The organism is Amycolatopsis mediterranei (assembly GCF_026017845.1).
GTDB classification, from domain to species: Bacteria; Actinomycetota; Actinomycetes; order Mycobacteriales; family Pseudonocardiaceae; genus Amycolatopsis; species Amycolatopsis mediterranei.
Genome location: NZ_CP100416.1, coordinates 1,170,060 through 1,226,834, shown reverse-complemented (window position 1 = coordinate 1,226,834; position 56,775 = coordinate 1,170,060). Strand labels below are relative to the sequence as shown.

Below are 56,775 nucleotides of genomic sequence, written 5' to 3'. Positions count from 1 at the left end.
CGCTGCGCCCGCGCCTGCTGCCCGGCGCGGACCCGCACGAGCTCGGCTCGTCGCTGATCGGGCAGGTGCTCACCACGCGGGTGCAGGAGTTCCCGCACGCGCCGGCCATCCTGCACGCGGCGGCGATCCTCGGCGAGGACGCCGGCTTCGACCTGCTCGCCCGGCTGGCCGGCGTCGACGAGCTCGACGCGCTGCAGGCGATCGACACCCTGGTCCGGCTGCACGTGCTCAACAACAGCGACCAGCCGACGCTGACCTACTCGTTCGTCCGCAACTCCCTGCTGAAGGACATGCCGCAGACCACGCGGGCGGTCAACCACTCCCGGGCGGCGAAGCTGCTGACGGAGGCGGGGGCGCCGCCCGATCGCGTGGCCGCCCACCTGCTGGAAGCGACGTCGATCCGGATCCCGTGGGCGGTGGACGTGCTGCGGCTGAGCGCGCGCGACGCCGTGTTCTCCGGACGGCCCGAGCTGGCCGCCCGGCACCTGCGCCGGGCGCTGGAGGAGCGGCTGACCTCCGGACGCCGGATGGCCGTGCTGCTGCAGCTCGCGCACGCGGAGTTCCAGTTCGACCCGCCCGGCGCGGCGAAGCGGGTGCGGGAAGCCGTCGACACCGTCGGCAACCGCGAGAAGGCCGCGTACATCGCCACGGCGATGCTGCTGTCGCTCTGCGGCGGCCAGGACGCCCGGCTCGGGATCAGCGCGGCGGGCCAGATCGCGGCGCGGCTCGACGCGGGCGGCCCGGACGCCGTGTGGCCGCTGCTGTGCATGACCTACCTCGCCGAGGCCGGCAGCCGGCTCGGCCCGCCCCCGGAGTTCCGCGACTTCGAGGAGCAGTGGGCGCCGCTGACCGATCCGGCGGCCCAGCGGAGCCGCTCGGCGCTGCTGGCGCTCGACGCCGTCCGCAGCGGCGAGTCGGCGCAGGACGCCGTCGGGCACTTCGCGGACGCGCTGAGCCAAGCCGGGGCCTCGGACACCCGGGAGCCGAACGGCGACGACGGCGAGCTGTTCGAGCAGCACTACTTCTTCACGCTGGCCACCGCGGTGCTCGCGGACGAGCCGGCGCACGTCGACCGGCTCTGCCGGGTCCTCGACGTCGAGCGCGAGCCGTGGGACGTGCACGTGCCGCACGGCGCGCTGCCCACCCTGGCCCGCGGGATCGCGCTGCAGACCAGCGGCGACCTGCAGCGGGCGAGCGTGCACTTCGAATCGCTGCTGCGCCGGTTCGACGAGCGCGGCGGGACGACGACCTGCCCGGTCGGCGTGCTGTGCGCGGCGAGGCTCGTCGAGTGCTGGGTGGACCTCGGCCGGTTCGAGGCGGCGACGTCGCTGCTGGACCGGATGGACTTCGTCGCGAGCCAGGGCCTGTTCACGCACACCTACCTCCTGTACGCGCGGGGGCGCCTGCGCGTCGCGACGGGCTACACGCGTTTCGGGTTCGAAGACCTTCTCAGCTGCGGGCGGCGCCTGGCGCACCACGGCATGCGGTTCCCGGGGTTCGTGCCGTGGCGGGCGCACGCGGCCCGGGCGGCGCTGGCCCTCGGCCAGACCGACGACGCAGCCCGCCTGGCCGAAGAGGACATCAACGCATCGGCCCGCTGGGGCGCGGCCCGGCCGCTGGGCACGGCGCTCACCACGCTGGGGCTGGTCCGCGAGGACGACGAGGCGGAGCGGGCGCTGCAGAAGGCGATCACGACACTGCGGACGTCGCCGTCCCGCCTGCAGCTGGCGACGGCGCTGACCGAGCTCGGCACGCTGCAGTCGAGGCACGGTCAGTCCGAAAAGGCCATCGAAACGCTGCGCCAGGCGGTGGAGCTGAGCGAGCAGTGCGGAGCGCGCCCGCTGGCCCGCCGGGCGGCGGAGGAGCTGCGCTCGTCGCGGCGTGCGCTGACCCCGGCGAAGGACAACGAGCACGGGTTGACCCGGCAGGAGAACCGCATCGCGGTGATGGCGGCGCAGGGGTTGACCAACCGCGAGATCGCCACGGCCCTGCACCTGACGCGGCGGACGGTGGAGCTGCACTTGTCCGGGGCGTACCGGAAGCTGGGGATCCCCGGGCGGGCGGAGCTCGGTGGGGCGCTGGCGAAGTCTTCGCAGCGGGTGGATGGTCGCTGAGCCCGAGCCCCGGTGGGTTGCGGGCGGTCGCCGAACCGCTCGCGGATCACGCAAGCTCGGCCGGACCAGCGCCCGCATAGCCACTGCGCCTGGGGTCGCGGAGGCCTTCGCGCGGTGTCCGAGCGCGGAGAGCCGCTGAACCCAAGCCGCGCAAGCTCGTGATCAGGCCCGCCGCTCAGGCCTACACTTCGGGCCGGTATGTCCAGTTTGGACTCCCGCCCGCGGGGACGCCCCCCGTCTTCCACGCTACCCGGCGGCACCGACAAAATCGGGCCGCAGTTAGCGTGAACGCGTGAATCTCCTCGCGGGCGCGGCCAGCCTGCTGCTCCTGGCCGGTGTGCTCGTCTTCGCCATCGTGCGGCCGCGGGGGTGGCCGGAAGCCGTTGCCGCGGTGCCGGCCGCAGGGGTCGTGCTTCTGCTCGGGCTTGTCCGCCCTGCCGCGGCAGGGCAGCGGGCCGTCGAAATCCTGCCCACTCTCGGGTTTCTCGCCGCGATTCTGCTCTTGTCCTTTTTGGCCAGTGTCGACGGCGTCTTCGCCTGGCTCGGCAACCGGCTCGCCGAGGCGTGCCACGGGCGGCCGCGGCGGCTGCTCGTGCTCACCTTCGCCGCCGCGGCCGGGGTCACCGCGATCCTCAGCCTGGACGCCACCGTCGTGCTGCTCACGCCCGTCGTCCTCGCCACCGCCGGCAGCCTCGAACTCCCCGCGCGGCCGCACGTCTACGCCTGCGCGCACCTGGCCAACTCGGCGTCGACGCTGCTGCCGGTGTCCAACCTGACGAACCTCCTGGCCTTCGCCGCCTCGGGGCTGACCTTCGCCGGGTTCACCGCGCTGATGGCGTTGCCGTGGCTGGTCACGATCGCCGTCGAGCTGCTGGTCTTCCTGTGGTTCTTCAAGACCGACCTGCGGCCGCGCGAAACGCCCGAACCGCGGCAGCACCTCGAGACGCCGACCTTCGCCCTCGTCGTCCTCGGTCTCACGCTCGCCGGGTTCGCGGTCGGGCAGCTCGGGCACGTCGAGCCGGTCTGGATCGCCGCGCTGGCGGCGCTCATCCTCGGCGTGCGGGCGGTGGCGCGGGGCAAGATCCGGCCGTGGCAGCTGGTCACCGAGGCGGCGCCGCAGCTGTGCCTGTTCGTGCTGGGCCTGGCCGTCGTGGTCGAGGCCGTCTCGGAGCACGTCCTCGGCGGAGTGCTCCGCGAGGTCCTGCCGACGGCGACGGGCCTGGTCGACCTGCTGATCGCGGCCGGTGTGGCGGCGCTGCTGGCCAACCTGGTCAACAACCTCCCGGCCACGCTCATCCTGCTGTCGGTGCTGGGCCCGCACCCGGCGCCGGGCGTGCTGCTGGCCGTGCTGCTCGGCGTGAACATCGGCCCGAACGCGACCTACCTCGGCTCACTGGCGACCCTGCTGTGGCGCCGGACGCTCCCGAAACCGCCCTCGCCGAGGACGTTCCACGCACTGGGGGCGCTCACGACCCCGCTGAGCCTGGCCGCGGCGACCGTCGCGCTCTGGGTGAGCCTCAGCTGGGCGTCGTGATCGTCTGGCCCGGCTTCATCGTCGCGCCGCAGTCGTCCAGCGGGCCGCCGAAGCGGTCTGCCGCCACTTCCGGGATCGTCTTCGCCGCGTACTCCTGGGCCGCCTTCAGCTTGGCCGGGTCCGTCACCGCGTCGCGGCGGACCCAGTCGCCGTTGCGGAGGCCCTCGATCGGGGAGCTGTAGATCAGCACGTAGTCGCGGTCGAGGCGCGGGTCCAGGGCGACCCCGTTGCCCGCCGCCCAGGGGCCCCACGAGTGGATGAACGTCGGCTTGACCGTGTCGAACACGTAGTTGCGCAGGCCCGCCAGGTCGTTGTCGTGCACCAGGTCGGCGATCGGCTTGTTCACCAGACCGGCCATGTCGACCAGCTCGAGCCGGCTGGTCATCGACGAACCGCCGAGGTCGGGCAGCAGCAGCGACGCCTTCTGCACGCCGAGGATGTCGGCGTAGGTGTTGAAGCCGCGGCCGAAGCGGTCGGCCACCAGGCACGCCGTGATGTTCGGGTTCTTCGCGAACTTGTCCGCCGCGGCCGCGAAGCCGACGGCCGACGGGACGAACGCGCCCACCAGCACCACGACGATGCCGACGCGCAGCAGCGCCTGCCGGTGCTTCAGCAGCTCGCCCGCCGACAGCGTCCCCGCGATGACGGCCAGCGGCCACACGGGACTGGCGAACCGGTGCTGGTACATCCAGTCGGCGACCATCACGCCGTACGCGACGATCCCCAGCCCCAGCGGCACCAGCAGCGCGATCAGCGACCGCCGCCACGGCGCCTTGACCAGCGCGAACACGATCACCAGCGCCAGCAGGACCACGCCGGCCCAGCCCGCGTAGCCCGCCAGCTCGAACGGCCGCTTCAGAGCGTCGATGCCGGGCAGGCCCTGCTGCTTGGCCACCGACGGGTTGGCCAGCAGCCGCCCGAACTCCGCGTGCCGCCAGACGACGTACGCGCCGAACGGCACCGCGAACGCCGCCAGCGACAGCAGCGCCAGCCGGAAGCTCTTCCAGAACAGGCCGCCGCGCAGCAGGAACAGCGCCGCCAGCGGGTACGCGCCCGCGTAGATCAGGCCTTCCGGCCGGGTCAGCGCCGCGAACGCGACCATGACGCCGGCCCAGAGCGCGACCTTCGGGGTCAGCAGCCGGTCGTTGCGGACCGCCACGAACAGCGTCACCGCCAGCGTGACGACGGCGAACGCGAACAGCGAGTTCTCCAGGCCGGAAACGACCCAGATGACGAACGACGGGATCGTCGCCAGCGTCAGGCCGGCGATCAGCGTCGCCAGCCACGCAAAGCGGGTGAAGATCTGCTTCGCCGCGATGTAGCAGGCGGTCAGGATGCCGCCGGTGAACAGCAGGCCCAGCGCCTTCGGGAACAGCACGTAGTCCGGGAGCCCGAAGAGCGAGCCGTGGTCGAAGAGGCCGGCGAGCTTGCCGAGGCCGAGCAGCACCATCCACGTCGGGTCGGAGAAGCCCTCGACCGGCGGGGCGCCCGGCTGCAGCACCGGGCCGAGGCCGTCGGCGAAGCTGCGGGCGTAGGAGAAGGTGATGGCGGCGTCGTCGACGATCCAGTGGCCGTAGCGGGTCGCGTGGACGGCGACGGCCGCGACACCGGCGAGCACGGCCAGCACCGGCGCCAGGCGCGCGCCCCAGCCGCGGGTGGCCGTGGTGGTGGCCGGGTCCTCGGGGACGTCGCTCGGGGAGGTCTCGGTGAGTGCGCTAGCCGTCATGTCCTCGTCACTGTTCCGCCCGCAGGCTTCTGCCGGTGGGATACGCGCGAGCCGGCGCCCCCTTGCTGGACCCGGAGGCCGGACCCGACACCGCGGCGACGCGGTCGAGACACTGTAGCCAATACCCCATCCGCGGTCCGCCAGGCGTCGGGGTCGAGCGTGATCCACCCCACACTTCTGTAAATATCTCAGCCGCCGGTCAGGCCAGGTGCGAAGTGTCGTTCACGAGGCGGACCGACGCGTTCCCGTCCGGGTAGAACTCGACGATCGACAGCGACGCCAGGTCCAGGTGCAGCCGGAACAGCAGCTGGGGGCCGGCGTCGAGGCCCATCCGGAGCAGGGTCTTGATCGGTGTCACGTGGCTGACCAGCACCAACGTCCGGCCGCCGTGCTCGGCGATGAGCTCGTCGCGGGCCTTGCGGACGCGCCGGTGGACGACCTCGAAGCTCTCCCCGCCGGGCGGCGGCACCGCGCTGTCGCTCAGCCAGGAGCGGTGCAGTTCGGGGTCGCGGTCGGCCGCTTCGGCGAACGTCAGGCCTTCCCAGTCGCCGAAGTCGGTCTCGATCAGGCCGGGGTGGGTCTCGACGCGGCCGCCGAGCGCGTCGGCGACAGCCTGCGCGGTCTGCTTCGTGCGGGTGAGCGGGGACGAGATGATGGGGACCGCCTCGCCGTCGACGACCAGGCCCTCCATCGCGGCCAGCCGCTTCGCGGCCGCGGCGGCCTGGGAGCGGCCCAGCTCGGTCAGCGGGACGTCGCCGCGGCCGGAGTAGCGGCGCAGCGCCGACATCTCGGTCTGGCCGTGGCGCAGCAGGAGCAGCCGGGTCGGGGTGCCGCGCGCGCCGGTCCAGCCCACGGCCGCGCGGTCGGGCTTGCGGGTCGGCAGCTTCGGCGGGTCGGCCTTCGCGGCCCTGGGTTCCCGTTCGGCCGCGGCGGGTCCGCGAACGGCGGTCTGCCGGGCGACCTGCCTGGCCCGGCCGGCCGTGGCGGCGCCGGGGCGGCCGGCGGCGGGCTTGCCGGTCGCCGCGTCCATGGCCTCGTTCGCCAGGCGGTCGGCGTGGGAGTTCTGCGCGCGCGGGATCCACTCGTACTTGACGCGGGAGAAGCCCGCGGCCAGCTCCTTGGCCCGCTCGGCCAGCGGCTGCATGCCCGGGTGCTTGATCTTCCAGCGCCCGGACATCTGCTCCACCACGAGCTTCGAGTCCATCCGGACGTCCACAGTGGACGCACCGAGCTCGGCCGCGGCGGCCAGGCCGGCGATCAGGCCGTTGTACTCGGCGACGTTGTTGGTGACGACTCCGAGACTTTCCTTGCGCTCGGCGAGGACCTGGCCATCGCTGTCCTTGACCACGGCGCCGTAGCCGGCGGGACCGGGGTTGCCCCGCGAGCCGCCGTCGGCTTCGACGACCACATGCTTCGGGGGGTCCGTGGGGGCGGAGCCCCTCGGGCGGGGCGCGGGGGTTGCACCCCCGAAGACACCGTGCGAAGTCACAGACCCGACTCCAAGGTCCGGACCAGGATGGCGCCGCAGTTCTCGCACTGGATGACGTCGTCCTCCGGCGCGGCTTTGATTTCGTTGACCGTGTTGCGGTCCAGCTCCAGCTGGCAGGCGCCGCAGCGGCGGGCCCGCAGCAGCGCGGCCCCGATGCCCTTGTGCTCGCGGACCCGCTCGTACAGCTTGAGCAGCGGCTCCGGGAAGCGCGGCAGCAGCTTCACACGGTCTTCGTCGCGGCGGGCGCGGGTGGTGTCGAGGTCCTTGAACGCTTCGTCGCGGCGGGCGATCGCGGCGGCGACCTCGGCCTCGGCCTTGTCGACCTCGGCGCCGGTGCGCTGCGCGTCCAGGCCGAGGGCCTCGCGCTGCTCCATCAGCTCCAGCAGGTCGTCCTCCAGCGCGCTCTGGCGGCGCTCCAGCGACTGCAGCTCGTGCTCGATGTCGGTCATCTGCTTGGAATTGACGGAGCCCGACGCCAGGAGCTTGCGGTCGCGGTCCTCGCGGGCGCGCACCGACTCGATCTCCTTCTCCTGCCGGGCGATCTCGCGGTCGAGGTCGGAGGCGGCGGTCTCCACGGACACGAGCGCGTCGCGGCGCTCGCGGACGGTCTTCTCCCCGGCGTCGATCTCGGCCAGCTCGGGCAGGGTGCGGCGGCGGTGCGCGGTGCGCGAGAGCTCGGCGTCCACCTTGGCGAGCTCGAGCAGCTGGCGCTGTACGGCGGGTTCGGCCTTCACGGTGCTCCTCTAAATCGATGTGCGCTCGGCGCGGACGTTCCACGGGTCGGTGCACCGCGTGGAGACGTGAACGTCGACGTTACCCGCAAAGGCCTGCGCCACGAGCGCCGAGGCTTGCCTGCACCAGGGCCACTCGCTGGCCCAGTGGGTCAGCCCGACCAGCGCGGGCACCGGACCGCGGCCCGCGAGGTGCTCGCCGGCCGGGTGATGCCGCAGGTCCGCGGTGACGAAGGCGTCGACGCCGGCCTCGGTGGCCTGCTTGAGGTAGGAGTCGCCGGCGCCGCCGGACACGGCGACGGTGCGGATCGGGCGGTCCGCGTCGCCCGCGCCGAGCACGCCGGGCACGGTCGCGGGCAGGGCGTCGGCGACGCGCTGGACGAACGCCGCGAACGGCTCCGGCTCGGGCAGTTCGCCGAGGCGGCCGATTCCGGTGACGCCGTCGCTGTTGGCCGCCAGCGGCCCGGTCACGCGGAGCCCGATCGCCTGCGCGAGCGCGTCGGAGACGCCGGGGTCGGCGGAGTCGGCGTTGGTGTGCGCGCAGTGGAGGGCGATGCCTTCGCGGATCATCCGGTGCACGAGGGCGCCCTTGGCGGTGTCGGCGGGGACGCCGTGCACGCCGCGCAGCAGCAGCGGGTGGTGCGCGACGATCAGCTGCGCGCCGAGCTCGACGGCTTCGTCGACGGTCTCGGCGACCGGGTCGACGCAGAACAGCACCCGGCGCACGGGTTCGGCCGGGTCGCCGCAGACGAGGCCGACGGCGTCCCACGACTCGGCGAGCTCGGGCGGATAAGCCCGTTCCAGCACGGAGATGACTTCGGAAATGGCGGGCACGCGGCGATTTTCGCATGTACCGTCCGAAGCCATGCGCCTTCGGTCCTGGCTCGTCACGGTGACAGCGGTCCTCGCCGGCTCCCTGCTCTTCGCGGCCCCCGCTTCGGCGTCGGGAACGTCGTTGTGGCGGCTCACCGACCTGGCGGCACAGCGGGTGGCGATCGCCGACCAGGTGGCCGCGGCCAAGTACGGCACGCCGTCGCCGATCGACGACCCGGTGCGGGAGCAGCAGATCTACGACTCGGTGGCGGCGCGCGCCCCCGGCCTCGGCCTCGACCCGGCGGACGCGGTGCGGTTCTTCCGCGCCCAGATCGAGGCGAACAAGCTGGTGCAGCACGGCCTCTACGCCCGCTGGGACGCACACCCCGCACAGGCGCCGGCGACCCGCCCCGACCTCGGGCAGATCCGCCCGGTCATCGACGGGCTCAACACGGGCCTGCTGACGGAGCTGGCGGCGACGACCGCGGCGCGAGCGGCCCGCTCGTGCCCGATCCGCCAGTTGGTGGCGGCGGGCATCGCGGACGGCTTCCACCGGTTCGACGCCCTGCACGCGCACGCCCTCGCCGAAGCGACCTCGGTGACCTGTTCGGCGCACCAGGGCCACGCCGGGTAGCCACCACCCTCCCGGCCATCGGCGAGCCGCCCGCGCGGGCCTGGGCAACCGGGGTCCCCCACGCGCGTCCGATACGGCGTGACGAGGACGAAGTGGATGATCGCCGCGGCCGTGTCGGCCGCAGTGCTGGTCACGGCCGGCGCGTTCGTGCTGGACGACGGTGCGGCGGCGGACGGGATCGTCACGGCGATCCACCCGGACGGCCGGGTGGAGTGGACGGACGCCCGGTTCGTCAAGGCCGAGGAGAACGGCAGCAGCGCCGAACGGGTCCCGGGCACCGCGCACCAGGCGGTCCTGGCCGGGGACGTGCAGATCTTCACGGCCGTCGGGAGCTGGTGCGTGTCAGCAGCCGCGGGCCTCGCGACCGGCCTCGACGGCACCGGCTCCCACCCGTGCACCCGCGCCGAGTTCCTGGCGGCCACCCCGGACAGCCTGGACGCGGTCAAGATCACGGTGAAGGACGACGTGGTCACCCGGATCGCGGAGTACTACCACCCCTGATCCGAGGTGGGAGGCGCCCCGGCGGCAGCAGGCCGCCGCGGGCGCCGGGTCCGGTCAGTTGCAGTTGCCGCAGCAGCCGCAGCCCTGGCCGGTGCACTTCGAGCAGCACCCGTGCATGATCGCTCTCCTTCCGGTTCGCGTCCTCGCCCGATCGACGCTAAGTGAGCGGCGCGGGCCGCGGATACCGCCGAGCGGGCGGGTGACGGGGTGAACCCGGTGGTTACGCTCGGCGCGTGACGCACATCGTCTTCGTCTGCTCCGGCAACATCTGCCGCTCCCCGATGGCCGAGCTGGTGTTCCGGGCCCGGCTCGACGACGCCGGGCTTGGTGACTCCGTGCGCGTGACCAGCGCCGGGACCGGTCCGTGGCACGCCGGGGAGCCCGCCGACAAGCGCGCCCGCGCGACGCTGAAGGCGCACGGCTACCCGACCTCCCACGTCGCTTCCGAGGTGTCCGACGAGGACCTCGCCGCCGATCTGCTGCTGGCCGCCGACGAAGGGCACCTCGAGTTCCTGCGGGCGCGGGTCGAGGACCCGGCGAAGGTGCGGCTGCTGCGTTCGTTCGACCCGTCGGCACCCGAGGGCGCCGAGGTCCCGGACCCCTACTACGGCGGCGACGACGGCTTCGAAGACGTCCTCGGCATGATCGAGAGCGCCGTGCCCGGTTTGCTGGATTGGGTGCGTTCGCAGGGGTAGAGGTCACAGCCCGCGAGGGCCGGCCGAGGGCACGGGCTACCGTGGTGGGGTGCGGTTGCGGTTCCTGCTCCGGCCCGGGTGGCTGGCTCTGACGGCGGTGGTGTTCACCTTCGCCATCTGCTGCTTCACGCTGCTCTCGCCCTGGCAGTTCAGCCGCAACGCCGAGCGCGAGCAGCAGAACTCCGCGCTCGAGACGTCGTTCACCGCGGCGCCGGTGCCGCTGGCGCAGCTGCTGCCGCCCGGGAGCGTGCCCGGCCGGTACACCGAGTGGCACCTCGTCACCGTCACCGGCCAGTACCTGGCCGACAAGGAGGTCGTCGCACGGCTGCGGACCGTCCAGGGCGAAGGCGCGTACGAGGTGCTGACGCCGATGCGGACCACCGACGGCACGGTCGTGCTGATCGACCGCGGGTACGTCCGGCTGGACAGCAAGTCCGGCGCGCTGCCGTTCGCGCCGCCGCCGGCCGGGACCGTGCAGGTCACCGCGCGGGTGCGCGCCGACGAGACCGACCCGAAGAACCGTGACGCCTTCGCCGACGCCTCGACCGGCGGCCGGCTGCAGAGCTACGTCGTCGACTCCCGGGTGGTCGCGCGGGCGAGCGGGCTCGACATCCGGCCGGGGTACTTCCAGCTCGACGTCGGCCAGCCCGGCGTCCTCGGCGCGTTGCCGCTGCCGCAGACCGACTCGGGGCCGTTCCTGTCCTACGCGCTGCAGTGGATCGCGTTCGGCGCGATGGCGCTTCTGGGCTGGCTGTACTTCACGGTCCGCGAGCTGAAGCCGGGCGGGGCGCTGGACGCGTCCGACGACCCGGCGCGCCGGAAGTCCGTCGCGGAGATCCTCGCGGAAGACGAACTCGCCGAAAGTGGCCATCAGAAGTAGGCCGCAAATGGCCCTGCGGTGAGGCCACTTGCCCGGGTGATACTCGGGTCATGCTGATCCACCCGTGGGACGCCGCCACCTCCGACGCGGAGTGGCGCGAGTGGCTGTCCGGGCACGACTTCGGCCAGCTGATCGCCGGCGGCCGGGGCCGCGACCTGCCGGTGGTGACGCCGGCGCACTTCGCGTTCGACGGCGACCGCACGATCGTCACGCACCTGGCCCGCCCGAACCCGATCTGGCCGCTGCTGGAGGAGCACCCGCGCGCCCTGCTGACGGTGATCGGCGACTACACCTATATCCGCGCGGACTGGAACGCGGCCGCGGACCCGGCTCACGGCGTGCCGACGTCGTACTACGCGACGGTGCAGCTCGAAGGGGACGTCCGGCTGGTCGACGATCCGGCGGCGAAGGCGGCGCTGCTGGACGAGCAGCTGCGGCACTTCGAGCCGGACGGCGCCCGGGCGCCGGTGAGCGCCGCCCGGGACGAGCCGGACCGGCGGTTGCTGCCGGGGATCCGCGGGATCGAGTTCTCGATCACGGGCGTCCGGGCGAAGTTCAAGTTCGGCGGGAACAAGACGGCGGAGGACCGCGAACGGATCGGGACGCGGCTGGCCGGGCGCGGCGGTCCGCTGGACGCGGCGGCGCTGGCGCAGCTGCGCCGCCGCGGCTGAGGAACCCCAGCCGCGGCGGGCGGTTCAGCCGCCGCAGCGCGGAACCGGCAGCACGTCCAGGAAGCCGTGGATGGTCTCGCCCGTGGTGTGGTTCAGCGCGTCCGCCGTCATGTGCTGGGTGACGCCCGGCTGGTTGGCGGTCGGGTGCTGCTCACGGATCCCCGTGGTCGTCGAGACGTCGTCGCCGGTGAAGAAGACCTTGCCGTTGTCGGCGAACGTGATGGTCCAAACCTGGCCCGAGACGTTGGTGTGGATCTCGAACTCCTCCCCCACGACGAACGACCCGCCGGGGCCGTCGTCGTCGTGCTTGGACTTCAGCGTGAACGACGTGCCCAGGCTGCCGAAGCCGTCCTGCTCGTAGGTGGGGCCGCAGCGCCGGTCCTTGGCTTCGGCGGTCCCGGTGACGACGAGGGTGAGCAGGCTCGCGGCGACCACGCCGGCCGCCATGTGCTTGTACCGCAAGGTTCCTCCCGGTTTTCGGCGAAGCGTTTGCCTACGCTCGTCGATACGCGGGAGAGTTACAGAGCCCGGCGCCGGAAGCCCGTCAGCGCGGCCAGCACCACCGCACTCGCCCCGGCCAGCCAGCCCACGACCCGGGACAGCTCCACCGCCCGCGTCACGTGCCCCGCGTCCGGGTTGCGGCCCACCCCGAGCACCGGCAGCTCCGCCACCCCGTGCGGGTACACCGTCCGGCCGCCGACCCGGACCTCCAGCGCACCGGCGAACGCCGCCTCCACGCGGCCCGCGTTCGGGCTCGGGTGGGCGATCGTGTCGCGGCGCCAAGCCCGCCACGCCCCGCCCGCCGAGCCGCCGACCACCGGGGCCGCCACCACCGTCAAGGCCGCCGCCACGCGCGTGGGCAGCAGGTGGACCAGTTCGTCGGCCCGATCCACCGCCCAGTGGCCGCGGCGACCCGCGCGCGATCGGCGCAGCAAGCTCACCGCCCGGGCGCCCAGCAGGCCCGGCACGCCCGCCAGCGCGCCCCACACCAGCGGGGCCACCACCGCGTCGGACGTGTTCTCCGCCAGCGTCTCCACCGAGGCACGGGACAGCGCGATCGCGCCCAGGCCGTCGGCCACCCGGGGGTCCAGTTCGGACAGTGTCGCGCGCGCCGGCTCGAAGCGGCACTCCTCCAGGTCGCGGGCCAGTTCCGTGCCCTGCTGGGCCAAGCCCGCCGCGCCGAGGACCGCCCACGTCGTCACCGCCGTCGCCGACGCCTGCAGCACCGGGCGGCCGCGGCCCGCTCGCTCCAGCACCGCCCCGCCGAGCACCGCCGCGCCCGCGACCAGGACGCCCGAACGGGGTGGGAGCCGGCGGAACGCCGTCACCGGCAGGCGGCGGCGGGGGTCGCCGAGGGCGCCGTCGGCCGCCACGCCCAACACCAGTCCGATCGCGCGCGCCGCGCTCACCCGTGCCCCCCGGCGGAAGGAAAAGTCCAGTTCTCCCGCGGAGGCTACTCGCCCTCGGGACCCCCGTCGGCCACCAGGGCGGCGATCTCGTCACGGGCCTGGACGACGATGTCGCGCATCGCCCGCTCGGCCCGGTCCGCCTCCCCGGCAGCCACCGCCGCGGCCACCTCGGCGTGCAGCGCCACGGCCTCGGGCTGCGGCTCCGGCGGCATCAGGCCGTGCCCGGTCCGCCCGGTGAGCACCTCCGCGACGACCTCGGACAGCTGCCCGAACATCGGGTTCCGGGACGCGGTGAGCAGCAGGTCGTGGAAGGCGATGTCGAACTCGAGGAACGCCGGGAGGTCGCGCGCCCGGGCCGTCCGCGCCAGCCGCTCCCCGAGCGCACCCAGGCGGCCGCGCTCCTCCGGCGTCGCGCGCAGGGCCGCGAACCGCGCCGCACACGGCTCGATCGCCGACCGCAGCTCGTTCAGGGTGGCGAGCGCCGCCGGCCGGGCCGGGCCGTCGAGCTGCCAGCGGATCAGCCGCGGGTCGTAGTGGTTCCACTCCGCCGGTTCCCGGACGATCACCCCGACCCGCCGCTTGCTGCTGGTCAGCTGCATCGTCTCGAGCACGCGCACGACCTCGCGGGCCACCGTCCGCGAAGCGCCGAAGCGCTCTTGGAGGTCTTCCGACCGCAGCACGGTGCCCGGTTCCAGAGAACCGTTCGCGATCGCCGCACCCAGGGCGTCCAGGACCTGCTCGTGCCTCACCCCCGAAGGCTAGCCTGCTGATTAGATTAAGTAGTACTTCATCTTGAGTAAGTAGTACTTTTAAGTTTGACTCGCCTGGGCACAACGAAGTGGGAGGTGCGGATGACCGTCATCGTGGTGATGGGGGTGTCAGGCTCCGGGAAGACGACGATCGGCACGGCGCTCGCCGCGGCCCTCGGCGTCGAGTACGCGGAAGCGGACACGTTCCATCCGAAGGCCAACATCGACAGGATGACCGCCGGCACGCCGCTGACCGACGAAGACCGCGCGCCCTGGCTCGAGGCCATCGCCGGCTGGATCCGCGAGCACCGGGACTCCGGCGGCGTCGTGACGTCGTCCGCGCTCAAGCGCCGGTACCGCGACGTGCTGCGCACCGGAGGCGACGTCTGGTTCGCCCACCTGCAGGGCGACCGCGCGCTGCTGGCCGAGCGGATGAAGACCCGCACCGGGCACTTCATGCCGGTGTCGCTGCTGGACTCGCAGCTCGCCGATCTCGAACCCCTCGAGCCGGACGAGGCCGGCGCCGTCTTCGACAACACCGGCGGCACTCCGGAAGAGATCACCGAAGCCGCGCTCACCGCCTTCCGGGAGCACGCGTGAACGCCGTCCTCGCCGCCGGCTGGACCGGCCACGACACGCGCCTGATCATCGCGACCGTCGTCGCGATCGCCGTCATCGTCGTGCTGATCACGAAGGTGAAGCTGCACCCGTTCCTGTCGCTGGTGCTCGGTTCGCTCGTGCTCGGGCTGACCGCCGGGATGCCGGTCGACAAACTGTTGAAGAGCTTCACGACCGGCGTCGGCAGCACGGTCGCGTCCGTCGGCATCCTGATCGCCCTCGGCGCGATGCTCGGCAAGCTGCTGGCCGACTCCGGCGGCGCCGACCAGATCGTCGACACCGTGCTCGGCAAGGCCCGCGGCGGCGCGCTCCCGTGGGCGATGGCGCTGGTGGCCGCCCTGATCGGGCTCCCGATGTTCTTCGAGATCGGGCTCGTCATGCTCATCCCGGTGGTGCTGCTCGCGGCCAAGCGCACCGGGAAACCGTTGATGCTGCTGGGCATACCGGCGCTCGCCGGGCTTTCGGTGCTGCACGGGCTGGTCCCGCCGCACCCGGGTCCGCTCGCCGCGGCCGGCGCGCTGAACGCGAACGTCGGGATCACGCTGGCGTTCGGCCTGCTCGTCGGCATTCCGACGCTGGTCGTCGCGGGTCCGCTGTTCGGCAAGCTCGCGGCCCGGCTGGTGCCGGACGCCGCCCCGCCGGAGCGGCTGATCCCGGAACGCGCCGACACGGACAAACCGCGCCCGAGCTTCGCGGCGACGCTCACGACGGTGCTGCTGCCGGTCGTACTCATGCTCGCGAAAGCACTGTCGGACATCCTGCTGGCCAAGGACAGCCAGGCCCGCAAGATCCTCGACTTCGTCGGCGACCCGCTGATCGCGCTGCTCGCCGCGGTCCTGGTGGGCATGGTCCTGCTCGGCCGCCCGGCCGGGCTCGGCCGGGAGAGGCTGTCCACTGTGGTCGGTGAGTCGCTCGGCCCGATCGCCGGGATCATCCTCATCGTCGGCGCGGGCGGCGGGTTCAAGCAGACCCTGGTCGACGCCGGGGTCGGCGACGTCATCACCGGCCTGGCCAAGGACGCGAACCTGTCGCCGCTGCTCCTCGGCTGGCTGGTCGCGGTGGCGATCCGGCTGGCAACGGGCTCGGCCACGGTCGCGACCGTCTCGGCGGCGGGCATCGTGGCCCCGCTGGCCGCGGGCATGGACCCGTCCCACAGCGCGCTGCTGGTGCTGGCGATCGGCGCCGGGTCGCTCTTCTTCTCGCACGTCAACGACGCCGGGTTCTGGCTGGTCAAGGAGTACTTCGGGCTGTCGGTCGGGCAGACGCTGAAGAGCTGGTCGGTGATGGAGACGCTCATCTCGGTGGTCGCCATCGCGCTGATCCTGCCGCTGTCGCTGGTGGTCTAAAGGACGACGGCTTCGAGGTCACGATCCCGATCTACGCGTAACGCCGCCGACCCGATCAGCGTCTTCCGGATGTTCGCAACGGGAAGGCGGGATCGCATGGGGCTCATCCGGAAGACGCTGATGGTCGGCACGATGGGTGCCGTCCGCGGCAGCAGCAAGAAGCAGCGCGTGGCCAAGGCCCAGCTGAAGGAGCTGCGTGTCCAGACGAAACTCCAGCAGTCCCAGCTCCAGCAGCGACAGGCGGCCCAGCCCGCACCGCCGGCCGTGCCACCGCCCGGTTGGTACCCGTCACCCACGCAGCCCGGCTCGACGCAGTGGTGGGACGGCGCGCAGTGGACGCCAGCCTTCGCACCGACGACGTAACCGGGCGGCGGCGGACGCCGCCACCGCAAGCCGGCCGATCCCGAAGGCCGTCACCCCCAGCCGGGGTGGCGGCCTTTTTCGCGCCCGTTGACATGTGACCTTTTGGTCACCTATTCTCGCTGACGTGCCCGACGACGACCTGGTGTTCAAGGCGCTGGCGGATCCGACCCGCCGGTTCCTGCTCGACCTGCTCTTCGAGCGTGACGGCCGCACGCTCACCGAGCTGGAGACCCAGGTGGAGATGACCCGCTTCGGCGTCATGAAGCACCTGAAGCTCCTGGAAGAGGCCGGGCTCGTCGTCGCGCGGAAGGAAGGCCGCGAGAAGCGGCACTTCCTCAACCCCGTCCCGATCCGCCAGATCCACGACCGGTGGATCGACAAGTACACCGAGCGCCAGGTCAGCGCGCTCCTCGACCTCAAGAACGAGCTGGAAGGCGAAGAACCGTGACGAACACCGTGCAGGTCTACCGCGTCTACATCAAGGCATCCCCGGAGCGCATCTGGGACGCCATCACCAAGCCCGAGTGGACGCAGAAGTACGGCTACACCGGACTGGTCGACTACGACCTGCGGCCGGGCGGCAAGCACCGCACCCGCCCGACGCAGCCGTTCATCGACGCCGGGATGACCGGCGACCTCGTCGACGGGGAGGTCCTGGAGGTGGACCCGCCGCGCAAGCTGGTCATCACCTGGAAGCTGCTGATGGCCCCGGAGAACGTGGCCGACGAGCCCTACACGACGCTCACCTACGAAATCGAGGAGTCCAAGACCGCCGGCACCCGGCTGACCGTGACCCACGACGTCACCGGCGCCCCCACGACGGCGGCGATGGTCAACGGGTCGCTCGAGCGGCTGGACGCGCCCCCGAACGAGAACGCGGGTGGCGGCTGGGCGTGGATCCTGTCGGATCTCAAGTCCCTGCTGGAGACCGGCGAAACCATCGTCCCGGCGCCGTGAGGGGGTCTGGCGGGAGCTGCCTCGCGCCGCTTCGAGGCAGCTCCCGCCAGAGTCGTCAGACTCGCTGGGTCGCTGCCTTGAGCGCCGCCTTCGCGGCCTCGGGCGCCCCCAGCGTGTCGAGGCCGGACAACGCCGCCCCCACCACGGGGTTCACGTCGACAACGCGGACCACCGCGCGCGGCGCGACCTTGAGGCACCGGCGTTCGATCTCCGCGATCACCGGCGCGCCGATGCCGGTCAGCACGCCGCCGCCGAGGACGATCTCGGGGGCGTCTTCGGTCAGGTCCAGCTCGCGGAGGATCACCGCCGCGAAGACGCTGACCTCTTCGACGAACCGCGTCACGATGTCCTGGGCGACCTCGTCCCCCGCCGCCGCGACTTCGAACAGCAGCGGGCACAGGCCGTGGATCGACGCCGGGTCGATCTCCTCGAAGTGCAGGCCCTGCACGACGTCCAGCAGCGTCGGCTTCCCGAAGTAGGCCGCGACCGCCGGCATCAGCGCGGTTCGCGGACCGCGGCCGTCCTCGGCCCGGACCGCCCACCACAGCGCCTCTTCGCCGAGCCGGTAGCCGCCACCCCAGTCGCCGGAGATCTTGCCCAGCGCGGGAAAGCGGTGCACGCGACCGTCGGGACCGACGCCGGCGCCGTTGATCCCGGCGCCGCACACGACCGCGACACCCACCCCCGCGCTGCCCGCCCGGAGCAGCGCGAGGGTGTCGTTGCCGACGGTCAGGGTGTCGCTCCAGCCGCGGGCGGACAGGGCCGCGTGCAACGCCTCTTCCTCGCGCGGGAAGTCCAGCCCGGCCAGGTACGCGGAAGTGTGGACCGCTTCCGGCCGCGTCCCGAACGCCGGGTACGCCTCCAGCACCAGGTCTTCCAGCGCCGCCACGCATCCCGCGACGCCGACGTTCTGCGGCGACGCGCCGGGGCCGCGGGACTTGCCCAGCACCACGCCGTCTTCCGAGATCACCAGGACCTCGGTCTTGCTGTTGCCGCCGTCGATCGCGATGACTGCAGGCTTCATCCGCGCGCCCAGGGCAGGTACTCGCGGTTGATCTGCACCAGGGAGTCGGCGAGCGTGTCGGCCTTCGAGTACTGGCCGACCAGCGGGTGCGCCAGGAGGGCGTCGGCGACGCGGTCCCGGCCGCCCTTCACCGCCGCCTCCAGCGCCAGGAACTCGTACGACGTCGTCGCCGCGATGAGCCCGGCGAAGTTCTGCTCCACCGGCGGCTGCGGGATCGGCGTCGCACCCTTGGAGTCCACAGTGGACCTTGCCTCGATGACGGCGTCGTCCGGCAGGAACGGGAAGGTGCCGTCGTTGCGGACGTTCACCACGTGTTCCTCGGCCGGACCACCCGCGGTCAACGCGTGCACCAGCTGCACGGCGGCCTCGGAGTAGTACGCGCCGCCGCGCTTTTCGAGGGATTCCGGCTTGGTGTTCCGCTCCGGGTCGAGGTAGATCTTCAGCAGCTCTTCCTCGACGTCGGAGACGACGTCCGCGCGCGGGCGTTCGGTGCGCTGCTTGGTGACCTGCTCGTCGTGCGCGTAGAAGTACTTCAGGTAGTACGACGGCACGACGTTCATCCGCCGCAGCCACTTCCGAGGCACGCTCACCTCGTCGGACAGGTAGTCCAGGTGCTCCTCCAGCAGCTCCGGGAGCCGGTCGACGCCGTCGACGAGCGCGCCGCGCTCCCAGCTCAGGTGGTTCAGTCCGGTGTGGACGAGCTTGACGTCGTCCGCGCCGACGCCGAGCAGCTTCCCGAACTGCCGCTGCAGGTTGATCGCGACGTTGCACAGCCCGACCGCGCGGTGCCCTTCGTTGAGCAAGGCGCGGGTGACGATGCCGACCGGGTTGGTGAAGTTGACGATCCAGGTGTCGTCGCCGGCGATCTTGCGGACGCGGTCGGCGATGTCCAGCACCACCGGCACGGTCCGCAGCGCCTTCGCGAGCCCGCCCGCGCCGGTCGTCTCCTGCCCGACGCAGCCGCAGGCGTGCGGGAACGTCTCGTCCGAGCGCCGCGCCCGTTGCCCGCCCACGCGCAGCTGGATCAGCACGGCGGAAGCGCCGTCGACGCCCTCTTCCAGCGACTGCGTCGTCCGCACTCGCGCCGGGTGACCGGCGTGGTCGAGGATCCGCTGGCTGAACCCGCCGACGGCTTCGACGCGGTAGGCGTCCGGGTCGACCAGCACGATCTCGCCCACGTCCAAAGTGGACCGTCGACCGGCGATCCCGTCGATCAGCTCCGGCGTGTAGGTGGACCCGCCACCGACGACTGCCAGCTTCATCCCTTGACTCCCGTGAATGTGATGCCCTTGACGAACGACTTCTGCGCGAACACGAACAGCACGATCACCGGCGCCATGATCAGCGCGGTCGCCGCCATCGTCATGTTCCACTCGACGTGGTGCATGCCGCGGAAGGACGCGATCGCCAGCGAAAGCGGCCAGTGGTCCTGGTTCTCGCCGGTGTAGAGCAGCGGCCCGAAGTAGTCGTTCCAGGTGAACAGGAAGCAGAACATGGCGGTGGCCGCGATCCCGGGTTTGGCCATCGGGATGAGCACGCGGTACATCGCCTGGAACTCGTTGCAGCCGTCGATCTTCGCCGCTTCGAGGTAGTCCTTCGGAATGGTGAGGAAGAACTGCCGGAGCAGGAAGATCGAAAACGCGTCGAAGAAGAAGTACGGCACGATCAGCGGCACCAGCGTGCCGGTGAGGCCCATCCGCACCCACAGGTCGTACAGCGGCACGACGGTGACCTGCGGCGGCAGCAGCATCGCCGCCACGGTCAGCATGAAGAACAGGTTCTGCCCGCGCCAGCGCAGTTTCGCCAGCGCGTACGCCGCCGGGATCGCCGAAAGCAGCGCACCCGCCGTCGCCAGCGCCGAATACAGCAGGCTGTTGCCGAAGTATTCGAGCAGCGGCGCCTTCTGGAACACCTTGACGAAGTTCTCGAAGTGCCATTCGGTCGGCCACAGGCTCGCCGTCATGGCCTGGTCGTTCGCCATCACCGCGGTGAGGAACACGAACAACAGCGGCAGCATGAAGATCACGCCGAGGGCGATCCCGATCGCGTGGGTGGCGATGAAGGACAGCCGTTTGTCCCAGTTGCGCTTGAACCGCACCTTCGGCGGTACGCCCGCTTCGCGCGGCGGCGCTTCGGCCACGGCGGTCATGCGCCCTCCTCCTGGTGCTGAGACTTCCTGAGCTGCCGCACGAGAATCCAGGTGAAACCCGAGCTCACGATGAACAACAGGACAGCCATCGCCGCCGCGTACCCCATGTTGAAGTAGCGGAAGCCCTGGACGTACAGCCAGATCGGATAAGTCAGCGTCGAGTTCTGCGGCGCCCCGATGAGCTTCGAGTTGCCGGCGACGTCCGCGGTACCGGCGCTCGCGGACGACGCGACGATCGCCTGGGTGAAGAACTGCAGCGCGTAGATGATCGAGTTGACCACGCCGAACAGCAGCACCGGCGAGATCGACGGCAGCGTGACGTGCCAGAACCGGCGGACCGGGCCGGCGCCGTCGAGCTCGGCTGCTTCATATTGCTCGGTCGGGACGTCCAGCAGCGCGGCCAGGATGATGATCATCAGCTCGCCGGAGCCCCACAGCGCGAGCAGCGTCAGCGCGGGCTTCGACATCCCCGGGCTGTTGAACCAGAGCCCGCCGTCGATGCCGACGAGCCGCAGGAACCGGTTCACCGGGCCGAACTCCGGGTTGAACACGAAGACGAACGCCAGGGTGGCCGCCGCGGGCGGGGCGAGGGTCGGCAGGTAGCAGAGCGTCCGGACCAGGCCGACGCCCGACTTGAGGCGGGAGATCACCGAGGCGATGCCGAGGGAGAACACCACGCGGCAGACCGTCAGGACGACCACCAGCCACAGCGTGTTGTACGCGGCCGTGCCGACCAGCGGCTCGGTGGTGAACATCCGGATGTAGTTGTCGAACCCGATGAACTGCGGCGGGTTGATCAGGTCGTACCGGGTGAACGAGTAGTAGACCGTGGCGATCAGCGGGTAGCCGAAGAAGATGAGGAACCCGAGGAACGCCGGGGCCATGAAGAACAGGACGGTCCGGCGGCGCTTGGCCCGGCGGGCCCCCGCCCGCACCTTGGCAGGTGCGGACGGGGAAGCCTTTTCCGCGAGGGTGCGGGCCGAGGGACTCGTTACCGCCGAGACCCCGTCGGACAGAGTCATCCGCCCGCGCCCTTCTGCTTCAGTTCGTCGTCGATCTGCGCGTCCACCTTCTTCAGGCCTTCCGTCAGATCCGGCACCGAACCGGCCTGCCACTTCTCGGCGAAGTCGTTGACCGCCTTGAGGTGCGCGTCGCCGATCGGGGTGGTCTGGTTGGCCACCAGCTTGCCGCTGTCGTAGATGTCGAGGAACGTCTTGAACTGCGGCTGCAGGTCCAGCTTCGGCGAGGTGAGCGACGCCTTGGTGCTGGGCACGTTCTTCAGGCCGTTGGCCATGTCCACCAGGGTGTCGGTGTCCAGGGTGACCTGCTTGATGAGCTCCCAGGCGGCGCCGGGGTTCTTGGCGCCCTTGGGGATCGCGATGATCGTGCCGGTGGTGAAGCCGCCGCCGTAGTGGTCGGCCATGGTGTCGATCACCGGCGCCGGCGCGGTGCCGTAGTTGACGTCCGGCGCCTGGTCCTTGAGGAAGGCGGTGCGGAATTCGCCGTCGTAGATCATCGCCAGCTTCTTCTTGTGGAAGCCGTGGTCGGCGGAGTACTCGTCACCGAGGCCGGCCTTGAACTGCTCGACCTTCTCGTGCCCGCCGTAGAAGTCGATGAGCTGCTTCTGGAACTCGAACATCGCCTTCCAGCCGGGGTTGGTGGCGAGGTCGGACTTGCCGTCCGGGCCGAGGAACGGCGCGCCGAAGTTCGGCGCCCAGTACTGGGCCTGGTTGGCGTAGAACGGCATCGAGGGCAGGAAGCCGGCGACCTTGATCGAGCCGTCCGGGTTGAACTCGGTCAGCTTCTTGGTGGCCTCGAACAGCTCCGAGGTGGTCTTCGGCGGCGAGGTGATGCCCTTCGCCGCGAACATGTCCTTGTTGTAGTAGAGCCCGTAGACGTCGGCGAGCATCGGCATCGCGCACCGCTTGCCCTGGTACTCGGTGTAGTTGCGGACCGCCTCGGGGATTTGGTTGAGGTCGATCTTGTCGCGGTCGATGTAGGGCTTGAGGTCCTGGAAGCTGCCGGTGGAGCACCAGGCGCCGAGGTTGTCGGTGTAGAAGGAGATCGCGACGTCGGGTGGGTTGCCGCCGCGGATCGACTGGGTGAGCTTGTCGTCGTCCTGGTTGCCCTCGTGCTTGATCTCGATGTTCGGGAACTTGGTCTTGAGCTTGTTGAGGCCCGCGGTGACCACGCCGTACTCGCGGTCGGTGAACTTGGAGTACACGGTGAGCGTGAGCTTGTCGTCCTTGCCGGGCGCGGCGGCCGCGTCACCTCCGCTCGGGGCGGCGGCGCCGGAACAGGCGCTGGTCAACAGGACGGACGCCGCGGCGGCGGCCACCAGCAGGGCGCCGCGGCGGGTCCGGGTGGTCGGGGGCATGGCCCTCCTCCTCATCGGTTGGGGCTACTGAAGTCGGGGACGGGTGCTGTCGCCCTCGGGCCTGCGCGACCCGAGGAGCGTGGGGGTGACGACGCCGAAGACGTCCTCACGGGTGGTGGCGAGCGCCGACTGCAGCGCGCCCGCGCGAACGGCGTTGCCCTGCACGGAAGCGCAGCCGACCGGCGTGCGCGGCAGGACGAGTTCGTGCAGCTTTTCCTGGACGAGCGCGGCGAAGTCCTCCCCGCCGGCCCGGCTGGTGTCGCCGCAGAGGAGCACGAGCTGAGGGTCGGCGACGGCGACGAGGTTGGCGACACCGCCGGCGACCCGGTTGGCGAGATCGTCGAGAAAGGGGTGGCCTTTCCCGGCTTTCTCCACTGCTGCCCAGGCGGTTTCGGCCTCGATGCCGTGCGCCGCGGCGAGCCGGCAGATGGCGGGCGAGTCGACCAGGTTGCCGAAGCGGGCGCCGGCCGCGGGCCGGACCTCCCCGGTGTCCACCGTGGCCGGATCGGGCACGCGCATCCAGTCGATCTCGCCGCCCCCGCCGGTGGCCCCGCGCAGCAGCCGCCGTCCGATCACGACGGCACCGCCGACGCCTTCGGACAGCCAGACCATGACGAAGTCGTCGACGTCCTGGGCCTTCCCGGCGGTCATCTCCTCGACGGCGACCAGGTTGACGTCGTTTTCGATGAGGACGTCGACGCCGAGTTCGTCGCTGAGCTTCTGCGGGACGTCGAAGCCCAGCCAGCCGGGGATGTGCGGCGCGGAGGAGAGCAGGCCGGTCCGCGGATCGAACGCCCCCTGCGCGCCGATCACGACGTGGGCCAGGTCTTCCCGCTGGATCCCGGCTTCTTCGGCGACTTTCTGGAGGGCTTCGCCGAAGGTGCCGACGACGTCGGCCCCCGCGTGCACGGGCAGCGGCGTCCGGTACTCGGCGAGGACGACCCCGGCCACATCGGCGACGACGAAATCGGCCACGTGCGGCGTGAGATCGACGGCGGCGACGAAGGCGAGGCCGCCGTTGGCCGCCCAGAGCTGGGCGCGCGGCCCGCGGCCACCACCCCGCACCCCGGCCTTGACGACGAGATCGTCCAGTTCGAGCCGGGTGAGCAGCTGGGCGGTGGCGGGTTTGGACAGCCCGATGGCGAGTTCGAGTTCGGCCCGCGTGAGCGGCCCCTCCCGCAGGAGGACCTCGATGGCGGCGCGATCGTTGATCTCGCGCAGCATCCGCGGGCTACCGGCTCGCACTCGTCCCTCCGGACTTAATTAGGATACTTTACAGACGGTTTCCGGGGACTGTAGTGAGCCGCGGCACAGCCGTCAACGGTCTCGCGAAACGGCCAGGTAACGCTTGCCCGTCCGCTGGGCCACCTGGACGAAACACCGGTGAACGACTTGCGCCGGTCGGCGAAGGCTCGGTCAGAGGCTTTCGGCGAGGCCGTGCAGGGGGCCCAACGAGAACGGCCCCGGCGGGTGGCCGGGGCCGTTCTCGTTGTCGCGCTCGGTGGCGGGCGGTTACTCCTCCGCGTCCGCCCAGGCTTTGAGCATCACGCGGGCGATCGACGAGTTCCCCGGCAGGATGATCTCCGCCGCACCTTCGGCGATCGGCGTCGGCTTCGAACCCTCGCCGCGCACCGCACTGTTCTCGAACGCCGCGCGCACCTCGGCGCGCGACACCCACAGGGCCTCTTCGATCTCGCCGTCCGCCGGTACCAGCGGGGCGGCACGATCCGCCCGGGCGGTGAACCCCAGCATGATCGACCTCGGGAACGGCCACGGCTGGCTGCCCAGGTACCGCACGTCGGACACCGAAGCGCCGACCTCTTCGTGGATCTCACGGACCACGCACGCCTCGAGGGACTCCCCCGCCTCCACGAACCCCGCCAGCACCGAATACCGGCCCGCCGGCCAGATCGGCTGGCGGGCCAGCAGCACGTGGGAGCCGTTCACGCCCTCCGTGGAATGGACCAGGCAGATCACCGCCGGGTCCGTGCGGGGGTACTCCTCGCGCCCGCAGCCCGTGCACTTGCTCGCCCAGCCGAACTGGATCAGCTCCGTCGCGCTGCCGCAGCGCGTGCAGAATTTCGCCCCCCGACGCCAAAAGCGCAACGCCTGTGCCGTCGTGAACAGCCCGGCCGACGTGTCGTCCAGGAGGTCGCCGTACCCGCGCAGCTCGACCCAGACTTCGCCGTCCGCGCGCGGGACCTCCTCCACGAAGCCCCAGCTGCCCGCCATCTTCACCGTGTCGGCCTCGCCCGACGGCCCACCCGGCAGCGACCAGTAGTCGACGTCCTGCCACTCGCCGAGGAACACCGCGTCCGCGGGCGGCGAAGCGCCGAAGTCGACGGCCTTCCGGAACGCCAGCGTCGACGCGCCTTCGACCACCGGGGTGCGCCCGGCGTCGTCCAGGAGGACGACCCGGGCGTCGGCCCACCGCGACATCAGCCGCGACGGGTTGGTGCGCAAGTCCTCCTGGCGATCCACTGTGGACCGGGACAGGGTCGGCAGGGCACCGAGGGTGAACGGGACGGACATCAGGCCGGCTCGCCCACGACGACGTCGCCGAGCGCCAGGAGCTTGCGCTCCAGCACCGCCGCGTCGCCGACCACCACACCGGTGAACCGCTTGGGCGCGAAGTACTTCAGCGCCGCTTCGGCCACGTCCTCGGCCGTCACCGCCGCCACGCGCACCGGGTGTTCGGTCAGCCACTCGAGACCCAGCCCGGTCGAGGCCAGCGCCAGCACCTGCCCGGCCAGCCCGGACTGCGACGACGTCGAGGTCAGCAGCGAGCCGATCGCGTACTGCCGCACCGACTCCAGCTCGTCGCCGGTCGGCGGGACCTGGCCGAGGCGGCCCAGTTCGTAGCGCGTCTCCAGCAGCGCCGGGGCCGTCGCGTCGGTCGCGGTGTCCGCGTCGACGTTGACCACCGCGGTGCCGTCGGTGAACTCGAACCCCGAGTGCGCGGAGTAGGTGTAGCCCTTGTTCTCGCGGATGTTCTCCACCAGCCGCGACGAGAAGTACCCGCCGTAGGCCAGGTTCGCCAGCTGCAGCGCCGCGTAACCCGGGTCCGTGCGCGGGACCGTCTGCGCCGAGAGCCGGATCTGCGACTGCACCGCACCGGCGCGCGGCACCAGCAGCACGTCCGGCCCGGTCAGGTCGGGCAGCGGCGGCAGCCGGACGGCGGAGCGGTCCGACGCCCAGCCGCCGAGCACCTTCTCCAGCTCGCCGATGACCCCGGCCGGGTCGAGGTCGCCGACCAGCACCATGACCGAACCCCGCGGCAGCACCGACGCCTCGTGCAGCGCGCGAACCTGCTCCGGCGTCACGACCGCGACGTCTTCGGCCTTCGGGACCTCGCGCGTGGCCGGGTGGTCGCCGTAGCGGTGCTTCTGCAGGGCCTCGCGCGCGATCGTGCGCGGCTGGGTGCGCGAGACGGCGATCCGCTCGACCAGCCGCTCCTTCTCGCGGGCGATCTCCTCGTCGGCGTAGGTCGCCCCGGTGAGGACGTCGCCGAGGACGTCGAGGAACGTCGGCAGCTTGTCGGCCAGCGCGGACCCGGTGAGCACCAGGCGTTCCGGGTCGACACCGGCGCCGATGTCGCCGCCGATGAGCGCCAGCTCGGCGTCGATCTCGATGCGGTTGCGGCGGGCCGTGCCGGTCAGGATCGTCTCGGCGAGCACCTCGGCGATCGCCGGGTGCAGCGCGTCGTCACCCGCGAACGGGATCCACAGCCGCGCCTCGACCATCGGCACGGTCGCCTTGCGCACGGCCACCACGCGCAGGCCGTTCGCCAGCGTCGTGTCCACATGGGACAGATCGGCGGCGGCCCGCTGCGGCCCGAGCGGCGGCAGCGGCCGCGGTCCCCGCGCGGTGCGGCCGATCTCGTCGGCGCTGCGGTGCGTTGCTGAAGTCACTGCTCGTTGTTCCCTTCCGAAGCGGGCTTGACCACCAGCACGGCGCGCGCGTCCGGGCGCAGCGCCTTCGCCGCCGCCGACACGGCTTCCGAGGTGACGGCGGACATCCGGTCCGCGAGCCGGTACACCAGCGACGCGTCGCCGTAGAGCAGTTCGAACGAGCCGAGGGCCAGGGTCCGGGAGACCAGCCTGTCGTGCTCCGAGTGCAGGCTCGCCGCCCACCGGGCGGTGACCTTGCGCAGCTCCTCCTCGCTCGGCGGCGTCTCGGCGAGCTTCTCCAGCTCGTCGTCCAGCGCGGCGAGCACGCGCTCGCGGGACACCTCGTGCGGGTGGATCAGGGTGATGGTGAACGTGTCGGGGTCGCGGGCCTCGAACGGGCCGAACAGCCCGGCGCCGGCGCCGATGTCGACGACCAGGGGCTCGCGGTGCACCAGCCGCTGCTGCAGGCGCGAGCCGTCGCCGTCGGTGAGCACGCCGGCCAGCACGAGGTAGGCCAGGTAGCTGTCGACGTCGTTGATCGGGTCCGGCATCCGGTAGCCGATGCCGAGCGCGGGCAGCGGGGCGTGCGCGTCTTCGACCTCACCGTGCAGCTCGGTGGTCGGCAGCGGCTCGGCGAACGACGGCCGCTGCGGCGCCGGCCGGTGCGGGACGTCGCCGAAGTGCTCCTCGATCAGCTTCTTGGCGGTGTCCACCTCGAAGTCGCCCGCCACCGTGAGCACGGCGTTCGCCGGCGAGTAGTAGGTGTCGAAGAACGCCGCGCAGTCCTCGACCGTGGCGCTCTCGAGGTCCTCGAAGCCGCCGTAGCCGTTGTGCGCGTTGGGGAACGTCGAGTACAGCACCGGCGGCAGGGTGATCCACGGGAACCCGCCGTAGGGCCGGTTCAGCACGTTGAGCCGGATCTCCTCCTTGACGACGTCGATCTGGTTCGCCAGGTTCTCCGCCGTCAGCTTGGGCGCGCGCATGCGGTCGGCTTCGAGGAACAGCGCGCGCTCGAGCGCGGCGCTCGGGAGCACCTCGAAGTAGTCGGTGTAGTCCGGGTGGGTGGACCCGTTGAAGGTCCCGCCGCTGGACTGCACGTGCCGGAAGTGCGCGAGTTTCTCCAGGCTCTCGGAGCCCTGGAACATCAGGTGCTCGAAGAGGTGCGCGAAACCGGTGCGCCCCTCCGGCTCGGAGCGGAAACCCACGTCGTAGTGCACGCTGACGCCGACCACCGGCGCGGTCGCGTCGGGGGCGAGAACCACGCGCAGACCGTTGTCGAGGGTGTATCGGACGAGCTCGGGATCGGCCATGGCCCCACCCTACGACGGCCGGGCGGTCGCATGCGTCCCGACTGGCTGCTGGGAACCGGTGTCCCGGCCGACGCCGTCGAGCAGCCGGCCGCGGCGCGCGGCGGCGAACGTGCCCGCCACCGCCGCCGCGAACGATCCGGCCTGGTCAGGGCTGATTTCGCCGGCGTGCCAGTAGACCGGCGGCGGGTGCTCGAGTCCTTCGAACGCGGCCAACCACGAGGCCAGTTCGCCCAGAGCGAGCGCGTACGGCAGGCCGCGGGAGAAGACCAGCTCGCGCTGCGGCTCGTCGAGGTCCTCCACCCGGATCTCGGCGACGCCGCGAAGCCGGCGCGCGACGTCGGCGCCCGCCCGGCGGCGCGCGGGCAGGGCCGCCGAGGTCCCGGCGGCGGCGACCCCGGCCAGCGCGAGGATGACGCCGAGCTGGGCGTAGCCGACGGTCAGGGCCAGCAGGACGGTGAGGAACACGCCGTAGCAGAAGATCCGGACCCCGGCCCGGCGGAGGCGCCGCGTCGCGAACCAGCCGCGCCGGACGACGTCGGCGGCCAGTTCGGTGCGGGGGACTTCGATGTGCCGCTGCCGCAGTTCGGCGAGGGTCACCGGCTCGTCCGGCACGACGGCCTCGTACACCGCACGTTCGAAGCCGGTCAGGTGCTCGTCGGGCGGGTTGCGCCGGGCCAGCCGCCGGTCGCCGTCCTCGGCGCTGACCCAGAGGTAGTTGCGGACGGCGAGGTCCAGCACGGTCGCGGCCAGGTCGAGCGGCCCGGGCCGGCCGCGCAGGAGAAGGCCGACGTGGCCGGGCAGCACCCCGGCGGGCGACGCGAACTCCCCCGCCTTCACGTGGAAGCCCCCACCCGGGGGCGGAGCTTTCCCGTCAGAGCGGCGGCGGGCGAGGAGGATCCAGGCGGCCGCGGCCAGGAGGAGGGCGCCGAAGGCCGCCCAGGCCCAGGCGACCGGAGCGGTGAGCACGAACGCGCCGGCGAGCGTCTTCGCCGGGACCAGGACTTCGTTGGCGGGGACGGTGCCCGCGGGCAGCTCGACGGTCGCCGTCATCCGCCGGCCCGCGGCGAGGTTCTGCTGGGTGAACCGGGTCAGCCCGGCGTGGTCGATCTGCGCGGCCGCGCACGGGAGGTCGCCGGCGAGGCAGTCGACGGCGGTGGGGATCTTCGGCGCGGCGAAGGAGGCGCGGAGGAACTTCAGCTCGGTGTTCCAGCCGCCGGCCAGCTCCCAGGTGACCCGGTCACCGGCGACCGCACCGTCCACTGTGTACCGGACGATCGAGGTCCCCGGCGTGAGGTGGACGGTGAAGACGTCCTTGTCCACGTTCGCCGTCCCGCTGCCTTCCAGGACGACGTCGCGGACGCCGTAGACGCGCTCGCGGTGGTGGGGCGCCGGGACCCGCAGCGCGACCCGGCGATCCATCGTGACGCCGGCGGGGACGGAAATCGCTTCGGCGACCGACAGCGAGCCGTCGCGCTGGACCTTGAGCTGGATCTCGGCGCTCTGCGGCACGGTGGGCAGGGGCGGCTGGTCGGCGGGGCCGGCGGCCAGCGCGAGGGCCAGCAGCGCGCCCGCGAGCACGGTCAGCGGGCCGCGGCGGCGGTGAGCACGCCGTCGAGCGCGATCAGGAACGACGGGAAGTGCGTGCCGAAGCGGCGCAGGTCGTGCTCGGCCTCCATGCCGCCGTACCAGTACAGCCCGGCCGAGCCGTCGGCCGACGGGTTGAGCGCGGCGAAGGCGCCGAGCCAGCGTTCGGTGTCGCCCAGGACGACCGCGTACGGCAGCGAGCGGGAAAAGACCAGCTCGCGGTCGGCGGGCGGGATGTCCTCGGCCCTCGCGGTGTGCAGGTAGTCGAGCAGGCCCCGGACCTGTCCCACCAGGGCGCGGCCGCGGGCGGTGCGGGACGGCAGCAGTGCGGCCACCGCGACGACCGCGAGCCCGGCCAGCGCGACGGCGACACCGAGCAGCGCGTACCCGGCGGTGAAGGTGAGCACCGCGGTGGTGACCAGGCCGAGCGTGAAGATCCCGGCGCCGAGCCAGGTCAGCCGGCCGCGGGCGGTGTCCGGGCGGCGGGAGAACCAGCGCTTGCTGACGACGTCGGCGTACATCGCGTCGCTGATCCGGCGCAGGTCGAGCCGGCCGCGGGCGCGCAGTTGCGACACCAGCACGGTGTCGGTGCCCGGCGGCAGCAGGGTTTCGCAGACCGCGCGCTCGAAGTCGTGGAGGTGTTCGTCCGGCGGGTTGCGGCGGGTGAGCTGCCAGTCGGGCCCGGGCACTTCCGCCAGCCACAGGTAGTTGCGGACGGCCAGGTCGACCACGGTCGCGCTGATGTCGACGACGTCGACGGTCTCGTCGACGACCGTGCCGACCTGGCCGGGCAGCACACCGTCCGGACTGGCGAAGAAGACGCGGTCGCCGTCGCGCAGGAGGACTTCGACCGGGCCGCCGGCGGTGCGCAGCGCGCCGGCGTCCTGCTTGCGGCGCCGCCACACGAACAGGGCGGCCGCGGCGAGGAAGGCGAGCAGGACGGCGAAGGCGATCCCGGTCAGGGGCGTCAGCGCGAAGGCGTTGGCGAGCAGGCCGATTTCGGCGAACTCCGCGTTCGCCGGGGTGGTGCCCGCGGGCAGGCCGACGAGCAGGTCGACGCGGTCGCCGGGGCGGACGTCGTTCTGCTCGAGCCGGACGACCCCGGTGTGGTCGACCTCGGCGAGGGTGCAGCGCCGGCCGGAGCCGACCGGTCCGGCGAAACAGTCCACAGGGGACATTTGCGTGCTCGGGGCGAGCAGCGAGGCGGTGAGCTTGGCCAGCGGGGTGTCGAAGCCGCTGGCGACCTGCCAGCGGACCTGCTGCCCGCCGTTCTGGTCGGCGACGGCGCCGTCGACGGTGAACGTGGCGCTGCCGGTGCCGGCGGCGAAGGTGAGGACGAGCTGGTCACCGGTGAGCTCGCTGGTGGCGGCGCCTTCGGTCTTGACGTCGCGGACGGCGAAGACGCGGTCCTGGTCGTCGCTCGCGGGGACCTTGAGGGGAACGCGCGAGACGAGCTGCCTGCCGCCGGGGACGGTGACGCGTTCGGTGACGGAGAGGGTGCCGTCGCGCAGGAGTTTGAGGGCGACGTCGGCGGTGGCCCCTTCGGGGGGCTGGACGTCCTGCCCGCTGAGCAGCTGCGGTTTCTTGACCTGGTCGGAAGGCAGGTTCGGCAGGACGGGCCCGGCCGACGGCCCCTGCGCGGCCGCGGGCCCGGCGGCGGCCAGCACGGCCGCGACGGCGATCGCGGCGGCGGTCCCCCATTTCATCGGCACAGCACCACACCCTAGAGCACTCGATCTATGCTGACGCCCGGAACGGCGCGATCACCGCAGGTACGCCGCTTCCGACGGGGAAATCGCACGGGGGGTTCCACTCGATGACGCACGGCCCGCAGGGTCCCGGTCCCGGTTCGCAGGACCCGCGCCGCCCGCAGCCGCCGCCGGGCGCGCGGCCGCTGCCGCCGCCGGGGGTGCGGCCCTTGCCGGGGCAGGGTGGGCCGCCGAACCGCTTCGGTGCGCCTGGGCAGCCGCCAGGTCCCGGTCGCCGGCCTGCGCAGGCTCCGCAAGGTCCCGGCAGCACCGGCGCTCCCGGGCCGCCCCACCCCTCCGGTGCGCCTGGCCAGCAGCCGCCCCACCCCTTCGGAGCCCCCGCACAACAGCCGCCCGGTCTCGGCGGTGCGCCCGCGCCGGGTGTCCCGCAGCCGCCGCGCCCTCCGTACGGCCGTCCCCTTCCGCCGCCCGCGCGGGCCCCTCTGCCACCACCGGCGCCCGGCTTCGCTCCGGGCTATGCCGGGCCGCCCTCCTTCGGGCCGCGGTTCGCGCCCGGCTACACCCCCTACGTCGCCAAGAAGTCGAACGCCGGGGTGATCGTCGCGGTCGCCCTCTTCGCGATCGTCGCCGTCGCGGGTGGGCTCGTCGCCGCCGTTGCACTGTCCGGGAACCGCCAGCGGCACGTCGCCGACGCCGGCTACTCCAGCACCTACCCGACCACCGCCGACGAGACCACCACCGAGGCGAGCACCACCGCGACCACCTCCTCGACCGAAGAACCGACCACGCGAGAACCGGCCACGAGCGCGACCGGCACCACCCAACACCCGACCTCGCAACCCCCGGCCGGGCCGCGCTCGGTCGTGGCCACCGGGGACAACCCGCTCTTCGGTGGCGCGGACTACGGCCTGCAGAACGTCCCGTGCTCGCTGAGCCGCTGGGCGACCGACCAGAGCAGCGTCACCCGCTTCTTCCAGTCCGGCATCGGCTGCCTCGACGCGATGTGGTCGCGCATGCTCGGCGCCGTCGGCCTGCCGTTCCGGACGCCGAACCTCTCGGTGCCGCGGTCGCTGTCGGAATCGTCGACCCCGTGCGGCAGCGGGGGCACCACCACCGGCGTCACGCCGTTCTACTGCTCGGCGAACAACACGATCTATCTGCCGCTGGACCGGATCGAGCTCGACGTGTGGGGCAACCACCCCGGCCCGTACCTGGCGATCCTGGCCCACGAATACGGCCACCACGTGCAGAACCTGGCCGGCATCACGGAGGCGTTCGCCAACCAGCGCTACGACGCGGGCGCCGACTCGGCGGCCGGCCTGGAGCTGTCGCGGCGGCTGGAACTCGAAGCGCAGTGCTTCTCCGGCATGTTCCTCGGCTCGGCCTCGGTTTCCGGCGGCTCGGTCGACAAGAACATCTACGACGAAGCCTGGAACGCCCAGGACCGCGGCGACGACTACGCCCGCAACGGCAAACGCGACCACGGCAGCGCCAAGCACAACATCAGCTGGTGGCAGCGCGGTGCCTCCAAGAACCGCAACCAGCAGTGCAACACGTGGCTTTCGCCATCGGGGGACGTCTCGTAGCGCCGGTCAGCCGCGGTCGTGGAGCGTGACGTGGTAGCCGTCGGGGTCGGCGAAGGTGAACGTCCGGCCGAACGGACCGTCGATCGGCGCGGAGACGATGGTGTGCCCGTCGGCGGCTAGAGCGTCGTGAATGGCCTGGACGTCGGTGGCGTGGAGCCAGATCGCGGCCCCGATGCCGGGCTGGGCCACCGAGGCGAGATCGGTGCCGGGAACGATGTCGCGGAGGGCGAACGTGATCGGCTTCGTCTCGAAGACGACGGCGTGCGGCGGGCCGGCCGGCGAGCGGACGAGGCCGAGGTACTTCTCGTAGAACGCCTGCGACGCGGGGAGATCGCGCGCTTGGAGCGAGATGAAGTCGGGGCCGGTGACGGGCATGGTGCTGCTCCTTCTCTCTTCATGTCAGGTTCCTGACACCAACCACGATATGTCAGGATCCTGACATGAGTCAAGACGGCGTCGCCCGGAACCGGGCACGGCTCATCGCCGACCTGGCTCTGTCTGCGAATGAAGGGCCCGTCAGCTGGGCGGGGTGAATGGGTTCTCCACGGGCACCGGCGTGCCGGACGGCGGCGTCGGCGGCTCCGGCTGCGCCGCGGGCCGGACGCCGACCGGGTGCGCCCCCGCCGACGGCCCGGACTGCGCCGGCGGCCAAGGCGCCCCCGGCTGCGGCTGCGGATAGCCGGGCCGGCCCTGAGCCGCATACGCCTGGAACGCCCGGGCTTGGTCGCGGTTGCGCCGCTCCGCCAGCACCGCGGCCAGGAACGCCCACGGCGGCACCTCGGGCGGTACCGGCGTGCCCAGCGCGTTCCCCATCTGCTGCGCCAGCCCCCAGCCCAGCGCCTGCGCCGCCTCCGGCCGCAGCTCGCGGAACCGGGCGAGGAACTGGCGGCTCGCCAGCGCGAGGTCGTCCGGCAAGCGCGTCAGGTCGAGCTGCGCCGCCCAGCCCTCGAGGCCCGGCGGCATGCCGACCGCCGTGTACGCCGCGCCTGCCGGGACGCGCTCGCGGACCACCAGCGTCCCGGCCAGGAAATCGCCCACGCGGCGGCCGTTCGACGAGCACAGCGACACGATCACCGCGACCGCGCCGAACAACCCGAGCGCCCAGAAGTCCACGACGAAGCCGGCCAGCCCGCGCACCAGCGCGTGCCGGAACCGGATCGGGCCGCCGTCGACGCGCACCACCCGCAGGCCCACCGCCATCTTGCCGAGCGAACGGCCGCGCGAGAGCGTCTCGAACACGACCGGGTAGCCGACCATGATCAGCACCACGAACACCAGCAGCACCGTCAGGACGAGCGATTCGTCGGCGGCCGGCATCACGATCGAGAGCACCATGATCGTCCCCAGCAGCAGCGCGAACTGCAGGAGCACGTCCAGCGCCATCGCCAGTGCGCGGCTGGCGAGCTTGGCCACGCGCAGGTCCAGGACGACCGCTTCGCCGGTGACCAGCTCCGATTCCTCGTGCACGCTGCCCAGCGTATCGACGGATAGGGTGGTCGGTGTGGATGTGGACGTCTTCGTCGCCGCGCACGCGCCGGAGTGGACCCGGCTCGGCGAGCTGATCCGGCGCGGCGGCAAGCTGACCGGGCCGGAAGCCGATGAGCTGGTGACGCTCTACCAGCGGACCGCGACGCACCTGTCGATCGTGCGGTCGGTCGCGCCCGACCCGGCGCTGCTCGGCCGGCTGTCCGATCTGGTCGCCCGCGGCCGGTCGGCGGTTTCCGGGTCGCACAACCCGGCCTGGCGCGAGGTCGCCCGCTTCTTCACGCACCGGTTCCCCGCCGCGGTCTACCTGTCGCGGCGCTGGTGGATCCCGGCCGCGCTCGCGTCGATCGCGGTGATGGTGGTGATCGCCATCTGGGTCGCGCGCGATCCGCTCGTGCGCGCCTCACTGGGTACCCCGGCCGAGCTGAGCGAGCTGACCAAGCCCGGCGGCCAGGCGGAGAACTACTACTCGACCGGGCCGGCGGCGTCCTTCGCGACGCGCGTCTGGACGAACAACGCGTGGGTGGCGGCGACCTGCCTGTTCCTCGGCGTCGCGCTGGGCCTGCCGGTGATCGGCGCGCTCTGGCTGAATTCGCTCAACGCCGGACTGATCATCGGCGCGATGAGCGCGGCCGGCCGCGGCGACGTGATGATCGGGCTCCTGCTCCCCCACGGCCTCCTGGAGCTGACGGCGGTGTTCGTCGCGGCGGGCACCGGCCTGCGGCTCGGCTGGACGGTGATCGACCCGGGCCGCCGCTCGCGCACGGCGGCGCTCGCCGAGCAGGGCCGGTCGGTGGTGGTGATGGCGCTCGGGCTGACGTGCGTGCTGTTCGTGTCCGGGGTGATCGAGGCGTTCGTGACCCCGTCGGGCTGGCCGACGTGGTTGCGCGTCGGCATCGGCGCGCTGGCCGAAATCGCTTTCCTGGCCTACGTTTTCACGCTCGGCCGCCGGGCGGCGAAGAACGGCGAGGTCGGCGACCTCGACGCCCGGGACGCCGGTGACGCCCTGCCCGAAGCCGCCTGAGCGTGCGGGAAGGGTCAACTCGCGTGATCAGGGAGCCGACACGCGTGATTGGCGGGTCGACACGGCGAAGCATCGTGTCGACCTCCGGATCACGCGTGTCGACCCTTTGATCACGCGAGTCGACCGTCCGATCACAGCCGTCCGGCGGCTTTCAAAGCCAGATAACGGTCCGCGAGCACCGGCGGCAGCTCCTCCGGGACCGCGTCCACCACGCTCACCCCGTGCCGCACCAGCCGCTCGGTCACCCGCAGGCGTTCGGCCGTCGTGCGCGCCGCCGATGCCGCGTCGTAGACCGCTTCCGCGTCGCCGCGGGCCGCCAGCATCTGGGCCACCCGGGGGTCGGCCACCGACGCCACGACCAGCTCGTGCCGGCCGGTCAGCGAGCTCAGCACCGGGAACAGGCCTTCCTCCAGCGGCGCCGCGTCCAGCCCGGTCAGCAACACGACCAGGGCCCGGCGGCGGGTGCGCCGGAGCACCTCCGCGATCATGCCGCGCGCGTCCGTCTCGACCAGCGACGGCTCGAGCGGCGCCATCGCGTTCACCAGCGACGTCAGCAATGAAGCTCCGGACGATCCCTGCACCGCCGCCCGCAACCGCCGGTCGTAGGCCAGCAGGTCGACGCGGTCGCCGGCCCGGGAAGCCAGTGCGGCCAGCAGCAACGCCGCGTCCATCGCCGCGTCGAGCCGGGGCGCGTCGCCCACCCGGCCCGCCGAGACGCGGCCCGTATCCAGCACCAGCACGACGTGCCGGTCGCGCTCGGGGCGCCAGGTCCGGACCATGACGTCGTGCGCCCGCGCGGTCGCGCGCCAGTCGATGGACCGGACGTCGTCGCCGATGACGTACTCGCGCAGCGAGTCGAATTCCGTGCCCTGGCCCCGGATCAGCACCGCGTTGCGGCCGTCGAGCTGTTGCAGCCGCGCCAGCCGGGACGGCAGGTGCTTGCGGCTGTGGAACGGCGGCAGCACGCGGACCGTCCACGGGACCTCGTGCGAACCCTGCCGGGCGGCCAAGCCCAGCGGCCCGACCGACCGGACCGTCACCCGCGCCGCCGTCCGGTCACCCCGCCGCGACGGCCGCAACGCCGTCACCAGCGCCCGCCGCTCCCCCGCCGGGACGCGCAGGGAATGGCGGTCGGACGCGCCCGCGCTCGGCGGCCACGCGTCGCGCAGCTGCCCGCGCACCGCCCGGCCTCCGGGGTTCGCGACCACCAGCGTCACTTCGCACGGCTCGCCGAGCCGGACCGAAGTGTCGCCCGAGCGCGCAAACGTCAGCGCCCGCACGCTTCCCGCCAGCACCAGGTCGACGACCACGAGCACCAGCAGCACCGCGGCGACCGCCAGCATCCCCGTGCCCGACGGCAGGAGCAGCCCGACCACCAGCGCGCCGAACAGCGCCAGCAGCCCGAGCCTTCCGGTGACGGCCATGTCAGCGCGGCACGGGCACGGACGCGAGCACGCGGTCCAGCACGCCGTCCGCGGTGACGCCCTCGAGTTCCGCCTCCGGCCGGACGTCCAGGCGGTGCCGCAGCGCGGGCCGGGCGAGGGCCTTGACGTCGTCGGGGGTCGCGTAGTCGCGCCCGGCGAGCCAGGCCCAGGCCCGGGTCACCGCGAGCAACGCCGTGGCACCGCGGGGGGAAACGCCGATCCGCACCGATGGCAGCTGCCGCGTCGCCCGGCACAGGTCGACGACGTACCCGATCACCTCGGGCCCGATCGTCACCCGGGCCACGGCTTCGCGCGCCGCCGCGAGTTCCGGGGCACCGGCGACCGCGCGCAGGCCCGCGGCCGCGAGGTTGCGCGGGTCGAAGCCCTGCGCGTGCCGCCACAGGATCCCGATCTCGTCTTCGCGCGAGGGCGCCGGCATGGTCAGCTTGAGCAGGAACCGGTCCAGCTGCGCCTCCGGCAGCGGGTAGGTGCCCTCGTACTCCACCGGGTTCTGGGTGGCGATCACGATGAACGGGTCGGGCAGCGGCCGCGACTTGCCGTCGATCGAGACCTGCCGCTCCTCCATCGCCTCCAGCAGCGACGACTGCGTCTTCGGCGGGGTCCGGTTGATCTCGTCGGCGAGCAGCAGGTTCGTGAACACCGGCCCCTCGCGGAAGGAGAATTCGCCGCTGTGCGCGTCGTAGACGATCGACCCGGTGACGTCGCCGGGCATCAGGTCCGGGGTGAACTGCACGCGCGTGGTCTCCAGGTCCAGCGCCGCCGCCAGCGCCCGTACGAGCAGCGTCTTCGCCACGCCCGGGACGCCTTCGAGCAGCACGTGCCCCCGGCAGAGCAGCGCCAGGATCAGCCCGGTGACGGCGGCTTCGTTGCCGACGACGGCCTTGCCGACCTCGGCGCGCAACGCGATCAGCGCGTCGCGGGCCCCGGTCGCGTTCTCGGTACCGCTGGTCAAGTTCGCCCTGCCTCTCGTTCCACGTGGTCGAGTTCGCCGGCCAGCCGGACCAGCGCGGGATCGTCCGGTACCGGCGGGCCGTAGAGGACCGCGCCGACGTCCTGGGCCGCCCGGCCGGTCCGCGTGCTGACCGACTCCACCAGCGCCGCCGGGTCGGCGTCGCGCGGCAATCCCAGCGCGGTCCGCAGCCGGCCGCGCGCCGCTTCCCGCAGCGTCTCACCCGCGTGCCCGGCCGCCTTGGCCCGCCGGTACAGCCGGGCGCGGCCCTCGGCCGTTTCGGCCGCGCGGACGACGATCGGCAGCGGCTCGGTGACCACCGGGCCGAGCCGCCGGGCCCGCCACAACGCCAGCAGGGCGACGGCGACGAACGCCTGCGCGGCCCCGAAGTACCAGCCGTCCGGGATGAGGTCGAAGATCGACCGGCGGGAGCCGTCGAGCGCCGGGTCCGACGTGGTCGGCAGGTACCAGACGAGCTTCGGGTGCGCGCCGAGCAGGCGCAGCCCCAGCGCCGCATTGCCCTGTTCGGCGAGCCGCGCGTTGGTCAGCGGTGCCGGGGAGCCGAGCAGCGTCGTCGTGCCGCCGCCGTCGGCGAGCTGCAGCAGCGTGCCGCCGCCGTCCTCGCCGGGGTAGCACGAGCGCGCACCGGGCGAGGCGTAGCCGATCCCGCCGAGGGTGACCTCGCCCGCCGCGACCGCCGCGGCGACCGTGCACTGCGGCGGCAACGTCCCGACGTCGCTGCGGCCGGCCTGGCGCACCAGCGGCAGCGAATCGTGCAGCGTCCGCTCCCCCGGCGTCACCAGGACGACGTCGGCGGCGCGCTCGCGCAGCGCGTCGAACCGCTTCGCCGGAGCCAGATCCGGTGCGGTGACCAGCAGCGTCGCGTCTTCGCCGATTTCGGCGTCCGCTTCGGCGATCGTGTGCACGGTCCGGACGTCGACGCCCTGGTTCTTCAGCAGTTTCGCAAGGGCGTGCGCGCCACCGGGTTCGTACGAGCCGGGTTCGAGGTCGCCGTGGGCCTGCTCGCCGCGGCCGAGCAGGAGCAGCGCACCGGCGATGAAGATCAGGGCGAGGAGCGCGAGGGGAATGCGGGCACCGCGCCAGATCCGGCGCAGGTCCGGCGAAACCGCTGTGCTCATGCCGCCTCCGCGGGAAAGAGTACGTCGGCGGTGATCACGGGGCCGCCATGGCGACCGGTCGCTCACGGCGGCAGCGCTCGTCCAGCTCGGTCAGCGTGCGGTACGCCGCTTCGGTGCCTTCGCGGCCTCCGTAGTGGACGTCGTCGAAGAGCCGGGCACCCTGCCGCAGCTGGTCGGCGACGTTCGGCAGCAGCAGGCCGGCCTCGGCGGCGGCCTCGTCCGCGGTCCGGCCGGAGCGGGCGTCGAGCAGCGCGCGTTCCTCCAGGGCCCGCACGACGGCGCGGAACCGATCGCGGACGGCGTCGTCGAACCGGCCAGCGGCAGCGGCTTCTTCGGCCGCCCGGCGGTAGTCGCTCGCGTTCTTGCGCGGCCCGCCGAAGACGACGCTGCCGGCCCGCGCCGAGGCGGCCATCTTGCCCGTGCGCAACCGGATCACCACGACGAGCACGATCAGCAGCGCGACGAGCAGCACCACCCCGAAGATCCCGCCGGGGACGTCCGAGGACAGGCTGTTCAGCAGCTTTTCCAGCTGCTCCCCGAGCCACTGGCCGATCTGCTGCAGGAAGCCCGGCCGGGCGTCGCGGTACTTCGGGTCCGACAGCTCCTCTTCGGCCGCGCGGCGGGCCGCGTCCCGGTCGATGTCGACCGGGACGTCGATGAGCCGGAAGATCACCATGCCTGCGGCGGCTGGACCCCCGCGGCGCGGGCCAGCTCGATGTCCATGCCTTCGCGGCGCATCCGCTGGTCGAGGTACACGATCACGGTGACCAGCGCGATGAACGGGATCGAGATGGTGCCGCCGATGATCTGCCCGGCCGACGCCAGCAGCAGGTCACCGGTGCTCGGCACGGTCACCTTGGCCGGGTTGAGCATCTGGCTGAACACGCCGCTGCCGAGGGTGAACGGCAGCTGGATGATGCTCTCGAAGAACGACCCGATGATCCGGGCCAGCAGCAGCACGCCGAGCACCCGCCAGAAGGCGCCGCTGACCAGCTTGACCGACCGCGCGAACGCCTCCCGGAACGTCCCGCGCTCGAGCACCAGCGCCGGGGCGGCCAGCGCCCAGAACACCCAGGCGACCACGCCGGGGAAGATGCAGAGCATGACGCCGAGGGTGGTCAAGAGCGCGTAGCCGAACGCGACGCCGAGCAGCGGCAGCAGCCGCGGCTGCACCTCGCGCCAGACGATGCCGAAGGTGACCTCCCGGCCCAGCGCGGCGCGGCCCATCACCGCGGCCATCAGGCCGGTGGTGACGGTCAGCAGGAACGTCGAGACCAGCGTCGAGGAGATCAGCACGATGAAGAGGTCGCCGAAGGTGCCGAAGAGGGCGTTGCGGAGCTCCGTTTTGGTCGCCGCGGGGCCGAGGTCGGCCGTCGAGGCGAAGCCCGGCAGGTCGGTGAGGACGTACTTCTGCAGGACGAACGTGATCGCGGCGCTGAGCACCGCCACCACCGCGCCGATGCCGAGTATCAGCAGCGCGTGCCGGCGGATCGCCGTGATCGCGCCGTCGAGGATGTCGCCGATGTTGAGCGGCCGCAGCGCGATCACGCCGGGCTTGCCGAGCCCGTGCGGGTTCCAGCGCGGCTGCTGGAACTGCGGCTGCGGCTGCCCGGTGAACGGCGGCAGCGCGTCCGGCCGGTAGGCGGGCCCGTGCTGCCAGCCCGGCGGCGGGGTCGCCGGTGGGGTCGGCGGCGTGGCCTGCGCGTCCGGCGCCTGCCAGCCTCGCGGCGGCGTCGCCGGTGACGCGGCGTGATCTCCGGGCCGGTTCGGCTCACCCCATCCGGGGGCGTGAGCCTGGGGGATGCCCTGGCTCGGAGTCGGCGCGTCGGCGCCCTCGCCGCCGGGCGCGCCACCGGTGTCTGTCATCGAAGCCCCTCGCCTGCAGTACCTGCTTGACGACACTCTCTCAGAGCCGGTTGCACCCGGCCAGACCTGGGGTGACGTCCGTGCGCCGTGACCCCACGCGCACGGACGGGTGCGAGACGGCCCATTCCCCCGATATGCTGAATCGTGGGATCGGGTACCCCCGGTCCGTACCGAGACCCTTCGGGACTGCCTAGTGACGCAACCGCCCCCCGGCCAGGTACCGCCCCGCGGAACCGTCCAGCCGCCGCCGGTGCCGGATGCGCAACCGGATCTTCCGTGGCTCGGCCGCCCGCACACCGTGGCCGCACCGAGGCGCCGTTCGCCGGCGGCGGTGGTCGGCGTGTGCCTCGGCGCGGTCGCCGTGCTGGTGCTCGGCCTGGTCGCGATCGTGGCCCTCAACCGCGATCAGACCCCCCTGGCCAGCCCGAACCTCCGCGACGTCCCGTCGTCGCAGGACGTCCCGCCGCAGCAGCTGCCGCCCGGCGGCGCGGGGGCCCCGGCGTCGGCGTCGAGCCCGTCGGCCGAGGAGTCGACGCCCAGCCCGACCGGGCCGCAGAAGATCCTCAAGCTGGCCGACCACCCGATCCTGCAGGACCCGAACGCCGGCCTGCAGAACCGCGTCTGCACGCTGCCGGCCTGGCAGAGCACCCAAGCGGGCGCAGAGGCGTTCTTCACCGCGGCCAGCAAGTGCCTGGACGCGGCGTGGGGCCCGTTCCTCGAGGCCTACCACCTGCCGTTCACGCCGCCGGCGCTGCACTTCCCGACCGGCGCGAGCTTCGAGACCGAGTGCGGCACCATCCAGGTCGGCATCGCGACCGCGGCGTACTACTGCGAAAACAACCTGTACGTCCCGTTCCGCGGCCTGCAGACCGACCAGTACGGCAACAACCCGGGCGTCTACCTGGCCCTGTTCGCCCACGAGTACGGCCACCACGTGCAAGAGGTCGCCGGGCTGATGGACGCGGCCTGGCAGAAGATCTACGAGGCCGGCCAGAACAGCCCGGCCGGGCTCGAGATGTCCCGGCGCAAGGAACTGCAGGCCCAGTGCTTCTCGGGGATGTTCCTCGGCGCGCACGTCGACCAGGGCGGCACGGTCAGCCGCGACATGTACAACAAGGCCTGGAACGACCAGGAAACCCGCGGCGACAACACCTCCCGCAGCCACGACCACGGGACGAACGCGCACTACGCGTCCTGGTGGCGGGCGGGCGCGACGAGCAACCGGATCGCCGACTGCAACACCTTCGCGGCGCCGTCGTCCGAGGTCAGCTAGCGGTTTTGGGCCTGGCGGTTTTGGGTCGCAGCGGGATGCTCAGCCAGAGGTAGACGAACATCCCGCCGGAGAAGCACGCGAACACCAGCAGCGCGAGCCCGAGCGGGCGCCGGGCGTCCGACGCGCCCATCGACGTGTCCGCGAGGGTGACGGCGACCTGGCCCTGGTCCGGGACCGCGTCCGGCACGGCGACCTCGACGCGTTCGCCCGCGCCGTGCCCGCAGCCGTCGAGCGTGCCTTCGCGGGCCTTCCCGGCGACGGTGAACTTGACGGTTTCCTTGGCGTCCGCCCGGTCGCACGGCGCCGGCTTGGTCACCTCCGCCTGCACCGGCGCACCGAGGACGTCGTGGCTGATGCCGAGCAGCCCGGGCCCGGCCAGCCAGGCGAGCAGCACGACGAGCACGCCCGCCGCGGCGGGGATCGCCACCGTGGGCCACTTGAGGGCGAGAGGTCGCGGGGGCACCCGGTCATGGTTCCAGATCCCGCGGGCAAAACCCAGGTGCCCTGGTCAGCGCTCGATCTTCTCCGCCTGCGTCACCTTCTTGACGTACAGCAGCTTGTCGCCCGGCTCGATGGCGTCGGCCTGCGGGGCGTCGACGCGGTAGAGGACGCCGTCGCGGACCAGGCCGAGGACGAGGTCGGGGAGGTGCCGCGGCGACCCGCCCTCTTCCGAGGGCTCGACCGCCCGCTCGGCGATCGCCAGGCCGGATTCGGGGGTCAGCAGGTCTTCCATGATGTCCACGACCAGCGGTGTCGACGTCGCCATGCCGAGCAGCCGCCCGGCCGTCTCGCTGGAGACGACGACCTGGTTGGCGCCGGACTGCTTGAGCAGGTGGACGTTCTCCGCCTCCCGCACCGACGCGACGATGTGCGCCTGGGGCGCCAGCTCGCGGGCGGTGAGCGTGACGAGCACCGCCGTGTCGTCGCGGTTCGGGGCGACCACGACCGCGCGCGCGTGCTGCACGGCGGCGACGCGCAGGACGTCGGAGCGGGTGGCCGAACCGTGCACGGCGACGAGGCCGAGCGCGCTCGCCGCGTCGAGGGCCTGCTGGTCCGTGTCGACGACGACGATCTGCCCCGGTTCGACGTTCTCGTCGCCGAGCAGCGCGTTGACGGCGGACCGGCCCTTGGTGCCGAACCCGACGACGACCGTGTGGTCGCGCACCTTCGTCCTCCACTTCTGGATCTTGAACGCCTGGCGGGAGCGCTCGGTGAGCACCTCGAGGGTGGTCCCGACCAGGACGATGAGGAAGAGCACCCGCAGCGGCGTGATCACCAGGACGTTCACCAGCCGGGCGGACGACGTGGCCGGCGCGATGTCGCCGTAGCCGGTCGTCGACAGCGAGACCGTGGCGTAGTACAGGCTGTCCAGCAAGGACAGTCCGTCGCCGTTGGCGTCGCGGTAACCGTCGCGATCGACGTAGACGATGACCACCGTGGCCAGCAGCGCGAGCAGCGCGCCGATGATCCGCTTGACGATCGCGCGGAGCGGGCTGACCGTCAGTTCCGGCATCCGCAGGATACCGACGAGCTCGTGGTCGGGCCGATCGGTGAGACTGCCCAGCGGCAACCGTTTGAGGGCCTTCATGCTGGCTCGTGTCGAGCGTCACTCACGCCCGGAGGATAGCCGAACCGGACACCGCGCCGCCGCGTGAAACGATGACTTCATGGCAACCTCGCAACGGCCCGCCCACTTCCTCGCCGGCGTGCTGGGCACGATGGGCGTCCTGCACTTCGCCGTCCCCAAGCCGTTCGACCGCCTGATCCCGGCTTCGCTGCCGGGTTCGCGCCGGGCGTGGACGTACGGATCGGGCGTGGCGGAGCTGACCATCGCGGCCGCAGTGGCGGCGCCCCGCACCCGCCGCCTCGGCGGCCTGGCGGCGGCATTGTTGTTCCTGGGCGTCTTCCCGGGCAACGTGAAAATGGCGGTCGACGCCCGCCAGGCCCCGGCCCCCCGCCGCGCAATGGCCTGGGCCCGCCTCCCGTTGCAGTGGCCCCTGATCGCCTGGGCCCTGAAGGTCCGCGACAACGCCTGACCCGCGTGATCAGCCGGTCGACTCGCGTGATCGAAGGGTCGACTCGCGTGATCGAAGGGTCGACTCGCGTGATTGACGGGTCGACACGACGCCTCAGACCCAACCCAGCGTGTCGTCCCCCGAATCACGCGTGTCGACCTCTCAATCACGCGTGTCGACCCGCGGATCACGCCTCGGGGATGTCGCGGAGGAGGCTGCGCAGGGCTTCCGGGTCCAAGAGATCCGCCGGGCGGATCGTGCGGTTCGCGCGGACGTAGTGGAAGGCCGCGCGGACCTGCTCCACCGGGACGTTCTTCAGCGCCGCCCAGGCCATCCGGTAGGCCGCCAGCTGGACCGACAGGGCCGGGATCCGGGACTCCGGCGGGACCGCGCCGGTCTTCCAGTCGACCACCGTCCAGCCGCCTTCGGGGTCGGCGAAGACCGCGTCCATGCGGCCGCGCAGGGTGAGGCCTTCGACGTCGGCCGAAAACGTCACCTCCACCGCCACCGGGACCCGCGACGCCCACTCGCTCTTCTCGAACTCCGTCTGCAGTTCCTCGAAGTCCGCGTCGGGGGCCTCGCCGAAGTCGGCCGCGCCCGGGAGGTCGTCGATCTCGATGAGCTGGTCGCCCGCGAACCGGCGTTCGAGCCAGCCGTGGAACTCCGTGCCGCGGCGGGCGAAGCTGTTGGGTTCCACCGGGAGCGGCCGGCGCAGGTCGGCGGCGAGCCGGGCGGCGTCGTCGGCCAGCGCGACCAGCTGGCTCACCGAAAGCCGCGACGGCAACGGGACCAGCTTGACGTGGTCGTCCTTGCGCGCCCACTCCTCCAGCAGGACGTCGGTGTCGGTCAGCCAGCCGTCCGGGTCGTCGTCCTCTTCGGACGCTTCCTCGTCCGGCGACGACGCGAGCGCTTCGGACACGAGTTCCACGCCGGTCTGCACGCCGGTGCGGCGGTCGGACAGGGGATCGACCGGCCAGCGCGCCGCCCGCGAGTCCGACACCAGCGGGTTTTCGTCGTCCTCGGTGGGTTCCGGCGCCCACTCCGCAAGCTGCCCGGCGCCGGTCTCGCGCACGACGTCGGCGATCTCGGTGAGGAATTCCGACGGCCCCTTGACCCGGCTGCTGCTTTCGTTCCACCAGTGCCCGGAGACGATCAGCGCGTGCTCGGACCGGGTCAGCGCGACGTAGCAGAGCCGCCGTTCCTCCGCCTGCTCCCGCTCGACGAACCCGGCTTCGTGCAGCTCCAGTCCTTCTTGGACTTCCTTGCGGTCGTAGCCTTCGGCGATCCGCAGCTCGGGCAGGTCCTCGGCGTCACCCCGCAGCTTCGCCGGCAGCGACGTCGCGGTCCGCAGCCACGACGACGACCGCCGCCGCCCGGGGAACACGTCGTGCACCAGGTGCGGCACGGCGACGACTTCCCACTCGAGCCCCTTCGCCGAGTGCACGGTCAGCACCTGCACCCGGTCCGGGACGACCTCGACCTCACCCGGCGTGAGCCCGTCCTCGGCGTGCGCGGCGGTGTTCAGGTAGTCCACAAAGGACAACAGGGTGGCCGTCGGCGCCGTCTCGGCGTAGTCGGTGACGACTTCGGCGAACGCGTCCAGGTGCGCCCGCCCCGCGGAGCCCGGCCGGGCCAGCGATTCGACGTCCAGGAGCATCGTGCGTTCGACGTCGGCGACGAGCTCCGGCAGCGACTGGTCGAGCCGCCGCCGCAGCGCGGCCAGCTCCCAGCCGATCCGCCGGATGCGTTTGTACCCCTCGTCGGAGTACCGCGCCGGGTCGCCCGGCTCGTCGATGGCGTCGATCAGCCCGGCCTGCTCGACGCGCTCGACGACCAGCTCCGGCGTGTCCGGCTTCTCCGGGCTGGACAGCTCGCCGGCCCGCCGCCACAGCGCGGCGACGTCGGCGGCCGAGAGCCGCCAGCGCGCGCCGGTCAGCAGCCGGGCCGCCGCGCTCCCGGACAGCGGGTCGGCCAGCACCTTCAGCGTCGAAACGAGGTCCGCGACCTCGGGCTCGTCGAGCAGGCCGCCGAGCCCGACGACTTCCACCGGCAGCCCGCGCGCCCGCAGTTCGGCGGCGATCGGGGCCATGTCGGCGCGGCGGCGCACCAGCACCGCGGCGGTCGGCGGCTTGCCGGTCTGTTCCTGGTGGGCGTACCAGCGCCGGGCGAGCGCGTCGGCGACCCACGCGCGCTCGGCGCGGATGTCCGGCAGCAGCGCGCACGCGATGTCCGCCGGTCCGGCGCCCTCGCGCGCCCGCAGCCGTTCGACGCCGAGGCCGCGGGCGCGCAGCGGTTCGGCGATCGCGTTCGCGAGGTCGAGGATCTCCGGCGGGTTGCGGAAACTGGTCAGCAGCCCGAATTCGTGCGCGGGGACGAGCCGTTCGCCGTCGAAGCGCGGGAAGTCCGTGGTGAACCGGGGCAGGTTGGCCGCGCTGGCGCCGCGCCAGCCGTAGATCGCCTGCGCGGGGTCGCCGACCGCGGTGACCGGCATCGGCGGGTTCTCGACGCCGCCGAACAGCGCCCGCAGCAGCACGCGCTGGGCGTGCCCGGTGTCCTGGTACTCGTCGAGCAGCACGGCGCCGTAGCGCTCGCGTTCCCCCCGCACGACCGACGGGTACCCGCCGGCCAACTGGGCGGCGAGCGACATCTGGTCGGCGAAGTCCAGCGCGCCTTCGTTGCGCTTGCGGCGGTGGTAGTCGTCGACGAGCGGCAGCAGCGCGAGCCGGAAGTGCTGCGCGGCCATGATTTCGGTGAGCTTCTGCGGCAGCGCGGCCCGCTGCCCCTTGGCGCGCGGCGCGTTCTCGATGACGCGGCAGAGCCACGTCGTGTATTCGGCGAGCTGCTCGGTGGAGACGAGGTGCTCGCCCAGCTCACCGGCCAGGGCGAGGAGGTCGGCGGTGACGGTCGGCGGGACGCGGTCGGTGTCGAGTTCGTTGTCCCAGGTGGACACCACGCGGTGCGCGATCTGCCACGACGAGGTTTCGGAGAGGAGCCGGACGCCGGGCTGGACCGGCAGGCGGAGGCCGTGTTCGGACAGCAGGCGCCCGGCGTAGGCGTGGTAGGTGAGGACGGTGGGTTCGCCGGCGACCACAGTGGACCGCAGGCCGCCGGTCGGGTCGAGCCGGTCGAGCAGGCCGGACCCGGCGAGGCGGCGGAGCCGGGCGCGGACGCGTTCGCCGAGCTGGCGCGCGGCTTTGCGGGTGAAGGTGAGGCCGAGGACGCGGTCGGGGCTGACGATGCCGTTGGCGACGAGCCAGACGACCCGCGCGGCCATGGTTTCGGTCTTCCCGGCCCCGGCCCCGGCGACGACGAGCGAGGGTTCGACCGGCGCGGCGATGACGGTGGCCTGTTCGGGCGTCGGCCGGTGCAGGCCGAGGGCATCGGCGAGTTCGGCGGGCTCGACGGGGTTGGCGATGAGGAGCGGGCTCACGGGCGCCCTCCGCCGCGGCTCACCACTGCAGTGAATGACTCATTCATATCGTCGGAGGTCAGGAATGAGTCATTCACTGCGTCGGGACCGAACGTCAGGAATGAGTCATTCACTGCATCCGACGCCAGGAATGAGTCATTCACTGCACCGGCATCGGAGCGGTGGCGCGGACCGGTCATGGCCCTGGCACCTGCCGCCCCTCGGGGCGCAGCGGGCAGCACCCGCGCGCCGGGCACCGGTCGCAGTCCGGGTTCTCCTGGGCCTGGTAGTCCGGCCCCGCCGCCGAGGCCGCCGCCTTCTGGACCAGCTCCAGCCACTGCTTGCCGCCCACCTCGTCGAGCGGCGGCTGCGACCGCTCCGTCGCCCCCGTCTTGTTGTTGGCCTTCGCCACATACACCAGCCGCGCGCCGCCCGCCTCGGTGCGGCCCTCGATCGCCCCCAGCAGCACCGCCAGCTGGTACGCCGCCAGCTGCGGGTGCGCCTCGGCCTCCGCGCCGGACACCGGGACCTTGCCCGTCTTGATGTCGACGATCACCGGCCGCCCCTCGGCATCCAGCTCCACCCGGTCGACCCGCCCGCGCAGCAGCACCCGGACCTCGTCCTCGCTCCCCGCCGGCAGCTCGACCTCGATGTCCTGCTCGACCCCGGCTTCCTTGAGCTCCTTCCGGCTCTGCTCCAGCCAGGTCGTGAAGTTGCGCAGCATCTGTTCGACGCGACGCCGTTCACGCCGGGAAAACCACGGCGCGCCCGCGTCGACGCGCACCCAGGCCTCGTCCAGCGCGGCCTGCAGCTCCGCGTCGGTGCTCCCCGAAGCGACCGCCTGGGCGAGCCCGTGCACCAGCGTCCCCGTCACCGCCGCCAGCTGGGCCGGGTCGCTGCCGCCGTGGCGCTCGATCATCCAGCGCAGCGGGCACTTCGTCAGGATTTCCACTGTGGACGGTGAGATTCGGATGAGGTCGCCCGGCGGGTGCACCGGCTCGTCGCTGGACGCCGGCAGCAGGCCGTACCACGTCGACGGGTGTGCGCCGGGCACGCGGGCCTCGGCCAGCCGCGCCAGCTGCTTCGCCGCCCGGCGACGGCGTGCGGGGTCGGCCTTGTCGTCGCAGACGACCTCGCGCAGCTCGCCCACCAGCTCGGCGAGCACCAGTGACCGGCCCGGCGGCTTCATCCGCGAGTCGAGCCCGCCGTCGTCGGCGCCGTTCTCCTCCAGGTCGTCGAGGAACCGGGACGGCTGCTCGTCCTCGCCCGACACCGCCGTGACCAGCAGCGTCTGCTTCGCCCGGCTCATCGCGAGGTAGAACAGGCGCCGCTCCTCGGCCAGGATCGGCGCGGTCTGGGAGACGGCGTCGTCGTCGACCCCGGCCATCAGGTCCTTCAGCCGCTCCACACCCAGCACGGACCCGCGCAGCCGCAAGTCCGGCCACGCGCCCTCCTGGACGCCGGCCACGGCGACGACCGTCCACTCGCGACCGGCGGCGGCGTGCGCGGTGAGCAGCGAGACACCGTCGGACGGGACGGCCGCCGGCGCCAGCGTATCGCCCGCGATCCGTTGCGCACCAAGGTAATCGGCGAAGGAGGCGACGCTCGAGCGGGGCAGCCGGTCGACGTACCGGCCCGCGGCGTCGAACAGCGCGACGACGGCGTCGAGGTCGCGGTCGGCCTGCGCCCCCAGCGACCCGCCGCGCTCGGCCTGCTTCAGCAGCTTGTCCTGGAGCCCGCTTTCCCGCCACAGCTGCCACAGCACCTGCTCGACACCCTCGCCGCGCGCCACGGCCTGGTGCGTGACGCGCAGCAGCCCGCCGACCCGCCGCACCGGCTCGGCCTCGGCGTCGGCCAGCCCGGCGAGGATGTCGCCGCCGCGCAACGCTTCCACGAGCAGTTCGTCACTCGAGCGCTGTCCGCCGCCCGCCAGTTCGAGCCGGCGCAGGCCGCGCCGCAACCGCCGCAGCGCCAGCGGGTCCGCGCCGCCGAGAGCGGACGAAAGCAGCATTTCCGCGAGGTCGATGTCGAGCAGTTCGGGCGACGGCGCGAGCTTCAGCACGGCCAGCAGCGGCCGCACCGCGGGCTGCTTGGCCAGCGGCAGTTCCTCGGTCGCCGACCCGATCGGGACGCCGGCGGCGCGCAACGCGCGTTGCAGCACCAGGAAAGTCCGCGCGGGCGACCGGACGAGCACCGCGATCTCCGACCACGGCACCCCGTCGACGAGGTGCGCGCGGCGGAGCTGGTCGGCGATCCAGCTCGCCTCGGCGGCCGGGGTCGGCATCACGCGGACGCGGACGGTCCCGCCGGAAGCACCCGCGGGCGGGACGATCTTGCGGTGCGGCGACGCACCCGGCAGCGTCGCGCCGATCTTGGCCACCGCGAGCCGCACGGCCGGGGCCAGCCGGTGGGCCGTGGTGAGCGTGACGGTCCGGCTGCCGTCCGGGTCGGCGTCGGCGAACAGGCGCGCGTCGGCGCCGCGGAAGGAGAACACGTTCTGGTCGGGGTCGCCGGCCACGACGAACTCGGCCGCGGTGTGCCCGATCATCCGGACCAGGCTGGTCTGCAGCGGGTCGAGGTGGTGGGCGTCGTCGACGAACAGGTGCCGGACGCGGGTGCGCTCGCGTTCGCGCAGCTCGTCGTCGTCCTCCAGGGCGAGCAGCGCGGAGGTGACCAGCTCGGCGGCGTCCAGCGCGGGCGCGCTCGCCACGCCGAGGGCGTTGCCGCCCGCGCCCTGCAGCTGCGTGACCTCTTCGTACTGCGCCCAGAACTGCCCGGCGGCGATCCACTCCTCGCGCCCGCGGCGGCGCCCCAGCTCGGCGAGGTCCCCGGGGCCGAGCCCGCGCTCGGCCGCACGCATCAGCAGGTCGCGCAGCTCTTCGGCGAAGCCGGGGACCAGCAGCGCCGGCCGCAGCTGCTCGGGCCAGTACTCGGCCTCTTCGTCGAGGTCGCCGGCCAGCAGCTCGCGGACGACGACGTCCTGCTCGGCCCCGGCGAGCAGGCGCGGCGGCGGCAGCTCTTCGGCCATCGCCTCCAGCCGCAGCAGCGAATACGCGTAGGAGTGCACGGTGCGCACGAGCGGCTCGCGGACGGTCCGGGGCAGCGGCCGAGCCTGCTCGGGGTCGGCGGTGAGCCGGCGCGTGATGTCGGCGCGCAGCGCGTCGGCGGACTTGCGCGACGTGGTGAGCACGAGCACGCTCTCCGGGTCGGCGCCCTCGGCGATGCGGCGGGTGGCGGCCGAGGCCAGCAGCGCCGTCTTGCCGGTGCCCGGGCCGCCGAGCACGCGGAGGAACCCGCCGGGTGCGGAAAGTACGCGCCGGGCGCCTGCGTCCCAGGTGAACGAGGGTGTGGCGGTGACCGGCGTGCGCACCAGCCGCGCGTCCGCTTGCGCCGTTCGCCTCCCGTTCACCCCGCGATGGAACCACGCCCGGTCCCCCGGGTGGTGCACCGGCACGCTTGACAACGGTGAAGCCCGCCCTCGGTGCGGCGGACGGCTGCGGAAAGTGTCGTACCCGTGCGGCAGAGTGTTCGGTATGGACGACGTTCTGCACGAGCGCGTGCGGGAGATCATCGAGTCGGTGCCGGCCGGCACGGTGGCGACGTACGGCGACATCGCGGCCCTGGCGGGCGCGCCGTCGCCGCGGATGGTCGGCGCCATCCTGGCCGAGGACGGGCACGACCTGCCGTGGCACCGGATCCTGCGCGCGAACGGCACCCCGGCACCGCACCTGGTCCACGACCAGCTGGAGCGGCTGCGGGCCGAGGGCGTCCTGGCCGACGGCCAGCGCGTCGACCTGCGGAAGTATCGGTGGAAACCGGACGGAGAGGGGGAGCCCGAGGGGTTGTTGTTTTAGACCGGGGCTGCGCCCAGGAGCTTCGGAAGCGGCCGGGGGCCGGGTGGCGGGAGCTGGAAGGGAACCGGGCCGGAAGCGGCGAGGAGCCGACCTACCCCGTGCCGAGCGTTGTGACCAGCAGTTTCACCAGCGCGCCCAGGCGCTGGCGGTCCGGCTGCAGCGTCTCGATGCCCGCCGCCTCCAGGGGGGCCGCGGTCACCGGGCCGACGCACGCGCACACCAGCGGGCCGCGCAGCGCCGCCAGCAGCTCGTCGTAGCGGCCGGACGTGCGAGCCAGCGTCAGGAAGTTCGCCGCGGCCGGGGCGCTCGTGAAGGCCAACGCGTCCAGTTCGCCTGCCACGATCGCGGCGATCAGGTCGTGCACGGGCGTCACGTCCGGCGGCGAATGCCAGCGGTACGGCTGCACCTGCACCAGGGAGGCGCCGGCCCGCACCAGCGGATCGGTGAGCTCCGGCAGCGGCGTCCCGTGCAGCTGGACGGCCACCCGCTCGCCACGGACCCCGGCCGCGGCCAGCGCTCCGAACAGTTCCGCGTTGCTCTCCGAGGCGGCCGAAAAGGACTCGCGCAGGCCGGCACCGCGGACCGCGCCCACCGCCTTCGGGCCGCGGGCGTAGATCCGGGATTCCCCCAGCGCTGCCACGAGCCGATCACGCAGCTCCCAGCCTTCGGCCGCGTCGAGCCAGCCGCGGAAGCCCGCCCCCGTCGTGACCACCGTGAACCCGACCGGGGCCGCCAGCGTGGCTTCGGTGCCCGCGCGCAGCTCGGGGTCGGCATCCAGCGGCACGATGGTGATCGTCGGGGCGTGCCGGACCTCGGCGCCGTAGCGTTCGAGGGCGGCGATGAATTCGCCGGCCCGGCGCTCGGCCGTCACGCCGATCGCGGTGCCGCTCAGCTCACCCATAGAACGCGCCCATCTCTTCGATCGCTTCGGCCAGCTCCGCCCGCAGGTCCGCCGGTTCGAGGACCTCCAGGTGCGGCCCGAAGCGCAGCAGCTCGCCGATGGCCGGTTCGCCCGGCTCCACCGGCAGCTCCACGGTGAGCCAGCCGTCCGCGTCGGGCTCGTTGCGGCAGTCGCGCAACGCGCGGGCGCCGACGGAACCTGCGTAGAACGGTACGAGAGCCTGCGCCCGAGGCGAAAGGCGCACCACCGCGACGCGCGGGTACATCCGGCGTTCGAACTGCTCGGACCACTCCTGCCAGTACCGCGCGAGGTCGAACCCGGCCGGCCGCTCGAACACCTCGCCGAGGTCGGTCAGCTCGAGCACCCGCGAAATGCGGTAGGTCCGGTCGGTACCGTCGCAGCGCCCGGCGAGGTACCAGTTGCCCGCTTTGAGGATCAGTCCGAGCGGCTCCAGCTCCCGTTCGACGACCCGCTGCCCCCAGCGTTCGTAGCGGATCCGGATCCGGTGCGACGACCACACGGCGTCGGCGATCGCCGACAGCGCCGGCAGGCTTTCGATGCCGCGGTGCCAGCCGGGGACGTCCAGGTAGAACCGCTCGGCGACGCGCCCGGCGCGGTCGCGCAGCTCGGCCGGCAGCGCCGCGTACAGCTTGAGCTGCGCCGCCGCCAGCACCGTGCCGAGCCCCAGTTCGGCCGCGGCCACGGGCAGCCCGGCCAGCGACAGCGACTGGGCCTCTTCCTCGGTCATCCCGGTGAGCCGGGTGCGGTAGCCGTCGACCAGCCGGTAGCCGCCGGTCCGGCCGCGGTCGGCGTACACCGGGACGCCGGACGCCGAGAGCGCGTCGATGTCCCGGTAGACCGTCCGCACCGACACTTCGAGCTCTTCGGCCAGCTCCTCCGCCGTCATCCGGCCGCGGTTCTGCAGCAGCAGGAGGACGGACAGGAGACGGCTGGCGCGCATGACTCGAATTCTGGCAGAAATACCTGACACGAGCTGACAGGTATGCCCGGCAGAGTGGTCCCCATGAACGGATTCACCACGAAGAACTGGGAAGAGAAGATCGTCAGCGGGACCGAAGGCGGCCCCCGGGTGGCCTACGCGCACGCCACCTTCGCGTACGAAGGCGTCATCGAGGCTGAGTCGATCTGCGACCTTCTGCTGTACTACGCGGGCGAAGGGTACGAAAGCGGTCAGACGACGTCGCCGTGCTTCGAACGCTTCGAGGGCAAAGTCGACGGTCGCGAAGGGACGTTCATCGTGCGTCACGAGTACACGTTCGACGCCAAGGGCATCGCCTCGACGTTCACCGTCGTGCCCGGCTCCGGCACCGGCGAGCTGGCCGGGATCACCGGCAGCGGGACCGCCGGGGGCGCCATGGGCGAGGACAAGGTGGCCTACACGTTCGAGTACACGTTCTAGGAGCCGCACGTGGACCGCCGTCAGGTACTCGCCTACCGCATCGCCGAGCACGGCCTGCACCGCTCGGCGCGGGACGTCGCCGACCTCGCCGTCGTCCGCGCCGGGCTGCAGGACAGCATGCGCGACACCGCGCTGCTCGCCCTCGCCGCCCGGCTCGACGGCCCGGTGTCCCTCGAGGACGACGACCGGCTGGTCCTGGCCTGGACGTTGCGCGGTGCGCCGCACTACCACCTGCGCGCGGATCTGCCCGAGGCGGTCCGCGCGCTGGTGCCGCTGGACGACGCGGACGCGCTGGCCCGGATGCTGTGGCAGCGCAAGGAAATGGCGGCGACCGGGCTGGCCGCGACCGAGGTGGTCTTCACGGCGGCCGCCGCGCTCCGGAAGGTCGTCACGAAGCCGATGACGAAGGGCGCGGTTTCGACGGCCGTGACGAAGGCGCTGCCGCCGACGTTCTCGCGGTGGTGCCGGGGCTGCCAGGCGACGCACATCCAGGAGCAGCTGATGCGCATCGCGACCCCGCACGCCGGAGTCCGCCTGGTGGCGGGGGCATCGCCGGCGACGCTGGCCCCGCTGGAGGGCCGCGGCCGGCTGCGGAAGACGCCGGACCCGGCCGCGGCGACGGCGGTGATCGGGCGGTACCTGCGGCTCAACGGCCCGGCGTCCCCGGGCGAAGCGGCGGAGTTCGCGGGGACGGCTCGGGCGGTGGTCGACCGGACGTGGCCGGCGGACCTGGCTTCGGTGGACGTCGAGGGCAAGACGCGCTATCTGCCCGCGGACCGGCTCGAGGCACTGGAGAACCCGCCGGAGCCGGACCTGGTGCGGCTGCTGCCGCCGCTGGACCCGTTCATCCAGGCCCGCGACAAGGCGTTGCTGGTCCCGGATCCGGCGCGGCGCAAGGAAGTCTGGAAGATGCTGGGCAACCCGGGCGTCCTGCTCGCGGACGGCGACATCGCGGGAACGTGGCGCACGAAGGGCAGCGGCGCGAAGCTGACGTTCACGCTGACGGCCTTCGACCCCCTGCCCCCGGCGGTCCGCGAGGAAGCGGAAGCCGAGGCAGCCCGGGTGGCGGCGGCGCGGGGCTTCGAGAAGCACGCAGTCACCTGGGCCGGCTGACCACCGCCCGCCGGTTCCGACGCAGTGAATGACTCATTCCTGTCATCGGACGTCAGGAATGAGTCATTCACTGCGTTCGGCGCCCGGCCTCACAGGCTGTGGGCGTCGATGTCGCCGTAGGACGTGGTCGCCTGGACGGTCAGGGCCGCCGTGCCCTCGTTCTTGAGGGCGTTGCGGATCCGGCCGTACGTCGTCCCCGCGTCCAGGGACGCCGAGACACCGGCAGCCGCGCCGATCGTGATGTTGCCGGCCTGGGTGCTCAGGACCAGGTGGCCGCTCGCCGCCTCGGCGATGCGGATGTCGCCCTTGCCGGTGGTGATCTCCGCGGGGCCGGTCAGCTTGCCGACCGACACGTCGCCGGCGTGGGCGGTGAGGCGGAGGCTCGCGGCCTCGTCGAAGACCACCTCGCCGTGGGCGCCCGAGACCGTGACGTCGCCGAGGCGGCCGACGCCCCGCAGCTCCACGCTGGCGGCCTTGGCCTCGACCGACGAACCGGCGGGCAGCGAAACGGTCACGTCGACGGCACCGGACGGACCGAAGTACTGGTTCTTCGCCTCGAGCGAGATCCGCAGGACGCCATCGTCGAACGACACTGACGCCTGCGAAGCCGCCTTCACGTCGCGGCTCTTCGCCGGGTCGGCGGGAAGAACCTGAACGACGGTGTCGTCACGAAGGGAAGCAACGAACCGGACGCGGCCGGCCGGGATGTCGAGGACGGTGGCGATCGGGGCGGAGGTGGTGAACTTCTGCATCGAATTCTCCCTGGTGGCTCGGTGTGTGAACCCACCATCGCCGGGCGCGCTGACACCGGAAGGCCACCGCCCTGACACGGCCGCTGACACCCTCAGGCGTCGACCGCCAGCCGATATCCGCGCTTCACCACCGTCTGGACGACCTTCCCGCCCCCCAGCGCCGTCCGCAGCCGCCCGATCGCCGTCTCGACCGCGTGCTCCTCGCCGCCTCCCGGCAGCGCCGAGATCAGCTCACGCCGGGACACCACCCGCCCCGGCGACGCCGCCAGCGCCCGCAACAGCGCCATCGGTGCCGGGGCCACTTCGCGCCACTCGCCGTCCACGATGGCCGCCTGGCCGCGCAGCTCGATCGAGTGACCTCCCGCCCGCAACCGCGGGGAACGGGCCACCAGGGTCTCCGCCACCGTCCGGGCCAGCGCGCCGATGCGGGCGCGGTGCGGCTGGACCGTCGGCACCCCCAAAGCGGCCAACGGTCCAGCCGTGATCGGGCCGACGCACGCCGCCACCACCGGGCCGGACAGCGCCGAAACGAGCCCCGGCAGCCGGCCCGTGCGCCGGGCCAGGGCGATGAGCGACGCCGCCGCCGGGGCGCTCGTGAACGGCAGCGCGTGGATCGAGCCGTCCAGGACGCCGTCCAGGAGCCGGTCCACCGGGCCCGGGTCGACCGGGCCGACCCAGCGGTACACCGGGATCTCGATGACCTCCGCCCCGGACGCCCGCAGCGTGTCCACGAAGTACGGCAACGGCTCGCCGTGCAGCTGGACCGCGATCCGCAGCCCGTCGACGCCCGACGAGAGCAGGTGCTGCAGCAGCTCGGCGTTGCTTTCCGAGGCGGGCGAATACGACTCCGAAAGCCCGGCCGCCCGCAACGCACCGGTCACCTTCGGCCCGCGGGCCAGCAGCGACGCCGAAGACAGCCGCTCGAGCAGGGAATCCCCCAGCCCCCACCCCTCGGCCGCTTCGAGCCAGCCACGGAAACCGATGCCCGTCGTCGCCACCACCGCGTCCACCGGCGCTTCCAGCAGCCTCGACGTCGCCGCGTGCAGCTCGGTGTCGTCCGTCAGCGGCACGATCCGGATCGCCGGGCCGTAGCGGACGCTCGCCCCCTTGCGCACCAGCAGCGCGCCGAGCTCGTCAGCCCGGCGCGCCGCGGTGATGCCGATCACGAAACCGGCCAGTGGGAGCACATCGCTCACGGGCTCTCCACTTCGACGACGCCTTCCCGCACCCGCACCTCGTACACCGGCACCGAAACGTCCGCAGCGTCCAGG

53 protein-coding genes (2 of these 53 running past the window's edge) are annotated in these 56,775 nt (G+C 72.6%); 19 read left to right on the top strand and 34 right to left on the bottom strand.

The features are described from left to right. Together ISP_RS05935 and ISP_RS05930 are read left to right on the top strand one after the other, a co-directional pair. Nucleotides 1-2,114 carry the 3' portion of a helix-turn-helix transcriptional regulator gene (locus ISP_RS05935; protein WP_013223082.1) on the top strand. Its footprint begins 712 nt before the window's first position, so only the last 2,114 of its 2,826 coding nucleotides appear in the window; its start codon lies beyond the left edge, outside the window; it ends in the stop codon at nt 2,112-2,114. A 292-nt stretch (nt 2,115-2,406) separates the two neighbouring features. After that, entirely contained in the window at nt 2,407-3,648 is a 1,242-nt protein-coding gene (locus tag ISP_RS05930) for an SLC13 family permease (RefSeq protein WP_013223081.1), read from the top strand. On the opposite strand, the gene ISP_RS05925 is transcribed toward ISP_RS05930, so the two are convergent. The 4 genes from ISP_RS05925 to ISP_RS05910 form a co-directional block, all read right to left on the bottom strand. Next, nucleotides 3,632-5,374 carry a hypothetical protein gene (locus ISP_RS05925; RefSeq protein WP_013223080.1) on the bottom strand — a complete coding sequence of 581 codons (1,743 nt, stop codon included), beginning with the start codon at nt 5,372-5,374 and terminating at the stop codon, nt 3,632-3,634. The two genes, ISP_RS05930 and ISP_RS05925, sit on opposite strands and share 17 nt — an antisense overlap. A gap of 199 nt (nt 5,375-5,573) precedes the next feature. After that, nucleotides 5,574-6,782, bottom strand: a complete 1,209-nt coding sequence (locus ISP_RS05920; protein ID WP_013223079.1) for a bifunctional RNase H/acid phosphatase — start codon at nt 6,780-6,782, stop codon at nt 5,574-5,576. A gap of 77 nt (nt 6,783-6,859) precedes the next feature. After that, nucleotides 6,860-7,597 carry a zinc ribbon domain-containing protein gene (locus ISP_RS05915; RefSeq protein WP_013223078.1) on the bottom strand — a complete coding sequence of 246 codons (738 nt, stop codon included), beginning with the start codon at nt 7,595-7,597 and terminating at the stop codon, nt 6,860-6,862. Nucleotides 7,598-7,606: 9 nt separating this feature from the next. Then, on the bottom strand, nt 7,607-8,428 hold the full coding sequence (locus ISP_RS05910) for a Nif3-like dinuclear metal center hexameric protein (protein WP_013223077.1): 822 nt from the start codon (nt 8,426-8,428) through the stop codon (nt 7,607-7,609). Nucleotides 8,429-8,459: 31 nt separating this feature from the next. On the opposite strand from ISP_RS05910, the gene ISP_RS05905 reads away from it, so the two are divergent. From ISP_RS05905 to ISP_RS05885, 5 genes are all read left to right on the top strand, one after another. Further along, entirely contained in the window at nt 8,460-9,041 is a 582-nt protein-coding gene (locus ISP_RS05905; protein WP_013223076.1) for a chorismate mutase, read from the top strand. Between the two features lie 96 nt (nt 9,042-9,137). Then, nucleotides 9,138-9,542 carry a hypothetical protein gene (locus tag ISP_RS05900; RefSeq protein ID WP_013223075.1) on the top strand — a complete coding sequence of 135 codons (405 nt, stop codon included), beginning with the start codon at nt 9,138-9,140 and terminating at the stop codon, nt 9,540-9,542. Nucleotides 9,543-9,775: 233 nt separating this feature from the next. Next, complete coding sequence (locus ISP_RS05895; RefSeq protein WP_013223074.1) at nt 9,776-10,237, top strand: low molecular weight protein-tyrosine-phosphatase; 462 nt, start codon at nt 9,776-9,778, stop codon at nt 10,235-10,237. Nucleotides 10,238-10,286: 49 nt separating this feature from the next. Next, entirely contained in the window at nt 10,287-11,117 is an 831-nt protein-coding gene (locus ISP_RS05890; protein ID WP_013223073.1) for an SURF1 family cytochrome oxidase biogenesis protein, read from the top strand. A gap of 50 nt (nt 11,118-11,167) precedes the next feature. Beyond that, complete coding sequence (locus ISP_RS05885) at nt 11,168-11,788, top strand: FMN-binding negative transcriptional regulator (RefSeq protein ID WP_013223072.1); 621 nt, start codon at nt 11,168-11,170, stop codon at nt 11,786-11,788. Nucleotides 11,789-11,812: 24 nt separating this feature from the next. Here the strand turns inward: ISP_RS05885 and ISP_RS05880 are convergent, their stop codons facing one another. Genes ISP_RS05880 through ISP_RS05870 form a run of 3 tightly spaced genes read right to left on the bottom strand, consistent with a single transcriptional unit; the run spans nt 11,813 to nt 13,946 of the window. Continuing rightward, nucleotides 11,813-12,250 carry a hypothetical protein gene (locus ISP_RS05880; protein ID WP_013223071.1) on the bottom strand — a complete coding sequence of 146 codons (438 nt, stop codon included), beginning with the start codon at nt 12,248-12,250 and terminating at the stop codon, nt 11,813-11,815. Between the two features lie 56 nt (nt 12,251-12,306). After that, nucleotides 12,307-13,197, bottom strand: coding sequence for a cobalamin biosynthesis protein CobD/CbiB (locus tag ISP_RS05875; protein WP_013223070.1), 891 nt, complete (start codon nt 13,195-13,197; stop codon nt 12,307-12,309). A 44-nt stretch (nt 13,198-13,241) separates the two neighbouring features. Next, nucleotides 13,242-13,946, bottom strand: a complete 705-nt coding sequence (locus tag ISP_RS05870; RefSeq protein ID WP_013223069.1) for a FadR/GntR family transcriptional regulator — start codon at nt 13,944-13,946, stop codon at nt 13,242-13,244. A gap of 102 nt (nt 13,947-14,048) precedes the next feature. Between ISP_RS05870 and ISP_RS05865 the strand changes: the two genes are divergently transcribed. The 5 genes from ISP_RS05865 (at nt 14,049) to ISP_RS05845 (ending at nt 17,230) form a co-directional block, all read left to right on the top strand. Beyond that, entirely contained in the window at nt 14,049-14,546 is a 498-nt protein-coding gene (locus ISP_RS05865; RefSeq protein WP_014466635.1) for a gluconokinase, read from the top strand. Continuing rightward, the gene (locus ISP_RS05860; protein WP_013223067.1) at nt 14,543-15,910 is read left to right on the top strand and encodes a GntT/GntP/DsdX family permease; all 1,368 of its coding nucleotides are present in this window, start codon (nt 14,543-14,545) and stop codon (nt 15,908-15,910) included. Before ISP_RS05865 ends, ISP_RS05860 begins: the two co-directional genes overlap by 4 nt. A 96-nt stretch (nt 15,911-16,006) precedes the next feature. Next, nucleotides 16,007-16,273, top strand: coding sequence for a DUF2510 domain-containing protein (locus tag ISP_RS05855; RefSeq protein ID WP_013223066.1), 267 nt, complete (start codon nt 16,007-16,009; stop codon nt 16,271-16,273). A gap of 124 nt (nt 16,274-16,397) precedes the next feature. Next, nucleotides 16,398-16,721: an ArsR/SmtB family transcription factor gene (locus ISP_RS05850; protein WP_013223065.1), complete on the top strand. Its 324-nt coding sequence runs from the start codon at nt 16,398-16,400 to the stop codon at nt 16,719-16,721. Next, nucleotides 16,718-17,230: an SRPBCC domain-containing protein gene (locus tag ISP_RS05845; RefSeq protein WP_013223064.1), complete on the top strand. Its 513-nt coding sequence runs from the start codon at nt 16,718-16,720 to the stop codon at nt 17,228-17,230. The genes ISP_RS05850 and ISP_RS05845 overlap by 4 nt, the downstream gene beginning before the upstream one ends. A gap of 55 nt (nt 17,231-17,285) precedes the next feature. Here ISP_RS05845 and ISP_RS05840 read toward each other — a convergent pair whose 3' ends face one another. The 11 genes from ISP_RS05840 to ISP_RS05790 form a co-directional block, all read right to left on the bottom strand. Then, nucleotides 17,286-18,254: an N-acetylglucosamine kinase gene (locus ISP_RS05840; protein WP_013223063.1), complete on the bottom strand. Its 969-nt coding sequence runs from the start codon at nt 18,252-18,254 to the stop codon at nt 17,286-17,288. Next, a complete protein-coding gene (locus tag ISP_RS05835) occupies nt 18,251-19,516 on the bottom strand; it encodes a 6-phospho-beta-glucosidase (RefSeq protein WP_013223062.1) in 1,266 nt (421 codons plus the stop codon). The genes ISP_RS05840 and ISP_RS05835 overlap by 4 nt, the downstream gene beginning before the upstream one ends. Continuing rightward, nucleotides 19,513-20,403 (bottom strand): carbohydrate ABC transporter permease, encoded by an 891-nt coding sequence (locus tag ISP_RS05830; RefSeq protein ID WP_013223061.1) that lies wholly within the window; start codon nt 20,401-20,403, stop codon nt 19,513-19,515. The genes ISP_RS05835 and ISP_RS05830 overlap by 4 nt, the downstream gene beginning before the upstream one ends. Beyond that, entirely contained in the window at nt 20,400-21,425 is a 1,026-nt protein-coding gene (locus tag ISP_RS05825; protein WP_014466634.1) for a carbohydrate ABC transporter permease, read from the bottom strand. The genes ISP_RS05830 and ISP_RS05825 overlap by 4 nt, the downstream gene beginning before the upstream one ends. Then, on the bottom strand, nt 21,422-22,780 hold the full coding sequence (locus ISP_RS05820) for an extracellular solute-binding protein (RefSeq protein ID WP_013223059.1): 1,359 nt from the start codon (nt 22,778-22,780) through the stop codon (nt 21,422-21,424). The genes ISP_RS05825 and ISP_RS05820 overlap by 4 nt, the downstream gene beginning before the upstream one ends. A 24-nt stretch (nt 22,781-22,804) precedes the next feature. Next, the gene (locus ISP_RS05815; RefSeq protein WP_378251308.1) at nt 22,805-24,025 is read right to left on the bottom strand and encodes an ROK family transcriptional regulator; all 1,221 of its coding nucleotides are present in this window, start codon (nt 24,023-24,025) and stop codon (nt 22,805-22,807) included. A 267-nt stretch (nt 24,026-24,292) separates the two neighbouring features. After that, nucleotides 24,293-25,312 (bottom strand): NAD(+) diphosphatase, encoded by a 1,020-nt coding sequence (gene nudC, locus ISP_RS05810; RefSeq protein WP_013223057.1) that lies wholly within the window; start codon nt 25,310-25,312, stop codon nt 24,293-24,295. Continuing rightward, the gene (locus ISP_RS05805; protein ID WP_013223056.1) at nt 25,312-26,691 is read right to left on the bottom strand and encodes a M16 family metallopeptidase; all 1,380 of its coding nucleotides are present in this window, start codon (nt 26,689-26,691) and stop codon (nt 25,312-25,314) included. Before ISP_RS05805 ends, nudC begins: the two co-directional genes overlap by 1 nt. Next, nucleotides 26,688-27,980 carry a M16 family metallopeptidase gene (locus ISP_RS05800; RefSeq protein WP_013223055.1) on the bottom strand — a complete coding sequence of 431 codons (1,293 nt, stop codon included), beginning with the start codon at nt 27,978-27,980 and terminating at the stop codon, nt 26,688-26,690. The genes ISP_RS05805 and ISP_RS05800 overlap by 4 nt, the downstream gene beginning before the upstream one ends. 9 nt (nt 27,981-27,989) lie before the next feature. After that, complete coding sequence (locus ISP_RS05795; RefSeq protein ID WP_013223054.1) at nt 27,990-29,558, bottom strand: DUF2207 family protein; 1,569 nt, start codon at nt 29,556-29,558, stop codon at nt 27,990-27,992. Between the two features lie 2 nt (nt 29,559-29,560). Then, nucleotides 29,561-31,270 (bottom strand): DUF2207 family protein, encoded by a 1,710-nt coding sequence (locus ISP_RS05790; RefSeq protein WP_014466633.1) that lies wholly within the window; start codon nt 31,268-31,270, stop codon nt 29,561-29,563. A 596-nt stretch (nt 31,271-31,866) separates the two neighbouring features. On the opposite strand from ISP_RS05790, the gene ISP_RS05785 reads away from it, so the two are divergent. Next, the gene (locus tag ISP_RS05785) at nt 31,867-32,859 is read left to right on the top strand and encodes a neutral zinc metallopeptidase (RefSeq protein WP_013223052.1); all 993 of its coding nucleotides are present in this window, start codon (nt 31,867-31,869) and stop codon (nt 32,857-32,859) included. 6 nt (nt 32,860-32,865) lie between these two features. Here ISP_RS05785 and ISP_RS05780 read toward each other — a convergent pair whose 3' ends face one another. Then, nucleotides 32,866-33,234, bottom strand: coding sequence for a VOC family protein (locus ISP_RS05780; RefSeq protein ID WP_013223051.1), 369 nt, complete (start codon nt 33,232-33,234; stop codon nt 32,866-32,868). 141 nt (nt 33,235-33,375) lie between these two features. Further along, nucleotides 33,376-34,326 carry an RDD family protein gene (locus tag ISP_RS05775; RefSeq protein ID WP_013223050.1) on the bottom strand — a complete coding sequence of 317 codons (951 nt, stop codon included), beginning with the start codon at nt 34,324-34,326 and terminating at the stop codon, nt 33,376-33,378. A gap of 34 nt (nt 34,327-34,360) precedes the next feature. Between ISP_RS05775 and ISP_RS05770 the strand changes: the two genes are divergently transcribed. After that, nucleotides 34,361-35,368, top strand: a complete 1,008-nt coding sequence (locus tag ISP_RS05770) for a stage II sporulation protein M (RefSeq protein WP_034286296.1) — start codon at nt 34,361-34,363, stop codon at nt 35,366-35,368. Between the two features lie 131 nt (nt 35,369-35,499). Here the strand turns inward: ISP_RS05770 and ISP_RS05765 are convergent, their stop codons facing one another. From ISP_RS05765 to ISP_RS05745, 5 genes are read right to left on the bottom strand one after another with little or no spacing between them, the layout of a single operon-like run. Next, nucleotides 35,500-36,792, bottom strand: a complete 1,293-nt coding sequence (locus ISP_RS05765) for a DUF58 domain-containing protein (protein ID WP_013223048.1) — start codon at nt 36,790-36,792, stop codon at nt 35,500-35,502. A gap of 1 nt (nt 36,793) precedes the next feature. Then, nucleotides 36,794-37,765 carry an AAA family ATPase gene (locus tag ISP_RS05760; protein ID WP_013223047.1) on the bottom strand — a complete coding sequence of 324 codons (972 nt, stop codon included), beginning with the start codon at nt 37,763-37,765 and terminating at the stop codon, nt 36,794-36,796. Further along, the gene (locus ISP_RS05755) at nt 37,762-38,901 is read right to left on the bottom strand and encodes a DUF4350 domain-containing protein (RefSeq protein WP_013223046.1); all 1,140 of its coding nucleotides are present in this window, start codon (nt 38,899-38,901) and stop codon (nt 37,762-37,764) included. The genes ISP_RS05760 and ISP_RS05755 overlap by 4 nt, the downstream gene beginning before the upstream one ends. A gap of 34 nt (nt 38,902-38,935) precedes the next feature. Next, a complete protein-coding gene (locus ISP_RS05750) occupies nt 38,936-39,577 on the bottom strand; it encodes a DUF4129 domain-containing protein (protein WP_013223045.1) in 642 nt (213 codons plus the stop codon). Continuing rightward, a complete protein-coding gene (locus ISP_RS05745) occupies nt 39,571-40,767 on the bottom strand; it encodes a membrane protein (protein ID WP_013223044.1) in 1,197 nt (398 codons plus the stop codon). The genes ISP_RS05750 and ISP_RS05745 overlap by 7 nt, the downstream gene beginning before the upstream one ends. A gap of 250 nt (nt 40,768-41,017) precedes the next feature. Between ISP_RS05745 and ISP_RS05740 the strand changes: the two genes are divergently transcribed. Then, a complete protein-coding gene (locus ISP_RS05740) occupies nt 41,018-42,040 on the top strand; it encodes a neutral zinc metallopeptidase (protein WP_013223043.1) in 1,023 nt (340 codons plus the stop codon). Here the strand turns inward: ISP_RS05740 and ISP_RS05735 are convergent. Together ISP_RS05735 and ISP_RS05730 are read right to left on the bottom strand one after the other, a co-directional pair. Continuing rightward, nucleotides 42,033-42,467 (bottom strand): hypothetical protein, encoded by a 435-nt coding sequence (locus ISP_RS05735; RefSeq protein ID WP_013223042.1) that lies wholly within the window; start codon nt 42,465-42,467, stop codon nt 42,033-42,035. The genes ISP_RS05740 and ISP_RS05735 overlap by 8 nt on opposite strands. Nucleotides 42,468-42,548: 81 nt before the next feature. After that, the gene (locus ISP_RS05730; protein WP_013223041.1) at nt 42,549-43,628 is read right to left on the bottom strand and encodes a potassium channel family protein; all 1,080 of its coding nucleotides are present in this window, start codon (nt 43,626-43,628) and stop codon (nt 42,549-42,551) included. A 79-nt stretch (nt 43,629-43,707) separates the two neighbouring features. Here ISP_RS05730 and ISP_RS05725 point away from each other — a divergent pair, with 79 nt between their 5' ends. Beyond that, nucleotides 43,708-44,076 carry a DoxX family protein gene (locus ISP_RS05725; RefSeq protein ID WP_013223040.1) on the top strand — a complete coding sequence of 123 codons (369 nt, stop codon included), beginning with the start codon at nt 43,708-43,710 and terminating at the stop codon, nt 44,074-44,076. Nucleotides 44,077-44,242: 166 nt separating this feature from the next. On the opposite strand, the gene ISP_RS05720 is transcribed toward ISP_RS05725, so the two are convergent. Together ISP_RS05720 and ISP_RS05715 are read right to left on the bottom strand one after the other, a co-directional pair. Then, nucleotides 44,243-47,485: an ATP-dependent helicase gene (locus tag ISP_RS05720; protein WP_013223039.1), complete on the bottom strand. Its 3,243-nt coding sequence runs from the start codon at nt 47,483-47,485 to the stop codon at nt 44,243-44,245. 175 nt (nt 47,486-47,660) lie between these two features. Then, nucleotides 47,661-50,834: an ATP-dependent helicase gene (locus ISP_RS05715; RefSeq protein WP_013223038.1), complete on the bottom strand. Its 3,174-nt coding sequence runs from the start codon at nt 50,832-50,834 to the stop codon at nt 47,661-47,663. 163 nt (nt 50,835-50,997) lie between these two features. On the opposite strand from ISP_RS05715, the gene ISP_RS05710 reads away from it, so the two are divergent. Next, nucleotides 50,998-51,318, top strand: coding sequence for an MGMT family protein (locus tag ISP_RS05710; protein WP_034286299.1), 321 nt, complete (start codon nt 50,998-51,000; stop codon nt 51,316-51,318). A gap of 91 nt (nt 51,319-51,409) precedes the next feature. Here the strand turns inward: ISP_RS05710 and ISP_RS05705 are convergent, their stop codons facing one another. Together ISP_RS05705 and ISP_RS05700 are read right to left on the bottom strand one after the other, a co-directional pair. Further along, nucleotides 51,410-52,219, bottom strand: a complete 810-nt coding sequence (locus tag ISP_RS05705) for a uroporphyrinogen-III synthase (protein ID WP_013223036.1) — start codon at nt 52,217-52,219, stop codon at nt 51,410-51,412. Next, the gene (locus tag ISP_RS05700; protein ID WP_013223035.1) at nt 52,212-53,180 is read right to left on the bottom strand and encodes a helix-turn-helix transcriptional regulator; all 969 of its coding nucleotides are present in this window, start codon (nt 53,178-53,180) and stop codon (nt 52,212-52,214) included. The genes ISP_RS05705 and ISP_RS05700 overlap by 8 nt, the downstream gene beginning before the upstream one ends. Before the next feature lie 63 nt (nt 53,181-53,243). On the opposite strand from ISP_RS05700, the gene ISP_RS05695 reads away from it, so the two are divergent. Together ISP_RS05695 and ISP_RS05690 are read left to right on the top strand one after the other, a co-directional pair. Continuing rightward, complete coding sequence (locus tag ISP_RS05695; protein WP_014466631.1) at nt 53,244-53,639, top strand: DUF3224 domain-containing protein; 396 nt, start codon at nt 53,244-53,246, stop codon at nt 53,637-53,639. A gap of 9 nt (nt 53,640-53,648) precedes the next feature. Next, the gene (locus ISP_RS05690) at nt 53,649-54,752 is read left to right on the top strand and encodes a DNA glycosylase AlkZ-like family protein (RefSeq protein ID WP_013223033.1); all 1,104 of its coding nucleotides are present in this window, start codon (nt 53,649-53,651) and stop codon (nt 54,750-54,752) included. Between the two features lie 89 nt (nt 54,753-54,841). Here the strand turns inward: ISP_RS05690 and ISP_RS05685 are convergent, their stop codons facing one another. The 3 genes from ISP_RS05685 to nirD form a co-directional block, all read right to left on the bottom strand. Beyond that, nucleotides 54,842-55,504: a DUF4097 family beta strand repeat-containing protein gene (locus tag ISP_RS05685; protein ID WP_013223032.1), complete on the bottom strand. Its 663-nt coding sequence runs from the start codon at nt 55,502-55,504 to the stop codon at nt 54,842-54,844. A 92-nt stretch (nt 55,505-55,596) separates the two neighbouring features. Continuing rightward, nucleotides 55,597-56,700 (bottom strand): uroporphyrinogen-III synthase, encoded by a 1,104-nt coding sequence (locus ISP_RS05680; protein ID WP_013223031.1) that lies wholly within the window; start codon nt 56,698-56,700, stop codon nt 55,597-55,599. Next, nucleotides 56,697-56,775, bottom strand: the end of a protein-coding gene (gene nirD / locus ISP_RS05675; protein WP_013223030.1) for a nitrite reductase small subunit NirD. It continues 263 nt past the right edge of the window; only the last 79 of its 342 coding nucleotides appear in the window; its start codon lies beyond the right edge, outside the window; its stop codon occupies nt 56,697-56,699. Before nirD ends, ISP_RS05680 begins: the two co-directional genes overlap by 4 nt.

What these genes read in the sequence shown, in the direction of transcription:
- ISP_RS05925 (WP_013223080.1), bottom strand. Translation starts at nt 5,374, where the DNA reads ATGACGGCTAGCGCACTCACCGAGACCTCCCCGAGCGACGTCCCCGAG.
- ISP_RS05905 (WP_013223076.1), top strand. Translation starts at nt 8,460, where the DNA reads ATGCGCCTTCGGTCCTGGCTCGTCACGGTGACAGCGGTCCTCGCCGGC.
- ISP_RS05900 (WP_013223075.1), top strand. Translation starts at nt 9,138, where the DNA reads ATGATCGCCGCGGCCGTGTCGGCCGCAGTGCTGGTCACGGCCGGCGCG.
- ISP_RS05885 (WP_013223072.1), top strand. Translation starts at nt 11,168, where the DNA reads ATGCTGATCCACCCGTGGGACGCCGCCACCTCCGACGCGGAGTGGCGC.
- ISP_RS05865 (WP_014466635.1), top strand. Translation starts at nt 14,049, where the DNA reads ATGACCGTCATCGTGGTGATGGGGGTGTCAGGCTCCGGGAAGACGACG.
- ISP_RS05855 (WP_013223066.1), top strand. Translation starts at nt 16,007, where the DNA reads ATGGGGCTCATCCGGAAGACGCTGATGGTCGGCACGATGGGTGCCGTC.
- ISP_RS05840 (WP_013223063.1), bottom strand. Translation starts at nt 18,254, where the DNA reads ATGAAGCCTGCAGTCATCGCGATCGACGGCGGCAACAGCAAGACCGAG.
- ISP_RS05835 (WP_013223062.1), bottom strand. Translation starts at nt 19,516, where the DNA reads ATGAAGCTGGCAGTCGTCGGTGGCGGGTCCACCTACACGCCGGAGCTG.
- ISP_RS05830 (WP_013223061.1), bottom strand. Translation starts at nt 20,403, where the DNA reads ATGACCGCCGTGGCCGAAGCGCCGCCGCGCGAAGCGGGCGTACCGCCG.
- ISP_RS05825 (WP_014466634.1), bottom strand. Translation starts at nt 21,425, where the DNA reads ATGACTCTGTCCGACGGGGTCTCGGCGGTAACGAGTCCCTCGGCCCGC.
- ISP_RS05820 (WP_013223059.1), bottom strand. Translation starts at nt 22,780, where the DNA reads ATGCCCCCGACCACCCGGACCCGCCGCGGCGCCCTGCTGGTGGCCGCC.
- nudC (WP_013223057.1), bottom strand. Translation starts at nt 25,312, where the DNA reads ATGTCCGTCCCGTTCACCCTCGGTGCCCTGCCGACCCTGTCCCGGTCC.
- ISP_RS05800 (WP_013223055.1), bottom strand. Translation starts at nt 27,980, where the DNA reads ATGGCCGATCCCGAGCTCGTCCGATACACCCTCGACAACGGTCTGCGC.
- ISP_RS05790 (WP_014466633.1), bottom strand. Translation starts at nt 31,270, where the DNA reads ATGAAATGGGGGACCGCCGCCGCGATCGCCGTCGCGGCCGTGCTGGCC.
- ISP_RS05780 (WP_013223051.1), bottom strand. Translation starts at nt 33,234, where the DNA reads ATGCCCGTCACCGGCCCCGACTTCATCTCGCTCCAAGCGCGCGATCTC.
- ISP_RS05765 (WP_013223048.1), bottom strand. Translation starts at nt 36,792, where the DNA reads ATGGCCGTCACCGGAAGGCTCGGGCTGCTGGCGCTGTTCGGCGCGCTG.
- ISP_RS05755 (WP_013223046.1), bottom strand. Translation starts at nt 38,901, where the DNA reads ATGAGCACAGCGGTTTCGCCGGACCTGCGCCGGATCTGGCGCGGTGCC.
- ISP_RS05750 (WP_013223045.1), bottom strand. Translation starts at nt 39,577, where the DNA reads ATGGTGATCTTCCGGCTCATCGACGTCCCGGTCGACATCGACCGGGAC.
- ISP_RS05745 (WP_013223044.1), bottom strand. Translation starts at nt 40,767, where the DNA reads ATGACAGACACCGGTGGCGCGCCCGGCGGCGAGGGCGCCGACGCGCCG.
- ISP_RS05730 (WP_013223041.1), bottom strand. Translation starts at nt 43,628, where the DNA reads ATGAAGGCCCTCAAACGGTTGCCGCTGGGCAGTCTCACCGATCGGCCC.
- ISP_RS05725 (WP_013223040.1), top strand. Translation starts at nt 43,708, where the DNA reads ATGGCAACCTCGCAACGGCCCGCCCACTTCCTCGCCGGCGTGCTGGGC.
- ISP_RS05710 (WP_034286299.1), top strand. Translation starts at nt 50,998, where the DNA reads ATGGACGACGTTCTGCACGAGCGCGTGCGGGAGATCATCGAGTCGGTG.
- ISP_RS05705 (WP_013223036.1), bottom strand. Translation starts at nt 52,219, where the DNA reads ATGGGTGAGCTGAGCGGCACCGCGATCGGCGTGACGGCCGAGCGCCGG.
- ISP_RS05700 (WP_013223035.1), bottom strand. Translation starts at nt 53,180, where the DNA reads ATGCGCGCCAGCCGTCTCCTGTCCGTCCTCCTGCTGCTGCAGAACCGC.
- ISP_RS05695 (WP_014466631.1), top strand. Translation starts at nt 53,244, where the DNA reads ATGAACGGATTCACCACGAAGAACTGGGAAGAGAAGATCGTCAGCGGG.
- ISP_RS05685 (WP_013223032.1), bottom strand. Translation starts at nt 55,504, where the DNA reads ATGCAGAAGTTCACCACCTCCGCCCCGATCGCCACCGTCCTCGACATC.